Here is a 57,671-nt window from a genome sequence, read left to right on the forward strand (position 1 = left end):
TCTTCTGCCTGTCGAAACAGGCTTCGATATCGTCTTGCGAGTGCCCACACAGATTGTCTGATAAATTGTTAAAGAGCGTTCGTTACCCGTTTGCCTTGCGGCGAATCTTACGGTAACGCGGGAGGCAGATAATACGCTTTCCCGCTGAAGAGTCAAGAGTTTATTTGGTTTCTTTCGAAGTCAAACTCAATCATTTCTCTTCCTGACCCGGCGAAGTGTGTTTCGTTGTTCCCGGTCAGTGGAGGCGCATTATAGGGAGTTCCTGACAGCCTGCAACCCCTAATTTCAAAAAACTTTTCAACCGTGTTTTTTTTCAGCAAAAATGGGGTAAAAGGCCAGAATTTAAACAATTATTAAGCTAAACATTAACTACCCAAGTTAAACAGTAGAGTAAAATAGAAGTATAAGAAGATAGATAGGACAAAACACCATGCAACTAAATACCCAACAGCAGGCCGCCCAGCGCAATCTTTCGTATCTGCTGGCCGAAAAAATTGGCCAGCGCATTCTCGCAGGGGAATATGAAGCCGGCAGTATATTGCCTGGAGAGATAGAGTTGGGGGAACAATTTGGTGTCAGCCGTACCGCTGTACGTGAAGCGGTAAAAATGCTCGCCGCAAAAGGGATGTTATTACCGCGTCCGCGTATCGGCACCCGAGTGATGCCGCAAACCAATTGGAACTTCCTTGACCAGGAATTACTGACCTGGTGGATGACCCGAGAGAATTTCGATCAAGTGATGCAACACTTCCTTATATTAAGGAGGTCACTCGAACCTCAAGCCTGTTCACTGGCAGCTATCAATGCCAGTGAAAAACAAAAAGCCCTGTTAGCATTATTAATGACAGAAATGTACGAGCTGCATACCCATTTTAATCGCGAACGATGGATTCAAGTAGATGCTCAATTTCATCAATTGATCTATGAAGCCAGTGGTAATCCATTTTTAACGTCTTTCGCTAATTTGTTCAGTTCGGTTTATCACAGTTACTTTCGTTCTATTACCGGCGATGAGGTGATTAAGCTGCAACACCATCAAGATATTGTCGATACCATTCTGGCTGGCGATAGCCAAGGTGCGTTGGTAGCTTGTCAGGTGTTATTAAAAGAGAAAGACTAACAGTCAGATGTTCTTTATATCTATATATAGATAGAGAGGGTACTCACACCCACCCAATATAATCAGGACGGACAATGATAAAATCTGCGCGCAGCATGGCGGGTCTCCCTTGGATAGCCGCCATGGCTTTCTTTATGCAGGCTTTGGATGCCACCATACTGAATACGGCACTCCCTTCAATCGCTGAAAGCCTTAATCGCTCACCTCTAACTATGCAGTCAGCTATTATCAGCTATACCCTCACGGTGGCGATGTTGATTCCGGTGAGTGGTTGGTTGGCCGATCGTTTCGGAACTCGACGCATTTTCATTTTGGCCGTTTCATTATTTACGCTAGGGTCATTACTATGTGCGCTTTCTGGTTCTCTACCATTTTTGGTAGCATCCCGAGTTATTCAAGGGGTGGGTGGTGCCATGATGATGCCCGTCGCCAGGCTAGCACTTATCCGGGCTTATCCGCGCAGTGAGTTATTGCCAGTATTAAACTTCGTCACCATCCCCGGATTAATCGGCCCTGTCATGGGACCATTATTAGGGGGATTATTGGTCACCTACGCCACATGGCACTGGATTTTTATCCTTAATATTCCCATCGGATTACTGGGTATCTTTTATGCCCGTAAATATATGCCCGACTTCACCATGCCGAAACGCGCCTTTGATATTATCGGTTTCCTGCTGTTCGGTAGCAGTTTAGTTATGATATCCGTGAGCCTGGAAATAATGGGGCGCCCAGATATTGCCAGCTATCTGCCAGCCGCTGTGCTATTGGGCGGTTTATTAATGCTGCTCTTCTATATATTCCACGCCAAAGGCCATCCTAATCCGCTAATTGGTTTGCCGCTGTTTAAAACCCGAACCTTTTCCGTCGGTATTGCGGGTAACGTAGCTTCACGTTTAGGCACTGGCTGTGTTCCTTTTCTGATGCCACTCATGTTGCAAGTCGGGTTTGGTTATTCCGCTATTATTGCCGGTTGCATGATGGCCCCCACCGCCATTGGTTCGATGATGGCAAAATCAGCGGTAACTCAAGTTTTGCGCTCACTGGGCTATCGCACCGTGTTGGTGGGTATTACGGCTATTATCGGGGTACTGATTGCCTTGTTTGCTTTTCAATCGCCGGGCATGTCACCCTGGATGATGATATTGCCACTGTTTATATTGGGTATGGCGATGTCGACACAATTTACGGCAATGAACACCATTACTCTGGCTGATTTAACCGATAACAATGCCAGCTCAGGTAACAGTGTTTTAGCAGTAACCCAGCAACTGGCGATTAGCTTTGGCGTTGCCATCAGTGCCGTGGTTTTGCGGTTTTATGATGGGTTGTCGTTTGGGAATAATATTGACCACTTCCACTACACCTTTATTACGATGGGTGCCGTGACATTGCTGTCATCCGTGGTGTTCTTATTACTCAAACCTAAAGATGGCGATAACTTGATTCAGGGCCGTAATGTGAAAAAAGTTACGCAGCCCGCAGAGAGTGAAGTTTAACGAGTAGCGACCGAGCCGCGCTCGATTAGCTCGGGAGTGAGAATCAGAACCTGTGGTTCCGCTTCCGGGTTATTTAGCCGATGAATAAGAGTATCAATAGCCAACTCACCGAGATCATCTTTGGGCTGATGAATGGTCGTCAACGGTGGCGTCATATATTGTGCAATTTCGATATCATCATAACCAATGACCGCCATGTCCTGCGGAATCGATAACCCAGCCTGATGTAAGGCCTGATAAACCCCAACCGCCATCGCATCATTACTGGTAAAGACCGCTTCAGGGGGCTGCGGCAATGCCAGTAGCTGCTTCATAGCAACCAAGCCGCCACCAAATTCAAAATCACTGGCCACTTCATAATCAGGGAGCACCGGTAAACCTGCGCGATCCATTGCCTGGCGGAATCCTTGCAAACGTTCTTTAGCCGGTGTTTTATCTTGTGGGCCAGCAATACAGGCGATACGAGTATATCCTCTGGCAATCAGGTACGAGGTTGCCATTTCCCCGCCTAATAAAGAGTTATCCTGAATGACATCATTCACCCCTTCAAAAGGGGCCCAGTCCATCATAATAATCGGTAGAGAAGGGTAGCAGCGCAGAATATCCTGCGACGGGCGATGACTTTCGGTACACATCAGCAACAAACCATCGACACGTTTTTGCATTAGAGTTTCAATACTACGACTCATGCGATCGATGTCACCCTCGGTATTACACAAAATCAAACTGTAGCCGCGCTCATAGCAACTGCGCTCCACACCACGAACCACTTCAGCGTAAAACGGGTTGCTACTGGCAGTGACTAACATGCCGATAGTCCGGGTTTCATTGAGTTTTAAACTACGCGCTAACGCAGATGGGGCATAGTTAAGTTGCTTGATGGCAGCCAGCACTTTGTCACGGATAGGATCGCTAACAAAACGATTTTTATTAATAACATGCGAGACAGTAGAGGTTGAAACGCCCGCTAAACGGGCGACATCTTTCATGGTGGCCAAAGTTATACCCGATCTTGTAAGAAACTATCGATCTCGGCCCGCCAAGGAATGGAAGGTTGTGCGCCAGGGCGAGTCACTGCAATCGCAGCCGCAGCATGAGCAAAACGGACGGCTGAATCCATTGCCTGGCCTTCCAGTAAAGCAGTCAATAATGCGCCATTGAATGTATCACCGGCAGCAATGGTATCTACTGCATTAACTTTAAAGCCAGCGACTAATTTGCCCTGACCTTGCTCGCTAAGCCACACACCGCGGCTACCCAAAGTAATAATCACAGTGGCGATACCTTTATCATGCAAAATTTGCGCGGCTTTCGCTGCGTCATCATCCTGCTCAATATGAATGCCCGTTAAGCGCTCAGCTTCTGTTTCATTTGGAGTAATCATATCCACCAGCGATAACAGCTCATCTGGTAGTTCGCGGGCAGGAGCCGGATTCAGGATAACCTGAGTTTGATGCTGTTTTGCCAATTTAGCAGCGGCGATAACCGTCTCAAGTGGAGATTCCAGTTGCATCAATAATGCATCGGCATCAATAACTTGCTGTTGATAACGGCCAAGATACTCCGGTGTTACTGCCGAGTTTGCCCCAGCATGAATACCAATGACGTTCTCGCCTTCACCATTAACAAAAATCAGCGCTACCCCCGTCGTAGTGCCTGCTACCGCTTCAATAGGTGCGGTATCAATATTATCACTGGCTAATTGCAGACGTACCCGGTCACCAATATCATCTTCACCCACACAGGCAATAAACGCGATATTCGCCTCACTACGGCCAGCAGCAACGGCCTGATTAGCACCCTTGCCACCGAAAGCAACTTTATACTGCTTCCCGATCACCGTTTCACCTGGACGCGGAAACTGCTCAATATTCAGAATATGGTCGGCATTGATGCTGCCCAAGACCACCAGTTTACCTGTTTCCATCGTATTTATTCCTTTGTCATTGAAGTTGCAGGGGTGTTAGCTACGTTCACTCACCCGAATCACTGATTTGAATCAGCTCATCGGGATTCATTCACTTGCCGCCTACCTGCAACTCCAATTACCTTGGGTTTATTGAATGACAACTACTGATTGAATGACGATATTATTTAGTCACTAACTTCAGATCTACTGGGATAACGGCCTGGACTTTCTCGCCTTTCAATACTTTATCCGCAGTTTGTACACCAATGACACCAATCTGGTCTGGGCGTTGAGCAATAGTTGCGCCCATTTTGCCACTTTCGACAGCTTTAATACCATCGTCAGTGCCATCAAAACCAACCACTAACACATCAGTTTTGCCCGCAGTCTGCAAGGCGCGTAAAGCACCCAGCGCCATTTCGTCATTCTGAGCAAACACAGCCTGAACATCTGGATGAGCCGTCAGCAAGTTCTGCATAACGTTCAAACCTTTAGTCCGATCAAAATCTGCCGGCTGACTAGCCAATAACTGGAATTTGTTTTTTTCCATTGATTGCTTGAAACCTTCGCCGCGCTCACGAGCAGCAGATGCACCAGCAATCCCTTCCAACTGAATGACTTTGGCATCACTACCGACTTTCTTAGCAATGTAGTCACCAGCCATTTTGCCACCGAAACGGTTGTCAGAGGCTACGTGGCTCACCACCGTGCCTGCATTAGCCAGACGGTCGAGAGTAATGACGGGAATGTTTGCCTGATTGGCCATTTTAACCGCGTTGCCCACGGCATCGGAATCAGTTGGGTTGATCAATAGCAATTTGGTGCCACGCACAGTTAAATCCTGCACGTTGGCTAATTCTTTAGCTGGGTTGTTTTGGGAATCCAAAATCACCAGGTTGTAGCCCAGTTTATCCGCTTCTTTTTGTGCGCCGTCTTTCATTGAAACAAAGAACGGGTTATTCAGCGTGGAAACAACCAATGCAATCGTGTCTTTTGCCAACGCGTTAGCACTGACGGTAGCGCTCAATGCAACAACAGAGATCAAAGTAGCCAGTTTCTTCATTTTCATGGTCGCAATTCCTGTAGGGAGAGAGGTTATTTGCTGCTTTTATTGTCTACCAACACCGCAAGCAGGATAACTACTGCTTTGACGATCATTTGGTAGTAAGAGGAGACACCCAATAAATTCAAACCGTTATTTAAAAATCCGAGGATTAATGCGCCGATCAGGGTGCCAACAATCCGCCCTTTACCCCCAGCAAGACTGGTACCCCCCAGAACCACGGCTGCTATCGCATCCAGTTCATAACCGGTACCGGCTGTAGGTTGTGCTGATGATAAGCGGGCAACTTCGATAATCCCTGCCAATGCCGCTAACAACCCACAGAGTGAATAAACAATAATTTTAACTTTATCAACGCTGATACCAGAGAGGCGTGTTGCGGACTCATTGCCCCCCAGCGCATAAATATAACGACCCAGACGTGTGTGATGCAGCATGTACCATGCCGCAATAAAGACAATCGCCATCAACCAGATAGGCGTAGGGATACCCAATGGGCGGCCAATACCGAACCAGCCAAAAGTATCTGCCACATCAGTAAAACCGGTGTTTATCGGACTACCATTGGTGTAAACCATGGTGACACCACGCAGTAACAACATCATAACCAGGGTAGCAATAAAGGCCTGCACTTTACCTTTAGCCACAATCACCCCAGTGATGCCGCCGACAAACGCCCCCAATGCCAGCGCGGCACCCACGGCAACCAGCGCATTAACTTCCAACCCGACAATGGAGGCCGCAACCGCACCGGTCAGCGCCAATAATGACCCCACTGACAGGTCAATCCCTGAGGTCAGGATAACCAGTGTCATCCCGACGGCCATAATGGCGTTGACGGAAGTCTGCTGGAGAATGTTAAACATGTTATTCAGGGTAAAGAAGTTCGGGCTTAGTGACGAAACCACAGCAATCAGCACCAGCAGCGCAATCAGTGATTTTTGTTCTAATAACCATTCTTTACTGAACCAGCGCTTGGTATTAATCGTTTGGGAACTCATATCTGATTACTCCTGCTCTGCACACTTTCACTTACCAATAAATCGCGCTTGCCGACGGCAGCTGCCATCAACACTTCCTGGGTAGCCTGTTCAATAGAGAACTCGCCGCTTAGCTGGCCTTCATGCATCACAATGATGCGGTCACTCATGCCCAACACTTCCGGCATTTCCGAGGAGACCAATATGATGCTCAGCCCTTCTTGTTTGAATTGATTGATTAACTGGTAGATCTCTTTTTTGGCCCCGACGTCCACACCACGAGTCGGTTCATCAAGGATCAACACTTTTGGTCGGGTCATCAAACCGCGAGCGATAGCCACTTTTTGCTGATTACCACCCGATAACAGACCAATCGGTTGTTCCATGGAAGGCGTTTTGATATTAAATAAACGAATGAAATCCGCCACCGCCTGCTGTTCATCAGCATGTTTGAGCGAACCGCCTGAACGGCTGAAATAACGTAATGCAGTCAAAGACATATTCTCTTTAACTGACATTCCGAGTACTAAACCATCCCGTTTACGGTCTTCAGAAATATAAACAATGCCATTGGCTAAACCGTCCTGCGGTGAATGAGTCACGACTTCACGGCCATCCAACATCACAAAACCCGATTTACGCGGCAGCGCACCATAGATGATTTTCATCAGCTCAGTGCGGCCAGCTCCCATCAAACCCGCCACCCCCAAGATCTCGCCACTGTAGAGAGTGAAATTGACATTCTCGACCCCAGGGCCGCATAGCTGTTTGACCTGTAAACGTTTTTCGCCGCGCGGTAAATTCAGACGTGGGTATTGCTCTTCCAATTTACGGCCAACCATCATCTCAATCAGAGAGTTTTCAGTTAATGTATTAACCGGTTTTTCGGCGATAAACTGCCCATCACGGAATACCGTGACGTCATCGCAAATCTCAAAGATTTCTTTTAGACGATGGGAAATATAAACAATGCCGCGACCTTCCGCTTTCAGCTCTTTAATGACATTAAATAAAGAGGCTGTTTCGGTGTCAGTCAGCGCATCGGTAGGCTCATCCATAATGATGACTTTGGATTCAAAGCTCAGCACTTTGGCGATTTCCACCATTTGCTGATCACCAATCGAAAGTTCGCCCACCAGCCGATGGCTGCTGTAGCTGATATTAAGGCGCGCCAACAGTAAATCAGCTTCGGCATACATTTTTTTCCAATCAATGCCGCCAAAGCGATTAACAAACTCGCGCCCTAAAAAGATATTTTCTGCGATAGTTAACTGTGGAATCAGGTTAAGTTCCTGATGAATAATGCCGATACCCGCTTCCTGCGACTCTTTCGGGCCATTAAACACCACTTCTTTACCCAAGAAATGCTGGCTGCCGGCATCCTTATTGTAGATGCCGGTCAGCACTTTCATCATGGTCGATTTTCCGGCCCCATTTTCGCCTACCAGTGCCATCACCCTACCAGGATAGACACTTAGCGCAGCACCTGAGAGTGCTTTGACGCCGGGAAAGGCTTTATCAATCCCTTTCAGTTGCAGCAAAGGTTGCATAAACGCCTCAGAAAGTTACGCCGGAGCAGAGAATAATGTTAGCAAAGGGGGAACATTCCCCGCTACGAATCACTGCCCGGCTTTGTTTGGTCTGCTCTTTAAAAGCCTCATGGCTGATATAGTGCAAAGCAATTTGGTTTCCCTGGTGTTGCTCAAGTTGTGATAGTTGTGCGAGTAACGTTTCATGGAGTTGCGGGTTATTTTTAACAATCTCCTGCGCCAGGTAAGCACTTTCAACCTGCATTTCTTGCGTTACCACCTCAAAAACCTGGAGGAATCCAGGGACGCCTTGAGTCAGTGCCAAATCGATACGCGTGGCGGTTGCCGGTATTGGCAGCCCCGCATCACCTATCACAATCTGATCGGTATGGCCCAGGCGAGAGATAACGGCGGAAATATCAGAATTTAGTAATGCACCTTTTTTCATTTTCTACTCCAACAGCGAAACGTTTCGCTGATACTGAGTTTAGAAAAATGGCAGCAGAAGGCAAACCCAATTTGATGAAATTGTGATCGCCATCGAAACGTTTCGCTGAACAAATGAAAAGCGGGAGGATGAATGTGAAAAAGGCCGTTATGTTTAACGGCCTTCTAAGTTAAATCTCTACCTGCGTCCCTAGCTCAATGACCCTATTCGGTGGGATTTCAAACTGATCAGCTGCGCGCAGCGCATTACGACTAAGGGCCACAAACAACTTGCCGCGCAAGAACAAATACCACGGCCGCTTGGTCAGGATAAGTGACTCGTGGGACATAAAGAATGAAGTTTCCATCATCTGGCAAGGTAACCCCTCCAAACCGCAGCGATGGAAAATCTCTTCCACATTAGGGGTTTCGCGCCAACCGTAACTCGCCACTACCCGCCAGAATGTCGGTGAGAGCTGCTCGATAGTTACTCGATTAACGTTATGGACATAAGGTGCATCTTCAGTTCTCAGTGTCAGTAGAACAACCCGCTCATGTAACACTTTGTTATGTTTCAGGTTATGCAGTAATGCAAACGGAATAACATTCATCGCCCGAGACATATACACCGCCGTGCCCGGAACGCGTACCGGAGGCGATTTTTCCAATGAGGCAATCATCGCTTCCAGGGAGTTACCGTGTTCATGCATACGGCGCAGCAAGCTGAAACGCTCACTCTTCCAAGTGGTCATGATAATAAACATCACCAAGCCCAGTGACAGTGGTAACCAACCGCCGGAGAACAATTTCAATGCGTTGGCAGAGAACATCGGCACATCAATAACCAATAACGCCACCAGCAAGAAGTAGACAAAGAAGCGATTCCAGTGCCAGTTTTTCAGTGCTACGGTGCAGAAGAGAACACTGGTAATAACCATCGTGCCCGTTACCGCAATACCGTAAGCCGCTGCCAGATTACTGGAACGTTCGAAGCCGACAATCACCAATACCACCGCCAGATACAGTGTCCAGTTAATCACCGGGATATATATCTGGCCAGACTCCATTTCCGAGGTATGAATAATACGCATCGGTGGCAAATAGCCTAAACGGACGGCTTGCCGGGTCAGGGAGAAGACACCGGAGATAACAGCCTGTGAGGCAATTACCGTTGCCAACGTTGCCAGTATTAACAGTGGAATCAATGCCCAGTCAGGGGCGAGTAGGAAGAAGGGGTTTTTGATAGCTTCCGGGTTTTTCAATAATAACGCGCCCTGGCCAAAATAATTCAGCACCAATGACGGTAAAACCACAGTAAACCACGCCAATCGAATAGGAAATTTACCAAAGTGCCCCATATCTGCATATAAAGCCTCCACCCCGGTAATAGCCAACACCACCGCACCAAGGGCAAAGAAAGAAACAGACTTATATTCAGTAAAGAAGCTGATTGCCCATTTAGGATTCAGTGCAGCCAATACTTCTGGATTAGCAATAATGCTGCGCAAACCCAGCAGCGCCAGCGTCAGGAACCAAACCAGCATCACTGGGGCAAACAATTTACCCACGCTACCTGTACCGTGTTTTTGAATAACAAACAGCAGGGTTAAAACAGCAATCGAGCAGGGGACAATATAAGGATCAAGTGCAGGTGCGGCAATTTCCAGCCCTTCGATGGCCGACATAACGGATATGGCTGGCGTGATAACCACCTCGCCATAAAAGAAACTACCGCCAATTAAGCCGAGAATAACCAAAATTGAAGTGGCTCTGGAAGAGGTATTACGCCCAGCCAAAGACATTAACGTTAAAATCCCCCCTTCACCGGCGTTATCCGCGCGCATGACATAGGTCAGATATTTAACCGAGACAATCAGAATTAACATCCAGAAGATCAGTGATAAAAAACCAAATACCACATCAGGACGGACATCAAAACCATAATGACCAGAAAAGCACTCTCTCAGGGTATAGAGTGGGCTGGTACCAATATCACCATAAACGACCCCTATTGCAGCCAGGGTTACCGCCGATAAAGATTGTTTTTTATGTTCTGTGCTCATATTTGATTTCTTTTTGCTAGAACATCCATAAGCCGATGAGTGCATTTAGTCACCGCAACCGCCTGTTATATATTCTTATACACCTGCCAAAAGGCGCACAGTATGCACCATTTCAATAGATTGCCTACTCTTAAATCAAACAACAAAAAGTACGAAAATAGATCGACTACAAATAGCTGGTGATATAAAAATATTACTAATCAATGGGCTATCCTATTAAGAAAAAAATGCTATACCACTAAGAAAAAGAGGATCTATTCCCCCTGATCAGGTAAAAATCAATCAACTAACGGAACATATAGAGCAATTATGGCGCAATCATCACAATTAGCAGAAAGAATCTCCCGCTTGAGCAGTGCCCTTGAAAGTGGTCTGTATGAAAGACAGGAAGCTATCCGCTTGTGTTTGCTGGCCGCACTGAGTGGCGAAAGCGTATTCCTGCTCGGCCCGCCGGGGATTGCTAAAAGTCTGATTGCTCGACGCCTAAAATTTGCTTTCCGAAATGCCCGGGCATTTGAATATCTGATGACCCGTTTTTCTACGCCGGAAGAAGTATTTGGCCCACTCTCTATTCAAGCTCTGAAAGAAGAGGGGCGCTATCAGCGCATGACTGGCGGTTATCTACCTGAAGCTGAAATCGTTTTTCTGGATGAAATTTGGAAAGCGGGCCCTGCCATTCTAAATACTTTGCTGACTGCTATTAATGAACGACGCTTTCGTAATGGTGATCGGGAAGACAGTATCCCGATGCGTTTGTTGGTAACCGCCTCTAACGAATTACCCGATGCAGACAGCAGCCTGGAAGCGCTTTATGACCGAATGCTTATCCGCCTATGGCTGGATCGCGTGCAAGAAAAGCAGAACTTCCGCTCATTGCTGCTCAGCCGACAAAATGAAAATCATAATCCGGTAGCTGAAAATCTCAGTATCAGCGATGAAGAATTTTATCAGTGGCAACCCTTAATAGACAAAATAGCCCTACCGGATAACTGTTTTGAGCTTATTTTTCAGCTACGTCAGCAGCTCAGCGCACAAGAGCAAGCGCCGTATGTCTCTGACCGGCGGTGGAAAAAGGCTCTGCGTTTGCTGCAAGCTAGCGCCTTCTTCAGCGGGCGAGATGAAATAACGCCAATAGACTTAATTTTGCTGAAAGATTGCTTATGGCATGATTTAAGTTCGCTTAAATTGCTACAGCAACAGCTTGAACAGTTGCTAACAGAACAGGGGTATCAGCAACAAAGCCTATTAATGAAGCTCCAGCATATACATGCTCAATGGTTGAAACACCAACAGCAGCAAAGTGACCATCAAGCACTGACAGTGACCAAACAAAGCGGTATGTTCAGCCGTAAACCGCAATATTCCCTGCCAGACCATCTTACTGATAGCACCCTGACACTGTTCTTGCAAAAACCACTTAGCTTGCATGACATTCAGGTCAATCATCTGCAAATAGAGAAAGAGGCGCTGGCTCAATGGTTAAATAAAGGTGGGGTCTTACGCGCCAAATTAAATGGTGTCGGTTATGCCCAATCTATTGACGCTGAAGTTGATGATCAACTACATATCACGGTGCTGGATGTCAGCCGCCAATCATCAATACTGTCGCAACCCGGAGCTTCCACTACCAGTGTGCCCCCCGAGTTGCTGGTGGAGCTAGCTGAGCTGGAAAATAGTTTGGCTGAGCAACGGCGGCTATTCAGTCAACATCAACCTTGCTTGTTTACGCCGTCCTCTTGGTTGGCGAAAATAGAAGCCAGCTTATTGAATGTGGCTGAGCAAGTGAAACAGCTACAACAAAAACTACGCGGTCATTGATCTATGCTCAGCCTGGCTACACTGGATTTGCTGCTATCGATAAGTGAAAGTGAGCTTATCGAAGAGATGGTGGTGGGATTACTGGCCTCACCGCAGTTAGCCATATTCTTTGAAAAATTTCCGCGTATTAAACGGGCATTAATGAAGGATATCCCCGGCTGGAAGCAAAACTTACAACAGCGAATTCGGGAGGCAAAAGTCCCCGCAGGTCTGGCAAACGAGTTTGCTTTATACCAACAGAGTCAATTGGAAGATAGCTCACTATTTTATGCCCATCTCCCGCAGATTGTAGTGCAACTGCAACAATGGCATTCCCCTTTTGCCACACAAGCTAAAACACTGCTGCATGCCGCTGATTTAAATAGAAATCCCCAAACAGGGGATAGTTTTCAAACTCTCTTTTTGCAGCGCTGGCGTGTCAGCCTGACCTTACAAGCCATCACTATCCACCATCAGTTACTTGAGCAAGAACGAGAGCAACTTTTAGCTGAGTTGCAACAGCGACTTGCGCTCAGTGGTGCTTTGGAACCCATTCTTGCAACCAATGATGGGGCTGCAGGGCGGCTTTGGGATATGAGCCAGGGGCATTTGCAGCGTGGTGATTATCAGTTATTGCTGCAATATGGCGATTTTTTGCAACAGCAGCCGGAGTTACAGCAACTTGCAGAGCAATTGGGGCGCAGTCGATCCGCCAAAGCGCAACCTACCCCTGATGCCCGCTTTGAACCTTATACCGTGATGGTTCGCCAACCTGATACCGTGCCAGAAGAGGTCAGTGGCATTCATCAGAGCAATGATATTTTGCGATTATTGCCGACCGAATTAGTTATGTTGGGGATGAGTGAGCTGGAGTTTGAGTTTTATCGCCGCTTACTGGAGCGACGTTTACTCACCTACCGGCTACAAGGTGATAATTGGCAAGAAAAGACCTTGCAGCGGCCTGTCAGCCTTAAAAGTCATGACGAACAACCGCGCGGCCCCTTTATCGTCTGTGTTGATACTTCGGGTTCAATGGGGGGGTTTAATGAACAATGCGCCAAAGCATTTTGTTTAGCACTGTTACGTATTGCTTTGGAGGATAATCGCCGCTGTTACATCATGTTGTTTGCGACAGAAATTATTCACTACGAACTCTCATCAGCCAGTGGTATTGAGCAGGCAATACGCTTTCTCAGCCAACATTTTCGTGGCGGCACCGATCTGGCGGCCTGCTTAGCCAGCACTCTAAGCAAAATGGAAGAGCGAGATTGGTATGACGCCGATGCCGTGATTATTTCAGATTTCATTGCTCAGCGCTTACCCGAGGAATTGATCCGAAAAATTAAAATCCAGCAGCAAGCTCATCAACACCGGTTCCATGCCGTAGCGATGTCGGCCTATGGCAAGCCCGGTATCATGCGGATTTTCGATCATATCTGGCGCTTTGATACCGGGTTAAAAAGCCGTTTAATACGCCGTTGGAAGCGCTAAGAAACTATTTTAGTTCAGTAACCCTGCCCCAACGTTAATTGATAATCCCAAGATCGTCATATTGAAAATAAAGGATAATACTGACTGCAAGAGCACCACTCGGCGGATATCTGACGTGCCGGTCGAGACATCAGCGGTTTGGGAAGCAACACCAATAGTGAATGAAAAATAAAGAAAATCCCAATAAGAAGGCTCAGTAACCTCTTTAGGGAAAATTAACGGGAGAACAGCGTCTGACTCATCGCGGGATAAATAAAATAAATGGGCATAATGCATAGTAAAAGCGGTTGGCAATAGTAACCACGAGACCAATAAAGTCATTCCGGTGAGGACTAAATGGAATGCTTTAGCCGAGCCCGATAACTGATTCGCTGTGCTTAACTCAAACAGAATAACCAGGATACTCGCCAGACACGCCATACTGACAATACTCAGCACCATGGTGGCACTTTCATCCTGTACACGAGCTATTAATCTGATTTTTTTCGGATCATTGCGCAATAATTGCAGCCATAAAAAGAACAAATAGAGCCACGCAAATATATTCCAACTCACCATCAAGCGCAGCAATACAGTGAAATGTGATGGCAACAGGAAGTAAGTGACTATTCCAGCACCAACAGATAATAGCAGCCTTGGACGCGCATGTGAGTAATGTTTAAGAGGGTGAAATCGGGCCATAACGTCAACAACCTTATAGGTGAAATACCTCAGTATTATGCCACCTACAGCATAGATGAAAGAACCCGCTTATGTTTATGATGTTAAAAACCCGCTATAGCTGCATAAGCCATAACGGGTTGAAATAATTCAGAGATGATCTGCTGGGAATTACAGCAAGCCTTCTACCTTCTCACTGACTTCTGCCCCCCACACACCACATTGCACCTGACCAATATGCTGTAATTGCAGCAATAACATCACTAAACGGGACTGACCAATACCCCCACCAATTGTCTGCGGCATTTCACCTTTCAGCAGCGATTGATGCCATTCCAGTTTCAGACGATCTTCATCTGATGTCAGAGCTAATTGACGTTTCAGTGCTTCTGCATCGACGCGAATACCCATGGATGAAATTTCAAAAGCATCTTCCAGCACGGGGTTCCAGACAATAATGTCACCGTTTAGCCCAGCAAAACCTTCTGCACTAGGAGAGGTCCAGTCATCATAATCCGGGGCACGAACATCATGAGATTTACCGTCAGCCAATTTGCCGCCAATCCCAATCAAGAAAACAGCACCCAGCTCTTTAGCAATGGCGCGTTCGCGACCTTTCGCATCCAGATCAGGGAATTTAGCCCGCAGGCTTTCACTGTGGATAAAATGAATCTGTTCTGGCAAGAAAGGTTTTATATCAAATTCTGCACTGATCGCTGCTTCGGTTTCTTTAATCGCCGCGTAGATTTTGTTAACAGTGGATTTCAGATAAGCCAGGTTGCGCTCGCCATCACCCATGACGCGCTCCCAATCCCACTGATCGACATACACGGAATGAATGGCACTCAAGCGATCTTCATCAGGACGCAATGCTTTCATATGGGTGTAAATTCCTTGGTCAGCACCAAAATCAAAGCGACCTAAGGTTTTACGCTTCCATTTAGCTAATGAATGAACAACTTCAAAAGTTGCGCCTGGCAAGCTTTTTACTTTTACCTGAACGGCTTTCTCTGAACCAGACAGGTTATCTTGAGTACCATCACCCACACGGCTCAGGATGGGTGCCTGTACTTCAATCAGGCCTAATTGCTGTTCTAATTGACGGGAAAAAAAGGATTTTACAAAACTGATCTGTTGTTGTTTTTGGATAAATTGCTTTTTCATTGTCATTTTCTCAATTCGTTGCTGTCGATTATGCAAATTGTCTGTTGTGCCGTTTTGCTTGTCATCGATTAAGCAACAGAATGAGGGTTAAATTCAATATCCAACAAACAATATTGCCTTTTCACTTTTAATCATTCATTTTTATGTATCTATAATTAGATAATCGATAAAAAAAGGGGGTTAATATGAGTGAAATTTATCAAATCGATAATCTCGATCGTGGCATCCTGAACGCATTAATGGAAAATGCGCGTACACCTTATGCGGAATTAGCTAAAAATTTTGGTGTCAGCCCAGGAACAATTCATGTCCGAGTTGAGAAAATGCGCCAGGCGGGGATTATCACCGCAGCCTGTGTTCACGTTAATCCAAAACAGCTGGGCTATGACGTGTGCTGCTTCATCGGCATCATTTTGAAAAGTGCCAAAGATTACCCTTCGGCCCTAAAAAAACTGGATAGTTTAGAAGAAGTTGTCGAGGCCTATTACACCACAGGCCATTACAGCATCTTTATTAAGGTTATGTGTAAATCGATAGATGCACTGCAACAGGTACTTATCAACAAGATCCAAACGATTGATGAGATCCAGTCAACTGAGACTCTTATTTCCCTGCAAAACCCCATCATGCGTACCATCGTGCCCTGAGCACTAAATAACTATACCCACATTATCCACAGGTAGATCCCAGCTGATTCACAGCGTACAATACCGATTCATTACTTCGGTTGGGTTCTTTATGGCTGACATTACCTTGATCAGTGGCAGTACGCTTGGCAGTGCTGAATACGTTGCTGAACATTTAGCTGAGAAATTAGAAGAGGCGGGTTTCACGACAGAAACTCTGCATGGTCCGGAATTAGACGAGCTGACCCTGGATGGTATGTGGCTAATTATCACTTCCACTCATGGTGCAGGTGATCTGCCAGACAATCTTCAACCCTTATTAGAACAAATCGAGCAGCAGAAACCGGATCTCTCACAGGTTCGCTTTGGTGCAGTTGGTTTGGGCAGTTCAGAATATGACACTTTCTGTGGTGCGGTCAGAAAATTGGATCAGCAACTGATCATCCAGGGAGCCATTCGTGTGGGTGATATTTTAGAAATTGACGTCATCCAACATGAAATTCCTGAGGACCCAGCAGAGATTTGGGTTAAAAATTGGATTAATTTGCTCTAGTTCGCTTAAAGATCAAGCGATCAAATGTGGATAAGTAAGCTATAAAGCAGGGTATAAGCAGTACATATCCACATAACAACCTTAGTGACTTAAAGTGCCTGTGTATAACATGCCATTTAGATCCCAGCTTATACGCAATAGGATCACCGATCATTCACAGCAAACGATCCTCCTTAATTACATGATCTCAAATGTGAATAATCACTTATCCACAGAGGATCATGATCCTAATAAGAGATCTAATAAAGAGATCTTTAAATAAAAAGATCTTCTTTTAATTAAGAGCGATCCTAAGCTGCTTGGTCGATCGTCTAAACTTGAGTAGAATCCCCCACCCCAGGGCAAACACAGAAATTCGCATAACGGCGAGGTGCAGTACCATGTTTTATCCAGATCAATTTGACGTCATCATCATTGGTGGTGGCCATGCCGGCACGGAAGCTGCAATGGCAGCGGCACGCATGGGACGTCAGACCTTATTGCTGACGCACAATATCGACACACTGGGACAAATGTCTTGTAACCCAGCGATTGGCGGTATCGGTAAGGGGCATTTGGTAAAAGAGATCGATGCTCTGGGCGGGTTAATGGCAATGGCAACTGACCAGGCCGGTATTCAGTTTAGGATACTAAACGCCAGCAAAGGGCCAGCAGTAAGAGCAACTCGAGCTCAAGCCGACCGTGTTCTGTATCGGCAAGCTGTACGTACCGCATTAGAAAACCAGCCTAACTTGATGATTTTCCAGCAACCTGTTGAAGATCTGATTGTTGAGAACGATCGTGTGGTCGGTGCAGTGACCAAAATGGGGTTAAAATTCCGCGCTAAAGCCGTGGTCTTAACTGTCGGTACTTTTCTGGATGGCAAAATACATATTGGCCTTGAAAACTACAGCGGCGGTCGTGCGGGTGATCCACCATCTATCTCATTGTCACAACGCCTGCGTGAATTACCGCTACGCGTAAATCGCCTTAAGACCGGTACTCCGCCTCGTATTGATGCACGCACTATTGATTTTAGCCAATTAGCCCCACAACTGGGTGATACACCTATTCCGGTCTTTTCATTCCTGGGAAATGCCAGCCAGCATCCAGAGCAAATGGCATGTCATATCACCTACACCAATGAAAAAACCCACGAAGTGATCCGAAATAACCTGGATCGCAGTCCGATGTATGCTGGGATCATTGAGGGGATCGGGCCACGTTATTGCCCATCGATCGAAGACAAAGTCATGCGCTTTGCTGATCGTAATTCACATCAGATTTTCCTTGAACCTGAAGGTCTGACCAGCAATGAGATCTATCCAAACGGTATTTCTACCAGTTTGCCTTTCGATGTACAGATGCAGATAGTTCGTTCAATGAAAGGGCTTGAAAATGCACGTATCGTCCGGCCTGGCTATGCCATCGAATATGATTTCTTCGATCCACGAGATTTGAAACCTACGCTGGAAAGCAAATATATCCAGGGCTTGTTCTTTGCCGGGCAAATCAATGGTACTACAGGCTATGAAGAAGCTGCGGCTCAAGGGCTGCTTGCAGGCCTTAATGCGGGTCGCTTTGCCAACGATGAAGATGGGTGGTCACCTCGTCGTGATGAAGCCTACCTTGGCGTGCTGGTGGACGATTTAAGCACCCTCGGCACCAAAGAGCCGTACCGTATGTTTACCTCACGAGCGGAATATCGTTTGATGTTGCGTGAAGACAACGCGGATCTGCGTTTGACCGAAATGGGCCGTAAATTAGGGTTGGTCGATGATGCGCGCTGGGCTCACTTTAGTCAGAAGATTGAGCAAATTGAAAAAGAACGCCAGCGCCTGCGTGATATCTGGGTTCATCCTCATTCTGAGAACGTAGCTGAAATTAATGCGGTGCTGAAAGCTCCATTATCAAAAGAAGCCAACGGAGAAGAATTACTGCGTCGTCCTGAAATTGACTATCGTTTGTTAACAAATTTGCCTTCATTTGGCCCGGCATTAACCGATCCCCAAGCAGCAGATCAGGTTGAGATTCAGGTTAAATATGAAGGTTATATTGCCCGTCAGCAGGAAGAGATCGAAAAGCAGCTACGTAATGAGAATACCTTATTGCCAGTTGATCTCGATTATCGGCAAGTGTCTGGTTTATCGAATGAAGTTATCGCTAAATTGAATGATCATAAACCTAACTCAATCGGGCAGGCTTCACGTATTTCAGGGATTACGCCTGCGGCAATTTCCATCTTGTTGGTTTGGCTGAAAAAACAGGGTTTGTTGCGCCGTAGCGCATAACCATCAAACATTTGCCAGGCAGCAAGAATAAGCTGCCCGGCAATTCAGGCCATAACCAAACTATTCAAACCACTGCTAAGCTAGATTATCATTTCAGATATTAGCTCATTACACGCTGACAGAGTTTTTTCGGTCAGAGGATACTGTTGTGTTAAAAAAATTAGATTCCCTGCTGAATGCGGCAGGTATTGCGTTACCCGATCAGCAAAAACATCAATTAATAGGATATGTGGAACTGCTGCATAAGTGGAACAAGGCTTATAATCTGACTTCTGTGCGTGACCCAGAGCAGATGCTGGTACGGCATATTCTGGATAGCATTGTTGTTAATCCACACTTGCAAGGTAGCCGTTTTATTGATGTTGGCACAGGGCCTGGACTGCCTGGAATACCGTTAGCCATCGTGCGGCCCGATGCACACTTCGTCTTGCTTGATAGCTTGGGTAAACGTGTTCGCTTTCTGCGGCAGGTACAGCATGAGTTAGGGCTAAGCAATATCGAACCGGTACAAAGCCGTGTTGAAGATTTTGCCGCAACACCGCCATTTGACGGTGTTATAAGCCGTGCATTTGCATCCTTACAGGATATGCTGTCCTGGTGTCATCATTTGCCAGCTAAGCCTGAAGGGCGTTTTTATGCGCTTAAAGGAGTAAGGCCGGATGATGAATTAGCCACATTGCCTAAAGGGATAGTTCTTGAGTCGGTTGTTCGCTTGCAAGTACCAGAGTTGGACGGTGAGCGTCATTTGGTTATTCTTAAGTCAAACTAACTTTGTTATTTATCAAAAAAATGTAATAAATCCTTAGAGTGAGCAAGGTGATTTGTCGGCTATAGCACTTTTAATATTGGCGATTATTTATCCGCTGACTATAGTTCGGAAAGATTATATTTAACGCCTTGTTTACAATATCAGCAGCAATGAACGACATAATCATATTGAAGATGATTAAATAGTCACCCTGGTCATTATTTTATCTGAGATATCATTCTTTTTATGTGTCCGAAGTGTTGCAGGATTATTATCTGAAATGTCAACGGTAAGTTTTTACTAAGTAGATAAGTTGTTTGATAATGGTTTAAATTTAACATTATGATTTATAAAAGTTTTTAATGGCTCTTTTCGTTAAAGACAAATCAGGTTGTAATGGGCTATAAATCGTTTTGTTTTAAGTTTTGTGATCCGTTGCACGCTTTATTGATAATAATTGGAATCGTCAGACAATTAAATTTGGCCTATATTCTGAGAGCAATCTGCTGAAAAGAGCCAGAAAGTAAAAAAATTGAATAATTGTTCACCTTTTCGTTACTTATCGATTGAATTCGTTTGAGTCGCCCGTATAATTTGCTCGTTTTTTGCTGCTTGACTCAATGGGGTAAAAGGCAGTTCTATACCTCACTCAATATACCTTTAGTGTGGTTCGGAGAGAACAAACGTCATGCCTGTATCCCTTTACAGTGGGAAAATTGCACGAAAGTTGCTGTTGTTGCAGTTAATGACTTTTGTTGTTCTCAGTGCTGTTTTTGGTTTTAAAAGCCTGGAATGGAGTGCTTCTGCTTTGGCGGGAGGGTTGGCAGCCTGGTTACCCAGTGCCATATTTATGTTGTTTGCTTGCCGCCATCAGGCAAAAACAGCTGCTCCAGGTCGTGTTGCGTGGTCATTTGCCATTGGCGAAGGGTTAAAGGTTATCATGACGATAATTTTGCTGATCGTGGCATTAGGGCTGTTTAAAGCAGCGTTTGCGCCACTCGGTTTAACCTATTTAGCGGTGCTGATTGTGCAGATATTGGCACCGGCCGTGATAAGCGGCTACCGTACTTAACAGTTATCGTATTTAACGGTCACCGTATTTAACTACAAAAAGGGTAAGAGGCATCATGTCTGCATCAGGAGAAATCTCTACTCCAAGGGACTACATAGGTCACCACCTGAATAACCTTCAGTTGGACCTGCGTACCTTTGAGTTGGTCAATCCCCACTCACCTGGCCCTGCGACGTTCTGGACGTTGAACATTGACTCTTTGTTCTTCTCTGTCGTGCTGGGGTTAGCTTTTCTGTTTGTTTTCCGCAAAGTTGCGGCAGGTGCCACCAGTGGTGTGCCTGGCAAATTGCAGACGGCTGTTGAGTTAATTATCGGTTTTGTCGATAACAGCGTACGGGATATGTACCACGGCAAAAGTAAAGTCATCGCACCATTAGCCCTGACCGTGTTTGTTTGGGTTTTATTGATGAACATGATGGACTTACTGCCAATCGATTTACTGCCTTATATTGGTGAACATGTCTTTGGGTTGCCTGCACTACGTGTAGTACCTACCGCTGACGTGAGTATTACCTTGTCCATGGCATTGGGTGTCTTCATCCTGATCCTGTTCTATAGCATTAAAATGAAAGGTGTAGGCGGCTTCGTAAAAGAATTAACGATGCAGCCGTTCAATCACCCGATATTCATTCCAGTTAACTTAATTCTGGAAGGTGTCAGCCTGCTGTCCAAACCGGTTTCACTCGGTCTGCGACTGTTCGGCAACATGTATGCGGGTGAGTTGATCTTCATCCTGATTGCTGGCCTGTTGCCGTGGTGGTCACAGTGGATGCTCAGTTTACCTTGGGCTATCTTCCACATACTGATTATTACGTTACAAGCCTTTATCTTCATGGTTCTGACGATTGTCTATCTGTCGATGGCGTCCGAAGAGCACTGATTTTCTTATAACACTACTGCGTTTTAACTGAAATAAACTGGAGACTGTCATGGAAAACCTGAATATGGATCTGCTGTACATGGCTGCCGCTATAATGATGGGTTTAGCGGCAATCGGTGCTGCGATCGGTATCGGCATCCTGGGTGGTAAATTTTTGGAAGGCGCTGCACGTCAGCCTGACCTGATTCCTCTGCTGCGTACACAGTTCTTTATCGTCATGGGCCTGGTTGACGCCATCCCTATGATCGCTGTTGGTCTGGGTCTGTACGTGATGTTTGCTGTCGCGTAAGTAGAGTTTTCTCTACTGTGAACTACACCAAACTATTAACTTTTAAAGAGGCATTGTGCTGTGAATCTTAACGCAACAATCCTCGGCCAGGCCATCGCGTTTGTCCTGTTTGTCCTGTTTTGTATGAAGTATATATGGCCGCCGATTATGGCAGCCATTGAGAAGCGTCAAAAAGAAATTGCTGACGGTCTCTCTTCTGCAGAGCGTGCCAAAAAAGATTTGGACTTAGCGCAAGCCAATGCGACCGACCAACTGAAGAAGGCCAAAGCAGAAGCACAGGTGATTATTGAGCAGGCAAGTAAACGCAAAGCTCAGATCCTTGATGAAGCTAAAGCAGAAGCTGAACAGGAACGTAACAAAATCGTGGCGCAAGCGCAGGCAGAGATCGACGCCGAACGTAAGCGTGCTCGTGAAGAGTTGCGTAAGCAAGTCGCGATGTTGGCTATAGCTGGCGCCGAGAAGATCATCGAACGTTCCGTGGATGAAGCTGCTAACAGCGACATCGTTGATAAACTGGTCGCTGAACTGTAAGGAGGGAGGGGCTGATGTCTGAATTTGTAACTGTAGCTCGCCCCTACGCCAAAGCAGCTTTTGACTTTGCTGTTGAGCACCAGGCGGTTGATCGTTGGCAAGATATGCTGGCGTTTACTGCCCAAGTGACTAGCAATGAACAGATCGCTGAATTGCTTTCCGGTGCGGTAGCGCCAGAAACAATGTCTAAGACGTTTATTGCAGTCTGTGGTGATCAGCTCGATGAACCCGCACAGAACTTCATTCGAGTTATGGCGGAGAATGGCCGTTTACTGGTTCTTCCTGAGGTACTACAGCAGTTTATTCAACTGCGTGCCTCGCTGGAGTCGACCGTCGACGTTGAAGTGAGCTCTGCGAGCCCATTGAACGACGAACAGCTGGCTAAAATTGCCGCTGCGATGGAAAAACGTCTATCACGCAAAGTTAAGCTGAATTGCAAAATCGATAAGTCCGTAATGGCCGGCGTAGTAATACGTGCAGGCGATATGGTGATAGATGGCAGCGTTCGCGGTCGTCTAGAACGCCTGGCGGACGTCTTGCAGTCTTAAGGGGACTGGAGCATATGCAACTGAATTCCACCGAAATCAGCGAACTGATCAAGCAGCGCATTGCTCAGTTCAATGTAGTGAGCGAAGCTCACAATGAAGGTACTATTGTTTCCGTTAGTGACGGGATCATTCGTGTACACGGTCTGGCTGATGTAATGCAAGGCGAGATGATCGCACTGCCTGGCAACCGTTACGCAATCGCACTGAACCTGGAGCGCGACTCCGTAGGTGCTGTAGTTATGGGTCCGTACGCCGATCTTGCTGAAGGCATGAAGGTTAAATGTACTGGCCGTATCCTGGAAGTTCCAGTCGGTCGTGGCCTGTTGGGTCGCGTCGTCAATACTCTGGGTGAACCTGTTGATGGTAAAGGTCCGGTAGAAAACGACGGCTTCTCAGCTGTTGAAGCTATCGCACCTGGCGTTATCGAACGTCAATCCGTTGATGAACCTGTTCAGACTGGTTATAAGTCAGTCGATGCCATGATTCCAATCGGTCGTGGTCAGCGTGAATTGATCATCGGTGACCGTCAGACAGGTAAAACTGCTCTGGCGATTGATGCGATCATCAACCAGCGCGATTCAGGCATTAAATGTGTGTATGTTGCTATCGGCCAGAAAGCCTCTACTGTTGCAAACGTAGTGCGTAAACTGGAAGAACATGGCGCGTTGGCTAACACCATTGTGGTGGTAGCGACTGCATCAGAATCAGCAGCATTGCAATACCTGGCACCTTACTCCGGTTGTGCCATGGGTGAATATTTCCGCGACCGCGGTGAAGATGCGCTGATTATTTATGATGACCTGTCTAAACAGGCTGTTGCATATCGTCAAATCTCCTTGCTGCTTCGTCGTCCACCAGGTCGTGAAGCCTATCCTGGCGACGTATTCTACCTCCACTCCCGTTTGCTGGAGCGTGCTGCGCGTGTTAACGCCGATTACGTTGAAGCCTTTACCAAGGGTGAAGTGAAAGGTAAAACCGGTTCTTTGACCGCATTACCAATCATTGAAACTCAAGCAGGGGACGTTTCCGCGTTCGTTCCGACTAACGTAATTTCTATTACCGATGGTCAGATCTTCCTGGAATCCAGCCTGTTTAACGCCGGTATTCGTCCTGCGGTTAACCCAGGTATCTCCGTATCTCGTGTGGGTGGTGCAGCGCAGACCAAGATCATGAAAAAACTGTCCGGTGGTATCCGTACCGCTCTGGCACAGTATCGTGAGCTTGCCGCGTTCTCCCAGTTCGCATCCGATTTGGATGATGCAACACGCAAACAGCTGAGCCACGGCCAGAAAGTGACCGAGCTTCTGAAACAGAAACAATACGCACCGATGTCAGTTGCGCAGCAGTCTCTGGTTCTGTTCGCAGCTGAACGTGGTTATCTGGGTGATATCGAGTTGGCGAAGGTAGGTAGCTTTGAAGCTGCGCTGTTGGCGTTTGCTGACCGTGAGCATGCCGAGCTTATGCAACAAATCAACCAAACTGGCGCGTATAACGATGAGATCGAGGCCAAGCTGAAAGGCATCCTTGATACATTTAAGGCAACCCAGTCCTGGTAACGCTATACGGTCCTGCTTTTCATTAGGAAAGCAGGCCGTCTGGCAATGAGGAGAAGCAGAAATGGCCGGCGCAAAAGAGATACGTTCCAAGATCGCCAGCGTGCAAAACACGCAAAAGATCACCAAAGCCATGGAGATGGTCGCCGCCTCCAAAATGCGTAAATCGCAGGAACGCATGGCGGCCAGCCGTCCTTATGCAGAAACAATGCGTAGTGTGATTGGTCACCTTGCGCTAGGTAATCTGGAATACAAACATCCATACCTGGAAGAGCGTGATGTTAAGCGCGTTGGGTATCTGGTGGTTTCTACAGACCGTGGCTTGTGTGGTGGTTTGAACATTAACTTGTTCAAAAAACTGTTGGCTGAGATGAAAGGTTGGTCTGAAAAAGGCGTTGAATGCGATTTAGCGCTGATCGGATCAAAAGCAGCATCTTTCTTTGGTTCCGTGGGCGGCAAAATTGTTGCTCAAGTGACTGGCATGGGGGATAACCCTTCTCTGTCAGAACTTATCGGGCCAGTTAAAGTCATGCTGCAAGCCTATGATGAAGGTCGTTTGGATAAACTGTATATCGTTAATAACAAGTTTATCAATACGATGTCTCAGGAACCACGGATCATGCAGCTGTTACCACTTCCGCCAGCGGAAGACGGTGAGCTGAAGAAGAAATCCTGGGATTACCTGTATGAACCTGATCCTAAAGCACTGCTGGATACTCTCCTGCGTCGCTATGTGGAATCGCAAGTTTATCAGGGCGTCGTTGAAAACCTGGCCAGCGAACAGGCCGCGCGAATGGTAGCGATGAAAGCCGCCACCGATAACGGCGGTAGTCTGATCAAAGAGCTGCAGTTGGTTTACAACAAGGCTCGTCAGGCCAGCATCACTCAGGAACTCACCGAGATCGTCGGGGGAGCCTCCGCGGTTTAACCAGGTTATTACCCTAAATAGTTCAGATTGCGGGAAGGCGGCAACTGAGCACATCCCCAGGCGCTTACTCAAGTAAGCAATAGGGTGAGAGAAGGCAGCCAACGCCCCAGCAATTTGGAATATGACGGGTAAACGTATTACGTAGAGGATTCAAGATGGCTACTGGAAAGATTATCCAGGTAATCGGCGCCGTAGTGGACGTCGAATTCCCCCAAGACGCTGTACCAAAAGTGTACAACGCCCTTGAGGTTGAAGGCGCAGCTGAGAAGCTCGTGCTGGAAGTTCAGCAACAGCTGGGCGGTGGTGTTGTTCGTTGTATCGCAATGGGCTCTTCCGATGGTCTGAGCCGCGGGTTGAAAGTCATCAACCTGGAACACCCAATTGAAGTGCCAGTGGGCAAGTCAACTCTGGGCCGTATCATGAACGTATTGGGTGACCCAATCGACATGAAAGGTCCTATCGGCGAAGAAGAGCGTTGGGCAATCCACCGTGAAGCGCCTTCTTACGAAGATCTTGCCAGCTCGCAAGACTTGTTAGAAACCGGTATCAAGGTAATGGACTTGATTTGTCCGTTCGCTAAGGGCGGTAAAGTCGGTCTGTTCGGTGGTGCGGGTGTAGGTAAAACAGTAAACATGATGGAGCTTATTCGTAACATTGCGATTGAGCACTCAGGTTACTCTGTATTTGCCGGTGTGGGTGAGCGTACTCGTGAGGGTAACGACTTCTACCACGAGATGACTGACTCCAACGTTCTGGACAAAGTATCCTTGGTTTATGGCCAGATGAATGAGCCACCAGGAAACCGTCTGCGCGTTGCACTGACCGGCCTGACCATGGCGGAGAAATTCCGTGATGAAGGTCGTGACGTATTGCTGTTCATCGATAACATCTATCGCTATACCTTAGCCGGTACGGAAGTTTCCGCACTGCTGGGTCGTATGCCATCTGCCGTAGGTTACCAGCCAACTCTGGCAGAAGAGATGGGTGTGTTGCAGGAACGTATTACTTCCACCAAGACGGGTTCAATCACCTCTGTTCAGGCCGTTTACGTGCCAGCGGATGACTTGACTGACCCATCTCCAGCAACCACCTTTGCTCACTTGGATGCAACCGTCGTTCTGAGCCGTCAAATCGCCTCTCTGGGTATTTACCCGGCGGTTGATCCGCTTGACTCCACCAGCCGTCAGCTTGATCCGCTGGTTGTTGGTCAGGAGCACTACGATGTAGCGCGTGGCGTGCAGTCTATTCTGCAACGTTACCAGGAACTGAAAGATATTATCGCAATCTTGGGTATGGACGAGTTGTCAGAAGATGACAAACTGGTGGTATCCCGTGCGCGTAAAATCCAACGCTTCCTGTCTCAACCGTTCTTCGTGGCAGAAGTCTTTACCGGTTCACCGGGCAAGTTCGTATCGCTGAAAGATACCATCCGTGGTTTCAAAGGCATCATGAACGGCGACTATGACCACCTGCCGGAGCAGGCGTTCTACATGGTTGGCACCATTGAAGAAGCAGTGGAAAAAGCCAAGAAACTGTAACGCTGTTGACTGGAGGGTGACATGGCTGCAATGACTTACCATCTGGATGTTGTGAGCGCTGAGAAGAAGATGTTCTCTGGCGTGGTACAAAAAATTCAGGTGACGGGTAGTGAAGGTGAGCTAGGGATTTTCCCTGGTCACGCCCCACTGCTCACTGCCATTAAGCCTGGCATGATACGTATCGTTAAGCAGTTCGGTGAGGAAGAGTTTATTTATCTTTCTGGCGGCATCCTTGAGGTGCAACCGAGTGTGGTGATCGTATTGGCTGACACTGCTATTCGTGGAACTGATCTGGATGAAGCTAAGGCGTTGGAGTCTAAACGCAAAGCAGAAGAACATATCAATAACTCCCACGGCGATGTCGACTATGCACAGGCATCCGCTGAATTGGCGAAGGCGATTGCAAAACTACGTGTAATCGAGCTGACCAGGAAAGCGATGTAATTTTACAGTAGTGGGTTTTTAGTAACCCACTAATTTGTATAATTATTATATATTTAAAGTAATTGAGGATGTCGGTTACCAGCGAAGGTTGCTAAACCGTCCGCAACTTCAAATACGAAGAATATAAAGAACGATAGAATGCCAGTCAGTAAAGCTGATTGGCATTTTTTTTACCTTCATACCCAATAGTATGCATTCGTTAATCACCTTCTTCCGACTTTCTGTTATTTAATTAAGCCTCAGCTAAACTAAAAGCATTTCTTTCTAAAAATGCTTGTTTCTTGCCGTAAAATAAGTGGTTAATAATTTCTGTGGGGGATTGTTTTTTGAGAAAAACAGGTCAAAAAACGTCGCTGATCGCAGACACTTTTTGCGACATTTTTTTATTACATGCCTCATCGCTACAACCCTTTAACCATGCGGGTTGAGTACGTTTTTCGCTGAGAAATATGTAGTAATTATTTCGCTAAACAGGTTTACTTCCGTCTATTAATTTGGAGTTATCAGGTTGCTTATGTCTAACAGCTCAATGAGTGTAGTCATCCTTGCCGCAGGTAAGGGGACACGTATGTATTCCGACCTTCCTAAGGTGTTACACCCACTGGCAGGTAAGCCGATGGTTCAGCATGTTATTGATGCTGCCATGAAGTTGGGTGCTCAGCAGGTTCATCTGGTTTATGGGCATGGCGGCGAGTTGTTGCAAAAAACACTTACTGACCCGACATTGAACTGGGTGCTACAAGCTGAGCAGTTAGGTACTGGGCATGCGATGCAACAAGCTGCTCCACATTTTGCTGATGATGAAGATGTCCTGATGCTGTACGGCGACGTACCGTTAATTTCAGTTGATACGCTCCAGCGTTTGTTAGCAGCGAAGCCACAAGGTGGTATTGGCTTGCTAACTGTGAAGTTGGATAACCCTAGTGGTTATGGCCGTATTGTGCGTGAAAATGGCGATGTAGTCGGGATTGTTGAGCATAAAGATGCCAGCGACACGCAGCGTGAGATTAATGAAATCAATACTGGGATTTTGGTTGCCAATGGTCGTGATTTAAAGCGTTGGTTATCACTGCTGGATAACAATAATGCCCAAGGTGAGTTTTATATCACCGATATTATTGCGCTGGCCCATGCTGATGGTAAGAAAATAGCTACGGTGCATCCCGCTCGTCTGAGTGAGGTTGAAGGTGTCAACAACCGGCTGCAATTAGCCGCTCTTGAACGCGTTTATCAGTCAGAGCAAGCTGAGAAGCTTTTGCTGGCTGGGGTGATGTTGCTGGACCCAGCGCGCTTTGATTTGCGCGGAGAATTAACACATGGCCGTGACATCACTATTGATACCAATGTCATCATTGAAGGCCATGTGACTTTAGGTGATCGAGTTCGTATTGGAACTGGGTGTGTTCTCAAAAACTGTGTGATTGGTGATGATTCCGAAATCAGCCCATACAGTGTATTAGAAGATTCTCGTTTGGATGCTGGTTGTACTGTTGGGCCATTTGCCCGCCTGCGGCCTGGTGCGGAATTAGCTGAAGGCGCGCATGTCGGTAACTTTGTTGAGATCAAGAAAGCCCGCTTGGGTAAAGGCTCTAAAGCTGGTCATCTCTCCTATTTAGGCGATGCTGAAATTGGCTCTGGCGTAAATATTGGCGCAGGAACTATAACTTGCAACTATGATGGAGCTAATAAGTTTAAAACTATTATTGGCGATGATGTCTTTGTCGGGTCCGATACTCAACTGGTGGCTCCCGTCACGGTTGCAAACGGCGCGACGATTGCCGCAGGGACAACTGTCACCCGTGATATCGCCGAAAACGAGTTAGTGCTTAGCCGCGTTAAGCAAGTCCATGTGCAGGGTTGGCAACGTCCGGTTAAGAAAAAATAATCTATACCCGTCATACTTCAAGTTGCATGTGCGTTGGCTGCTTTCGTTCCCCCCAGTCACTTACTTATGTAAGCTCCTGGGGATTCGCTCAATTGCCGCCTTCCTGTAACTCGAATTATTTAGGGTATATAAAACAGTCCCTTCAACGTTCGTTATTCTGTATTGAAGGGATGTTTTGCCCTGTATTTTTGGCATATATATTTCTGCTGAGAGTACAGAACAAAACATAATAATCCCCAACTCTACAGGCTCGGGGAACCCGGAAAATCCGGAAATTCAGGTCACTGACATCGACAAGGTTCTAAAAGAACCTTACATAGGAATAAAACAGATGTGTGGAATTGTTGGCGCAGTAGCGCAACGTGATATCGCTGAGATTCTGATCGAAGGTTTACGTCGTCTTGAATACCGTGGCTATGACTCAGCCGGTTTAGCTGTAGTGGATGCTGAAGGTAATCTGACTCGTTTACGTCGTGTGGGTAAAGTTCAGGCGCTGTCTGATGCGGCCGAAAATCAGGCTTTACATGGTGGAACCGGGATTGCACATACCCGTTGGGCCACTCATGGTGAGCCATCAGAGGCCAATGCGCACCCTCATGTTTCTGACTATATCTCCGTGGTTCACAACGGTATTATCGAAAATCACGAACCGTTACGTGAATTGCTGATTAACCGTGGCTACCGTTTCAGTTCTGAAACTGATACTGAAGTTATTGCTCATCTGGTGCACTGGGAGCTACAGCAGGGCGGTTCTTTGCTGGAAGTGGTCAAACGTGTGATCCCGCAATTGCGTGGCGCGTACGGCACTGTGGTGATGGATAGTCGTGACCCAAGTCGCTTGGTCGCCGCCCGTTCTGGTAGCCCGCTGGTGATTGGCTGTGGTGTTGGTGAAAACTTTATTGCCTCCGACCAACTGGCCCTGTTGCCGGTAACCCGTCGCTTTATCTTCCTGGAAGAAGGGGATGTGGTTGAAGTGACTCGCCGTAGCATCGCCATTTTTGATAAGCAGGGTAACGCTATTGAGCGCCCTGAAATCGAATCTCAGGTGCAATATGATGCCGGTGATAAAGGTGTTTACCGCCATTATATGCAAAAAGAGATTTATGAACAGCCGATGGCGATTAAAAATACGCTGGAAGGCCGTTTAAACCACGGGGCGATTGATTTATCAGAGCTTGGCCCGAAAGCCGATGCTCTACTGGCGGATGTGCAACATATCCAAATCATAGCCTGTGGTACTTCTTACAACTCAGGTATGGTTTCACGCTATTGGTTTGAGTCATTAGCCGGTGTGCCTTGTGACGTAGAAATCGCCTCTGAATTCCGTTACCGCAAATCTGCTGTGCGCCCTAATAGCTTGCTGATCACCTTGTCACAATCGGGTGAAACAGCGGATACGCTGGCTGCTCTGCGTTTATCCAAAGAGTTAGGATACTTAGGTTCGCTGGCAATTTGTAACGTCGCCGGTTCTTCGCTGGTTCGTGAATCAGATTTGGCCTTGATGACCAAAGCTGGAACCGAGATTGGCGTGGCCTCAACCAAAGCCTTTACCACTCAGTTGACGGTGTTATTAATGCTGGTGGGGCGTATCGGCAAGTTAAAAGGTGCTGATGCCAGTCTGGAGCACGATATTGTTCATGCGTTACAGGCGCTGCCTGCCCGCATAGAGCAGATGCTGTCTCTGGATAAAACCATTGAAGCGCTGGCTGAAGGTTTCTCTGATAAGCACAATGCACTGTTCCTTGGTCGTGGTGATCAATACCCGATTGCGATGGAAGGTGCACTGAAACTGAAAGAGATCTCTTATATTCATGCTGAAGCCTATGCTGCGGGTGAATTGAAACACGGTCCATTGGCATTGATTGATGCTGACATGCCGGTCATCGTGGTCGCGCCAAATAACGAATTGTTGGAAAAACTGAAATCTAACATTGAAGAGGTGCGCGCACGCGGCGGTTTACTGTATGTATTCGCTGATCAAGATGCAGGTTTCACTGATAGCGAAGGTATGAAAATCATTCAGTTACCGCATGTGGAAGAGATTATTGCCCCTATCTTCTACACTGTGCCGCTACAGTTGCTGTCTTACCATGTTGCGCTGATTAAAGGCACCGACGTGGATCAGCCACGTAACCTGGCAAAATCGGTTACTGTTGAGTAATAAGCGGAAAATCGCATAAATAAAAGCCGGCATTTTGTCGGCTTTTTTGTTTTTATAGTTCCGTCATTAAGTGTCATTTTTGCGCAAAAAATAAACCAGTAATAGGACGTATTAGAACAAGTAAAGTGAGTTTTTTACGAAATAAAGGATAAAGCAATTGCCATGAATTGATGTTAATTTATTGATATTAAATGAATTTATTTAAACTCTTCTTGTTTGTCATATAACTGTAATATTCCGTACATTTTTCTGTCATTAAACTGTCCTATTTTCCCTCCTGCACCATACTTAATCTGATGAAAACATTTTAGAGTTAATTCTAATATCCCATTAGGAGGGATTATGAAACTGATGCGTACCACCGTAGCCAGCATTGTGGCAGCGACTTTATCTATGACCACTGTGTCCGCGTTCGCTGCTGCAAGCCTGACAGGTGCAGGTGCGACATTCCCCGCGCCGGTGTATGCCAAGTGGGCAGATTCTTATCAGAAAGAAACAGGTAACAAAGTTAACTATCAGGGGATCGGTTCTTCAGGTGGCGTGAAACAAATCATTGCCAATACTGTTGATTTCGGTGCTTCTGATGCGCCATTAGCAGACGACAAACTGGCTGCTGAAGGTTTGTTCCAATTCCCGACAGTGATTGGCGGTGTGGTGTTGGCCGTGAATATCCCTGGTATTAAATCCGGTGAGCTGACTTTAGATGGCAAAACACTGGGTGATATCTATCTGGGCAATGTGAAAAAGTGGAATGACCCGGCTATTACTAAGTTGAACCCAGGCGTTAAATTGCCAGATCAAAATATCGCTGTAGTGCGCCGCGCTGACGGTTCCGGTACTTCATTCGTATTCACCAGCTACCTGGCTAAAGTGAATGCAGAATGGAAAGAAAAAGTGGGTGCAGGTTCTACTGTTAACTGGCCGACTGGTTTGGGTGGCAAAGGTAATGACGGTATTGCCGCATTCGTACAGCGCCTGCCAGGCTCCATTGGCTATGTAGAATATGCTTACGCCAAACAGAATAACCTGGCTTACACCAAACTGGTTTCTGCTGATGGCAAACCCGTTAGTCCGACTGAGCATAGCTTTAGCTCTGCGGCAAAAGGTGTAGACTGGAGCAAAACATTCGCTCAAGATTTAACCAATCAAAAAGGTGATGATGTATGGCCAATTACATCAACAACTTTCATCTTGGTACATAAAGAGCAAAAAAATGCCGCTAACGGCGCTGAAGTATTGAAGTTCTTTGACTGGGGTTACACCCACGGTGCTAAACAAGCCAACGAGCTGGATTATGCAACATTGCCAGCTGAAGTTGTCGAGCAAGTCCGTGCTGCCTGGAAAACTCAGATTAAAGACAGCAGCGGTAAGCCAATCTTTTGATTTATTGGCAACAAGCGGTTTATGAAATATTGATTCACAATATATACCCTAAATAATTCGAGTTGCAGGTAGGCGGCAATTGAGATAATCCCCAGGAGCTTACTCAAGTAAGTGACTGGGGTGAGCGAAAGCAGCCAACACCCCTGCAGCTTGAAGTATTAGGGGTAGGATGAGAAGAGAGTCTATGGCTGCGAACAAGCCGACAATCAAAGCACCGAGTCAATACGGTGACATCATTTTCAGTGCGCTGGTTAAACTGGCTGCGCTGATTACGCTATTTCTGTTGGGCGGCATTATCGTTTCACTGATTATTGCTTCCTGGCCAAGTATCGAGAAATTTGGTTGGGCTTTCCTGTGGACTAAAGAGTGGGATGCGCCAGCTGAACAATTTGGTGCATTAGTGCCGATTTACGGTACGGTTGTGACCTCGGTTATCGCTTTGCTCATTGCGGTTCCGGTTAGTTTCGGTATTGCCTTGTTTCTCACTGAACTCGCGCCGAACTGGCTAAAACGCCCGTTGGGTGTGGCGATTGAATTGCTGGCGGCCATCCCAAGTATTGTTTACGGCATGTGGGGTCTTTTCGTCTTCGCTCCGCTGTTTGCCCGCTACTTCCAAGAGCCCGTCGGCAACGTGATGTCCGGCATCCCCATTGTTGGCGTATTGTTCTCTGGCCCGGCATTCGGTATTGGTATTCTGGCCGCCGGTGTCATCCTGGCTATCATGATTATTCCTTACATTGCCGCGGTTATGCGCGATGTGTTCGAACAAACTCCCGTGATGATGAAAGAGTCGGCCTATGGCATTGGCTGTACCACATGGGAAGTGATTTGGCGCATTGTGCTGCCTTATACCAAAAATGGCGTTATCGGCGGTGTGATGTTGGGCCTGGGTCGTGCGTTGGGTGAAACCATGGCAGTGACCTTTATTATCGGTAATACCTATCAGCTCGACAGCTTCTCGCTGTTTATGCCGGGCAACAGCATTACCTCTGCGTTGGCAAATGAATTTGCTGAAGCTGAATCTGGTTTACATACCGCCGCGTTGATGGAACTGGGTCTAATCTTATTCGTTATTACCTTTATCGTACTGGCTTTATCTAAGCTAATGATTTTGCGTCTGGCTAAGAAAGAGGGGCGCTAAGATGACAACGATGAATATGCAAAGTGATGCGACGCTGATGGAAACCCGCCGTAAAAAGCAGGCCTGGCGTCGTCAAAAGAATCGGATTGCCTTGATACTTTCAATGGCAACTATGGCGTTTGGCCTGTTCTGGTTAGTGTGGATTTTATTTTCTACTGTCACCAAAGGTATCGACGGCATGTCTTTGGCGCTGTTTACCGAGATGACACCACCACCTAATACCGCTGGCGGTGGTTTGGCTAACGCCATTGCCGGGAGTGGATTATTAATTCTGTGGGCGACCGTCATCGGCACCCCATTGGGCATCATGGCGGGAATTTATCTGGCGGAATATGGCCGTAAATCCTGGCTGGCAGAAATTACCCGCTTTATTAATGACATTTTGCTATCAGCTCCTTCTATCGTGGTCGGCTTGTTTGTCTACACCATTGTGGTTGCCAAAATGGAGCATTTCTCGGGCTGGGCTGGGGTGATTGCACTGGCGCTGTTACAGATACCTATTGTTATCCGTACCACTGAAAATATGTTGAAACTGGTGCCTGATAGCCTGCGCGAAGCAGCCTATGCATTAGGTACGCCAAAATGGCGCATGATTTCGGCTATTACGTTGAAAGCCTCTATATCAGGTATTTTGACCGGGATCTTGCTGGCAGTCGCACGTATTGCCGGTGAAACGGCACCTTTGCTGTTCACGTCGCTCTCCAACCAATTCTGGAGCACCGATCTGACGCGGCCTATTGCGAACTTGCCGGTCACTATCTTTAAGTTTGCCATGAGCCCGTTTGCCGAATGGCAGCAGCTGGCATGGGCCGGGGTGCTGTTAATCACGCTATGTGTACTGTTATTGAATATTCTGGCTCGCGTTATTTTCGCTAAGAAAAAATATTAATCGGCTGAGAAAGTGCCATTAATTAGCAAAGAAAATAACGATTCGCCAATAAATTCCAAAATGCGGCTACGGCGGCATTGGCTAAAAGAGAGAAGTCTTGATGAGTATGGCTACTGACATCAACAACAGCAAAATTCAGGTTCGCGATCTGAACTTCTACTACGGCAAATTCCATGCGCTGAAGAATATTTCGCTGGATATTGCCAAAAACCAGGTCACAGCATTCATTGGCCCATCAGGCTGCGGTAAATCAACACTACTGCGTACATTCAATAAAATGTACCAGTTGTACCCGGATCAGCGTGCTGAAGGTGATATTTTGCTGGATGGGCAGAATATCCTGACTGATAAACAAGATATTGCGTTGCTACGGGCCAAAGTGGGTATGGTTTTCCAAAAGCCAACGCCATTCCCAATGTCGATTTACGATAACATCGCCTTTGGTGTGAAACTGTTTGAGAACTTGTCTCGCGCTGATATGGATGAACGCGTGCAATGGGCATTGACCAAAGCGGCTTTGTGGAATGAAACCAAGGATAAGCTGCACCAGAGTGGCTATAGCTTGTCCGGTGGGCAGCAGCAGCGTTTATGTATCGCCCGTGGTATTGCCATCCGCCCTGATGTGTTGTTGCTTGATGAGCCTTGTTCAGCACTTGACCCAATTTCTACCGGTCGAATTGAAGAGCTGATTAGTGAGTTGAAGTCAGACTATACCGTGGTGATTGTGACGCACAACATGCAGCAGGCCGCTCGTTGTTCAGATCACACAGCATTTATGTATCTGGGTGAGTTAATTGAATTCAGTGATACCGATACCCTGTTTACCGCGCCACAGCAGAAACAGACGGAAGATTATATCACCGGTCGCTATGGCTGATTTTACTCATAGGCTACTACATCAATTTTGCCTACTGCCTTTGGGATAGGCTATAAGAACGGGAAGTATCATGGATAACTTGAATCTTAATAAACATATTTCCGGCCAGTTCAATGCAGAACTTGAACATATCCGCACCCAGGTTTTGACTATGGGTGGGCTGGTGGAACAACAATTATCTGACGCGATCACCGCCATGCACAATCAGGACGGTGAGTTAGCAAAACAGGTTATTGCTGGCGATAAAAAGGTCAATATGATGGAAGTGGCTATTGATGAAGCCTGTGTGCGCATCATTGCCAAACGTCAGCCAACAGCGAGTGATCTGCGCCTGGTGATGGCCATCATTAAAACGATTTCTGAGCTAGAGCGTATCGGTGATGTGGCGGATAAAATCTGCCGTACTGCGCTGGAAAAATTCTCGCATCAACATCAGCCTCTGTTAGTCAGTTTGGAGTCTTTAGGACGTCATACTGTGCAGATGTTGCATGATGTATTGGATGCTTTTGCCCGCATGGATTTGGATGAAGCTATCCGAATTTATCGCGAAGATAAGAAAGTCGATCAGGAATATGAAGGCATTGTGCGCCAGTTAATGACGTATATGATGGAAGATCCGCGCACCATACCCAGCGTGCTAACAGCGCTGTTTTGTGCCCGTTCAATTGAGCGTATTGGCGATCGCTGCCAAAATATTTGCGAATTCATCTTCTACTTTGTCAAAGGGCATGATTTCCGTCACTTGGGTGGCGACGATTTAGAAAAGCTGCTTTCTAATAAAGCTGAAAAGTAACCTCTTTTACCCCAATCATACCGAAAGTTAAGGTGTGGTTGGGGGTAATTCCGTCTCCTCCCCTCTTATGCTCCAACACTTCTTAACGTGCGATTCTTATCAATATAATAAGACTCATTTACTGAGATTAATTGGTTATAAATATATCTTTTTATATTATTTCCTGACCTAACGCCAAATTGATAGCTTACACACAGCGCAACATCTTAATCATCTTAGGAGCTTTCAATGAAGCAATCTCTATCCACAAAAAAAAGCGTTCTGGCACTGACGTTGTTAGCAAGCCTCGCCACACTTTCAGGTGCGGCTCATGCAGATAAACTGGATGATATCAAGAAGGAAGGAGTGGTGCGGATTGCTGTTTTCGATAGCAACCCTCCGTTTGGTTACATCGACCCACAGACCAAAAAATTGGTGGGATATGATGTGGATGTGGCGAATGCGATTGCGAAAGATTTAGGGGTAAAAGTTGAACTGCGGGCAACCAACCCGGCTAACCGTATTCCATTACTGACATCTAAAAAAGTGGATTTGATTGCTGCTAACTTCACTATTACTGATGACCGCGCCAAGGAAGTGAACTTCAGCTTGCCGTATTTTGCCACTGGTCAGAAATTTATTGCTCATAAAGGTGTGCTGAAAACGCCAGAAGATATCGGCAAATTACGTATCGGTGCGGATAAAGGTACAGTACAGGAAATAACCTTGCGTGATCGCTATCCAACCGCGAAAGTCATTTCCTATGATGATACTCCTGTGGCATTTACCGCTTTGCGCAATGGTAATGTTCAAGCTATCACTCAGGATGATGCCAAATTAGTCGGGCTACTGGGTAACCTTCCTGAAGCACAAAAAGCAGATTTTGAAATCTCACCATTCAGTATTACCAAAGAATATCAAGGCATTGGTATTCCTAAAGGTGAAGATCGTTTAACCGCTGAAGTGAACGAGACTCTGGTTAAACTGGAAAAAGATGGCGAAGCAGCAAAAATTTATGACCGCTGGTTCGGGCCAGAAACCAAAGCCGCTCAACCACGTGGCGATTTCAAATTTGCACCATTGGATCAACAGCCTAAAGCATAATATATCCTTAGTCCTTGAAGTTGCAGGGGTGTTAGCTGCGCGCACTTACCCGAATCACTTACTTGAGTAAGCTCATCGGGATTTGTTTGCTGGCTGCCTACCTGCAACGTCAATGACTTAGGCTATAACGTTATGACTCATAGGTATGTAAGAGTAAAAAATGGATTTTATTGTGTGCCCCAAAAAAGACCCTATTGAAGCGTCAAACAGAAATAGGTCTAAAGCCCTATGAATCTACATCACCTCACTGACTGGTTACTGGCCCCGCAATATCTTGACTGGTTGTGGCATGGTTTTCTACTGACGTTGTGGATTTCAGCCTGCACGGTGGTGGCCTCGACGTTGTTGGGCTTTTTGCTGGCCGCCGCCAGAGACAGTGAACTCAAAGGGCTGCAATGGTTTGCCATTGGTTACAGCACCCTATTCCGCAACACACCACTACTGATCCAGTTGTTCTTTTGGTACTTCGCTGCCAGTCAGTTTCTACCCGCATCCTGGATACCTTGGCTTAATACACCGCATGAAATCACGTTTTTCGGGTTAACCCTCGGCTGGCCTTCTTTCGAATTTTTGGCTGGTTTTATCGGGTTGACCTGTTATTCCACGGCATTTATTGCTGAAGAGTTGCGTTCGGGGATCTGCGGGGTTGCGAAGGGGCAAAAGTATGCCGCCCATGCACTGGGGTTGACGGGGTGGCAGGCTATGCGCCATGTGGTGTTGCCGCAGGCATTGAAGATAGCTATGCCGCCGTTACTTGGCCAATATATGAATATTATTAAAAACTCGTCGTTAGCTATGGCTATTGGGGTGGCTGAGCTTTCTTATGCCTCTCGTCAGGTTGAAACCGAAACATTGCGGACATTCCAGGCTTTCGGTGTCGCGACGGTATTGTATATCGCGATTATTGCGTTGATTGAGGCCTGGGGTATGTGGCGTCAGCAGCGAACCCTCGCTAAGGGGCACTGAGATGGATTTTACCATTATTGCTGATAACTGGACTTATCTGTTGTGGGGCACTTTTCCTGATGGCCCACTAGGCGGAGCGGCATTAACGTTGTTGATCAGCCTGTTGGCTGGGGTGGCTTCGGCAATTTTAGGCACGGCGCTGGGCGTGGCGTTGGCGATGTCCCGTGGTGTTTGGGCCGGAGTATTGGCCGCCGTTCTAGGGTTTTTTCGCGCAATTCCGGTGATTATGTTGATTTTTTGGACGTATTTTCTACTACCAATTGTGTTTGGTGTGGATATACCGGAAATCACCACAGTGGTGTGTGCGCTGGCACTGATTGCATCGGCTTATCTGGCTCATGCGGTGAAAGCCGGGATCGTGGCAATCGGGGCTGGGCAGTGGCAGGCGGGTTTATCATTAGGTTTCAATCGCTGGCAGGTTTTGTGGTTTATCGTCTTGCCACAAGCCTTACGCATGATGGTGCCATCATTCATCAATCAATGGATTTCTTTGATTAAGGACACCTCGCTGGCCTATATCGTCGGGGTAAATGAACTGACATTTTTGGCCACTCAGGTTAATAACCGCAGCATGGTTTACCCGATGGAAGTGTTCCTGTTCGTGGCATTAGTCTATTTCGTTTTATGTTTGACGCTGGACTTATTAGCCAATGGTCTTAATCGCCGTTTTAGCCCGCAACATACCATTAATAAGCAAAGCGCCATTAAACGGTCATGGCGCTGGTGGCAAAATAAGCCGGTATTGCCAGCAAGTTAATGGCGGGTAATCTGCCAGCCTCTTTCACGCCATAAGTCAGGTAGTTGCCGCATATCATCAAACATGGTGACCAATGGATGGTGAATCGGCTGGTTATGCGGATCGGCGCAGTAATAATACACCGGTATCCCTGCGGCTATTCCGGCATGGGTGCCGGCTGCTGAGTCTTCAACTAATATGCAGCGCTCGGTCGCAACCTGCATCTTTTCTGCTGCATGATAAATCAGAGTCGGATCGGGCTTCCAACGCTGGATGTCGTAGCCGCTATAAAGTTTGTCTTCAAAAAACGGCAGTAAGCCGGTCAGCCCAAGCGAGTGCTGCATTTTACTCACCGGCCCATTAGACACCACACAAACCGGCAATGTGATTTGCTCTAGCAGCTCTTTTGCTCCAGCAATAGGTTGTAGCTCCGCATCAAATAAGCGGGCAACTTCGGCACGGTATAGTTTTTCCAGCTTTTCTATGGGTTCATCCAGGCCGTTTTCCTGGCTCACCAGCGCGACAATCTCATTGAGTTTTACGCCTTTAAAACGCTTAATGACCTCTTCCAGCGACAGGTGAATATCATAATGGGCAAACATCACAACATAGGCCTGACAACACAGCACTTCACTGTCGACCAGGGTTCCGTCGCAATCGAACATAACGCATTCAATATTACTCACTTATTTCTCCCTTTAATCATACAAACCCTCTTTATCCCACTTTAACCATCCTGCCCCAGAATGCGATAGATAATTACCTTGCTAGCAATATTACTCATATCAAATGAATAAAATTCAATAAGTTGAATAACTCACGGTTAATGTTTAATCACCTGTTGCGCAACACGGCAGATAAAAAATAGCCAAATAGAGTGTGATCTCGCTCTAAACAACGTTTTTTTTGTTATAGGATATCCCTAACTATCACTCCCTTCTGTGGAACTCCTCGAATGAGTAAACCAAACCTTGATACTGAGCAGGGGCTGCTCGAACGTGTTTTTAAACTGAAACAACATGGGACTACCGCCCGTACTGAGTTAATTGCGGGTATCACAACCTTCCTGACCATGGTCTATATTGTGTTCGTTAACCCACAGATTTTAGGGGTTGCGGGTATGGATGTGCAGGCTGTATTCGTGACGACCTGCCTGATTGCCGCCTTTGGTAGCATCTTTATGGGCCTGTTGGCTAACTTACCGGTCGCTCTGGCACCGGCGATGGGGCTTAATGCTTTCTTCGCTTTTGTGGTGGTTGGCGCGATGGGTATTTCATGGCAAGTCGGCATGGGTGCTATTTTCTGGGGCGCAATCGGTTTCCTTTTGCTTACCATTTTCCGTATCCGATATTGGATGATCGCTAACATTCCGCTAAGCCTGCGAGTAGGGATCACCAGCGGTATCGGCCTGTTTATTGCCATGATGGGGCTGAAAAATGCCGGCATCGTGGTGGCAAATCCAGACACGTTAGTCGCGGTTGGTAATCTAACCTCTCACAGTGTGTTGTTGGGGGCGCTGGGCTTCTTTATTATCGCGGTTCTGGCATCTCGCAATATCCATGCCGCAGTCCTGGTATCGATTGTTGTGACGACATTAATCGGCTGGGCGCTGGGTGATGTCCATTACTCTGGCATCTTCTCCATGCCGCCAAATGTGACCTCTGTGGTCGGGCAGGTCGATTTAGCCGGTGCACTGAATATTGGTATGGCGGGGATCATTTTCTCCTTCATGCTGGTTAACCTGTTCGATTCATCTGGTACATTGATTGGTGTCACGGATAAAGCCGGTTTAACCGACCATAAAGGCAAGTTCCCGCGCATGAAACAAGCGCTGTATGTGGACAGCATCAGCTCTGTTGCCGGCGCGTTTATTGGTACATCATCAGTGACGGCTTATATCGAAAGCTCTTCCGGTGTTTCTGTCGGTGGTCGTACCGGTTTAACTGCGGTGGTGGTAGGGATTTTATTCCTGCTGGTGATGTTTGTTTCCCCACTGGCGGGAATGGTGCCTGCTTATGCTGCAGCGGGTGCGTTGATTTATGTTGGCGTGCTGATGACATCCAGCCTATCCCGTGTGAAATGGGATGACCTGACCGAAGCAGTTCCGGCGTTTGTTACCGCAGTGATGATGCCGTTCAGTTTCTCGATTACTGAAGGGATCGCGCTGGGCTTTATCTCTTACTGCCTGATGAAGTTGGGTACTGGTCGCTGGCGTGAGATCAGCCCATGCGTGGTGGTGGTTGCGCTACTGTTTGTGCTGAAAATTGCGTTTGTTGATCACTAATCGCAAATTCTGTTGATCATTAATAGCAAATAGCGAAACGGCCCGCTCTCAGTATTGAAAGTGGGCCGTTTTATTGAATATCGTATTACTTCAACTGAGCGCTGATTTGCTCCAGTGCTTTTGTGGCACATTGTGCATCCAGATGCCCACCGGGCGCGCCAGCAACACCTATCGCACCGACTACCTCATCTCCTGCTTTCACCGGCACACCGCCACCTAAGAGTAAGAAACCGGGAATATCTTTCAGGTTATTGGCCGCGGGTGTTTTCTGACTGTTTTCCATCACTGTGCCACTTGGGGTTTTGGTCGACAGCGCGGTAAAGGCTTTTTGCTCACTGGCTTTTACGGTATGTGGGCCAGCATTATCAGCACGCAGCACAGTTTTGATGATGCCAGCGCGATCCACAACGGTGACCGCAACGTTATAGCCATCAGCCTGGCAAACGGCAAGGGTACGGCTTGCCACATCGGTAGCCAGAGCCAAAGAGATATTGCGTTCAGTATTCAGACCCGCAGCAGAGGCTTGAGTTATCAGGCCGATGAATAAGGCAGAGGTCAGGGCAATAGGCTTGATCATATAAAATCCTTATTGTTAGCGAAGTGAATTCCTCACAGTAACGCTATGCTACGGCGAAAAGTGGTGAAAAAACATTCGGCTAACTACCCGTTTTACTAGGTATTTATACTTATTCAATAATTATCAATGGCGCGTAATAATGAATAAGTAATGCCAGCGAGTTGACCTCTAGCTTGGCAAAGATATTCGCGCGGTGAGCCTCAACCGTTCGTGGAGATAGCGACAATGTATGGGCAATCTGTTTGCTGGTTTCCCCTTGAATAATCAGGGCGGCAACTTCCCGCTCGCGAGCAGAGAGTTGGTTGAATAGCTGTTGATAGCTCTCCCGCTGCTTATGGGCTGTCAGCGATTGTTCATGCTGCTCCAGCGCCATACTGACGGTTTCGATCAGGACATCGGCATCAATAGGTTTGGTCAAAAACTCCAGAGCACCACCTTTAAAGGCCCGGCGGCATAATTCAACATTACCATGCCCCGTCATAATGATGACCGGCAGGGCGCTATTACGCTCTTGGATAGCTTCTAATATAGTCATGCCACTTTTACCCGGCATACGAATATCGAGCAATACACAACTTGGCTGAGTAATGGCAAAGGTATCGAGGAATATCTGGCCGTTACTGAATGCTTTAACCTCCCAGCCCATAGTCGTGAGTAATGCGCTCAATGCTGCGCGAACACCCTCATCATCATCAATCAGATAAATGTGTTTTGTCATGTGTATTCCCGGCAATTAGAGGAAAAGTGAGGGTAAAGCAAGCACCCCCATGTTCATTGTTTCCCGCTTTTATGTCGCCTCCCATTCGTTGTACCAAGGTTTCACAAAGAGTCAGTCCTAAGCCCAACCCGCTCTCTCGAGTGGTATAGAAGGGGGTGAACAGGCTATCTAACTGCTGATGAGTGAGCCCCGGCCCGTTATCTTCAATCTGAATAACCCATTGTTTGGCTGTGATATTTATTGTGAAAATCACCGTCGGGGTAGGGGTATGTTGGAGAGCCTGAATAGCATTGCTGAGTAAATTATGAAAAACCTGCTCCAGCCATAAAGGGTCACTTTGCAGTGTGGGTAGATTTGCCGGAATCATATTTATGATTTTGACATTCGCCGCGGTTATTTCCTGACTCAACAACACATTCACTCGCCGCCAGATATCAGCCACGACAACCGGTTGTAAATTTATTTGCCCGCGGCTGAGCAAGGTTCGCAGCCGGTCTAATAAAGCGGCAATGCGTTTGATTTGCTCGACAGAGGCCACCAGCAATGGGGCAACTTTCTCGTCCTGCGGCGGTAATAGCCGTAGCGCGGTCTGGTTATAGGTCAATGTTGCGGTGAGCGGCTGGTTTAATTCATGGGCGATGCCGGTTGCAATTTCCCCCATGGCATTGAGTCTGGCTTGATCGGCAAACTTGGCGCGCTGCTCGGCATGTAAACGGTGTTGAGCCAATAGTTGCCAGCGCTGCCAACTGTACAAGGCGGCGGCTATTATCAGCGAAAGCAGTAGGGCGGTGAACCAAGGTAAATCACGCCAAACCGGGGTGGCATGACCTATCAAAATGAAAGATTGCGCCCCTTCGCCCACCGGTTTTTGCCACTGCCAGAAACTTTCAGGCGCTGAATGGCCCAAAATCGCGAGTTGATGCTGCTGATAGCGCAATACCAGACTGTCAAAATGAGGCGGTAAACCTACCACTTGCAGTAACTTCTGGGCATTAACCTGCAAACCACTGCCGCTGTAGGAGTTCGCTAAACGATAATCTCCATCCTGAAGGTGTAAGGTGAGTTGACCGGGTTTCGATTGATCTGCTGGTATTTGGTTTATCGCTACCAGTTGTGGGAAATGGCGCTGTAACTGCACCAGTTGACTTGGTTCCAACGCCAAAAATAAAATCGCCTGCTGCTGCGCCAACTGTTGGCTCAATTCGCGATGAATAGTACGAAAATCAGCTTCTCGCTCAGCTTGCTGTGTATTCAGCCCGTACCAGCCCAGCCAAAGAGTGGACATCAGGGTCAGGATAAACCAGACAGTGATTTTAAAGGCCATGAGTGGGTCGCATCCACAAAAGAGAAGGTGGTTATTGATAACATGGGGCGAGATACAGAGGAAACCCCCAACACCGCATGTCATGGGGGTTTTGTAACCTTCGAGAGTTATTTCACCCGAACGCGTTCAATGTAAGTGGCAAAGGCAGCAAGCTGTTTGGTCAGAAAATCCAGCGTTCCCTGATCCGTCAGTTCTTTCGTTTGTTCATCGACTTTGCTTTGAATCACGCCGCCCATAAATTCAGGTTTATTCATTACCATCGCTTCAAGGAAAACCAAAATCTGACGCAGATGATACTGACAACGCGCTCCGCCAATCGGCCCCATAGAGCTGGTCTGAATGGTCACCGGTTTGTTGGCGAGTGGCTGGTTGGGTAAACGGGATAACCAGTCGATGGCGTTCTTCAACCCGCCGGGGACTGAATAGTTATATTCCGGTGTCACGATAATGACCCCATCGGCCTGACGAATCTGCTCAGCAATGGCCTCAATCGTGGACGGGAACCCCTCTTCCTGCTGGAGATCAGCATCATAAAGCGGGATATCACGAATAGATGGCAGGGCTTCGATAATCACACCAGTTGGCGCTAATTTAGGCAGCGCACGCGCCACCATGGCATTGTAGGAACCATTACGCAAGCTACCCAATAGGGTAACGATTTTAAGGGGTTGTTGTGACATGGCATGCTCCCGATAAGTGAATAAAAGATGCTGTTCCACCCTCAGAGTAGGGCAAACTTGTGCGATAAAACAATGACTATCTACCCTGTTATCTCTTTAAGTCTCACTTGAATGAGTCTCAGTTGTGGATTTATTGCACTGAAATTGTGATCGCAGGATAAAAACAGAAAAATCGTTTCTTTCCGTTATCAAGTCTATGAGTGGAATGCCGTTAATAGATCTGGAGCTATCCAGCTCTCTTACATTGAGCGACACGATAATGCTAAAAACCACTCAAGCCCGATTCACCTTACTCGTAAGTGCGTTTTTCATTTTCTTGCTGATAATCACTGTAGTGGTTATTCAGCTTTTTGTGACACCACAACTCAAGCAATCTGAAAGCACCATTGTTAGCAACAGCGTTGACCAAATCGCGACAGCGATAACGGCGCAAATGAACAAAGTAGAAGCACAAGCCCGCAGTATTACCCAGGCCGTTGCCATAATGGACAGTAATACCATCGACTCATTATTGCCGGGGTTAGTGGATCAATATGGTGACAGTAATGTCTTTGGTGGTGGGATTTGGCCATTACCCAATAAACGCGAGCAAGGGGTGATTAAATTCAGCACTTTCTTTGCCCGTAATGGGGAAAATAAACTAACGGTGAATACCCACTGGAATTCGCCTGAGTCACAAAATTATTTTGAACAACCGTGGTACAAAGATGGCTTAAATGCCCCGAAAGGCTTCTGTGCCTGGGCTAAAGCCTATCAGGATGATGCCAGTCCGCAGCCGAGAACCAACTGCGCCATGGCGATTTATAAAGGTGACGAGGCTTATGGTGTTTCTACCATTGATGTCACTTTAGGCTTCTTTAACCGCCTGGTTAAGGAGATGGAACAGAAGGTCAATGGCACCATTCTAATTGTTGAGGCTGATGGCAAAGTTGTGGGTAGCAGCGCCTTGGCTGATGGCAAAGCAGAATTAAAAAATCTGTCCGACTTTGCTGCCAGTTCACCAATGGCGGCAGAAACACAGCGGTTGTTAGCCCAGATGAAAGACCAGAAATCACTGGAAAGTGAATTTGATGTCGATGGAACCTCTCATACCCTGTTTATCCGCCCGATCGCCAATAGCCCGTGGTATTTGGTCACTGACCTGCCAACTAGCTTATTGGTCAAACAGAGCCACAGTATCTTGCTGCATTTGGGGCTAGTACAGATCCCCATTATGTTGATATTACTGTTGTTCCTGGTGTTCTCTATCCGCGTCTTTATGAAACGTCTGGCGGCTTTGAAAGAGAATATTACCGCATTATCTGCGGGAGGGGCTGATTTAACCCAGCGCTTGCCACAAAGCAGTAGTCCGGAATTCAACGCTATTAACCAGAGTTTCAACGATTTTATCGACTATTTGCAGCAAATGATGCGACAAGTCGGTGAAAGTAGCTTAGCTATCGCATCAGCGTCGCGCCAAATTGCCAGTGGCAATCTGGATTTATCCGCTCGCACTGAAGATCAAGCCAGTTCGATTGAAGAAACTGCTGCTTCAATGGATGAACTGACCAGTACCGTTAAACAGAATGCGGATAACGCCAGCCACGCTAATCAACTGGCGATGGATGCTTCCACTGTGGCGGTGAAAGGCAGCACGGTGGTGAAGAAAGTGGTGGATACCATGGGGTCAATCAACCATTCGTCGAAGAAAATCGTCGATATTATCAGTGTGATTGACAGTATTGCCTTCCAAACCAATATCCTGGCATTGAATGCGGCGGTAGAAGCAGCAAGAGCGGGTGAGCAAGGGCGAGGTTTTGCGGTAGTTGCTTCTGAGGTGCGTAATTTAGCGCAGCGCTCAGCGACTTCTGCTCGCGAAATTAAAAAGCTGATTGAAGACTCGGTGGCTGATATTGCGATTGGTACGGGTTTGGTAGCAGATGCGGGCACCACTATGGATGACCTGATGAGCGGGGTTTCCAATGTGGCGGCATTAATGAATGAAATCATGGCATCCAGCCAGGAGCAAAGTTTGGGTATCGAGCAGGTTAATCTGGCTATTAATCAGTTAGATAACTCAACGCAGCAAAATGCGGCGCTGGTGGAACAAGTGGCGGCGGCAGCGCAAGCTATGCAGGATCAAACCTTGCAGTTAGAAAGTGTGATTAGCGGCTTTAAGGTTTAATCAATGGAGTGTGAAGGGGTGACCGTACCTAGGGGCGCTTCGGTGGCTCACGCCACTACGACCCCAACGGCACGTTTCCCCTTCATTTGACTTGTTAGCTATCTGAATCCCCTCTGTCTAGCTTACAGGGGGGTTATCTATGACTCACGGCGAATTTTACTGGCAAATAAATTTCCCAGTGATTGGATTAACTGCACGGTGATAATCAATACAATAGCCGTGGTCACCGTGACGAAAGTATCAAAGCGCTGATAACCATAAGTAATGGCTAAATCACCAATCCCTCCACCTCCTACTGTACCTGCCATCGCTGTGGCGCCAATCAAACCAATGGTAGCTGTGGTTAACGCCAATATTAAAGATGACAGGGCTTCGGGCAGTAAAAAATACCAAATGGCTTGTAATGGGGTGGCCCCCATAGATTTCGCCGCTTCCAAAATACCTGGATTGACATCCAGCAGTGAGTTTTCTACCAAGCGGCCAATATAGGGTGCGATAAAAATAATCAGCGGTACAATCGCCCCCGGTGTTCCTATGGTGGTATTCACAATAAGGCGGGTGAGCGGGATAATCGCCACCATCAAAATAATAAAAGGCAGTGATCGGATGATATTGATGATGGGATTAAGAATATTATAAAAAGTGCGGTTCTTAATTAATCCGCCCGGCCGGGTCACAACCAGTAAAATGCCTAAAGGAATACCAATAAGGGAACCGATCACCAATGAAATGCTGACCATAACCAAGGTGTCGTGTAGCGCCTGGACGAATTGGTCTAACGTAATTGCGGTTTCGATCATCAATTTATTTCCTGTATATCAATTCCTGTTCCTGCCAGATAATTAACAGCGCTATCAATGGTGTGATTCTCGCCGGTTAATAACAGCACCATATGGCCCAATGTGGTGTCTTGTATTTCTGACATATTGGCAAACAGAATATTGACGCCAATATCGTATTTCCTAATTAGCTGGTTGATTACCGGTTGGGTAGCTATCGCTCCGATAAATGCCAGGCGGAACTGGCGGCCAGCATGACTATTATCCAATAGTTTTTTTACGCTCTCGGGTAAGCTATCTTTGATAACGGTACGAACAAAGTTAATGGTTGTAGGATGAGTTGGATGACCAAACACCGTCAATACTGAACCTTGCTCAATAATTTGGCCGTTTTCCATGACCGCCACCTTATTACAGATTTTTTGGATGACGGACATTTCATGAGTAATCAGCAAAACCGTAATATTGTATTGCTGATTTATCTTCTTCAGTAATAGCAAAATTTGAGCAGTAGTTTGGGGGTCTAGCGATGAGGTGGCCTCATCACACAGCAGAATAGATGGATTAGTTGCCAATGCACGGGCAATGCCGACCCGTTGCTTCTGCCCGCCTGATAATTCGTTAGGAAAACTGTGACTTTTATCCCCCAGTCCGACAAAATCCAACAGTTCAGCGACACGTTCCTGAATGAATTTTTTGTTTTTCCCTAATAAAATAAGTGGCATCGCGACGTTTTTTAAAACGGTCTTTGATTCCAGTAAATTAAAGTTCTGGAATATCATGCCAATATTTTTTTTCAATAACCGGAGTTGCTCTTGGCTGAAATCATGCAGGTTCTTGCCATCAATAATGACATTTCCGGCTGTTGGGCTTTCCAGCGAGTTGACCATCCGTAATAAGGTACTTTTCCCTGCACCGCTGTAGCCAATGATGCCAAATATATCGCCATCCTCGACAGTTAAATTAACATCATTAAGTGCCTGTAGTTTTATACCTTTACGTTCAAAGGTTTTAGAAATATGCTGAAGCTCAATCATCTGTTATTCCATTAGTTTAGATAATCAGGCAGCATATAACCTGTGTACTTCTCGTTTTCCAGAATATATTTTTTGAATTCAGGAGAGTGATATCCTGCAATAATATCTTTGGCAAACTCGGAATCTTTATTTTTACCGGCAACGGTCACTACATTAACAAACTGAGTGGTGGGTTTTTCAAGTTGCAGGGCAGAAGTCAGTTTTATTCCATTCGAAACCGCAAAATTGCCTTGGATAGCACCGTAATCGACATCAGGTAATGCTCTGACTTGTTGAGCGTTATCCATTTCTTTGATGACCAAATGATAAGGGTTTTCTGCAATGTCTTTTTGCGAGAAGGTGGCCGGATCAATTTTTTCTTTCAGTTTTATCCAGCCAATAGATTGCAGTAACAGCGCTGCCCGGTATTCGTTTGAGGGCTGGTTTGGGACTGAAATCCATGCACCATCTTTGGGCTTATCTTCTTTTTTATGCTTATTAGAATAGAGACCCATCGGTGGGGTTGGAACCTGAACAATCCCTGTATTATCAATTCGTAAGCGCTCATTTATCGCTTGCAGATAAATGGGATGCTGCATGATGTTGCCATCAATTTCACCGGTGCTGACGGCGTTATTGACCTGAATCCCATCATTGAAGTCTTTATATTCTACGCTGTAGCCTTTCTTTATGAGATAAGGTGCTACTCCTTTCTCAAATTGCTCTTTATAAGGGCCAGGATTAAACCCTAATTTAATGATTTTCTTCTCCTCACTATGGGCATTCAGTGAAGTTAAAATAATTAAACCAGATAAGGCTATTGCCAGCGAACGCATTTTCATCATCATTTCCCTGTGGAATAAATATTAATTAAAACTCTAAAGAGGAGTTTATTCACAAGGTTGCAGGCTGTTGGGTTATCCGTAAACGAAGAATATAGACTTAGCTTATCTATTATCGATATATAGGATAAAGAGAGGGTATATCCGGATGGAATAACGAGGGGCACGCGATGAGTAGATTAACAACCCGCTGCATAATACACAGCGGGCTGTCTCGGTATAAACCTGAGTTTAGCCCTGAATTAAATTAGGAATCTTCACTACAGGGTTAACATCGGCTTCATAGTCCACACCGTCGATAGCGAAACCGAACAGATTTAAGAACTCAGTTTTATAGCCGGTGAAATCGGTTAACTGATAAATATTGTCGTTGGTCACCTGATCCCACAACTGCTGTACCTGATTTTGAACTTCAGGAGCCAGTTCTTTGTAATCTGCACGCAGACGACCTTCCTGGTCCATATGTGGTGTGTTACCACACAGACTATCTTTATACAGTGAATAAACCTGCTCGATGCAACCCTCATGAGTGCCTTTCTCTTTCATCACTTTGAATAACAGTGACAGATACAGTGGCATCATTGGAATTGCAGAGCTGGCCTGAGTGACAACCGCTTTCAATACTGAAACACGCGCGTCACCACCGCCATGGGCAGACAAGCTATCGCGGATCGCCAGAACTTTTTGATCCAAGTCCTTCTTGGCCGCGCCAATAGAGCCGTTCCAATAGATATCATGGGTGATTTTTTCGCCCAGATAGGTGAACGCAGTAGTTTGTGCACCTTCGGCCAACACGCCAGCTTCCAGCAGCGCATCAATCCACATCTGCCAGTCTTCACCACCCATTACCGCGACAGTGTTGTCGATCTCTTCTTGAGTCGCCGGTTGCAGCACCGCTTCTTTGATAACTTCTTTATCGGTATCAAGGCCACGGAACTTAACTTCATGCCCAATTGGCTTCAGTGTTGAGTTAAACACTTCACCAGTTTTTGGGTGAGTACGGCGCGGTGAAGCCAGGCTGTAGATGACTTGATCAACCTGACCCAAATCTTGCTTGATGGCTTCAATCGTCAGACGTTTAATCTCATCGGAGAAAGCATCGCCATTGATACTTTTCGCGTACAGGCCTTTTTGCTCGGCAAATTTATGGAATGCGGCGCTGTTGTACCAACCAGAGGTGCCTGGTTTGCCTTCTTCACCCGGACGCTCAAAGAACACACCCAGTGTATCGGCACCACAACCAAATGCTGCTGTAATGCGGGCTGCCAGCCCGTACCCAGTTGACGCACCAATCACTAATACTCTTTTTGGGCCGTTAGCGATTGGGCCTTCTGCGGTGACATAGTCGATTTGCTTTTTGACGTTAGCTTCACAGCCCGCCGGATGAGCAGTCACACAGATAAAGCCGCGTACACGTGGTTTTATAATCATGGAAACCTCAGGTTTATAGATATAGTTAAGTGTTTGAGCCGTGTTCAGATTGATGGACGGTTCAGACTCATAGAGCAAGCTTATCAAAATGCCTCTATGGCATCACACTCATTTTCCAATACAGAAACTGGAGAAAATCCGCCCCAGTAAGTCATCAGAGCTAAATTCACCGGTAATTTCGCTCAATGACTGTTGTGCTAAACGTAATTCTTCCGCCAGTAACTCACCAGCGTAAGCGCTTACTAACTGTTCGTGACCTTGTGCCAGATGCTGTGCGGCTGTTTCCAGCGCTTGCAAATGACGGCGGCGGGCCAGGAAACCGCCTTCGGTGTTGCTGGTAAAGCCCATACTCTGTTTGAGATGGTTACGCAGCAGGTCAATGCCTTCACCGGTTCGGGCTGACAAGCGAATTAGTGAGTGACCATTTACTTCGGTCAGGCCTAAGGTTTCACCTGTAATGTCAGCTTTATTGCGTACCACGGTGATCGGCAATGTAGCAGGCAAGCGTGCCATAAACTCTGGCCAGATAGCCGCCGGTTCAGTGGCGTCGGTGGTGGTGCCATCAACCATAAATAGCACCCGATCAGCTTGTTCAATCTCATGCCACGCACGTTCGATACCAATGCGCTCAACTTCGTCACTGGCTTCCCGTAGGCCTGCTGTATCAATGATATGCAATGGCATCCCATCGATATGAATATGTTCTCGCAACACATCACGAGTCGTGCCAGCAATATCGGTGACAATTGCGGCTTCACGGCCCGCTAACGCATTGAGTAAACTTGATTTTCCGGCATTCGGCCGGCCGGCAATGACCACTTTCATCCCTTCGCGCAGCAAACTACCTTGTCGAGCTTCAGTGCGCACTTGTTCCAAATCTGCCATCACCCCATTCAACTGACCTTCAATCTTGCCATCAGACAGGAAATCAATTTCTTCATCTGGGAAGTCAATCGCAGCTTCGACGTAGATTCGCAAGTGAGTAAGTGCTTCCACCAATTGATGGATACGGACTGAAAATGCGCCCTGTAATGAATTCACGGCTGAGCGAGCTGCTTGCTCTGAGCTGGCGTCAATGAGATCAGCAATAGCTTCTGCTTGTGCCAGATCCAGCTTGTCGTTTAAGAATGCTCGCTCCGAGAACTCTCCTGGGCGTGCGATACGCAGCCCTGGCAGAGCCAGAATGCGTTTTAATAGTAAATCCAGTATAACGGGGCCGCCATGACCTTGCAGCTCTAGTACGTCTTCGCCAGTGAAGGAGTTCGGGCCGGGAAAGTAGAGCGCGATACCTTGGTCTAAAGTACTGCCATCAACATCTTTAAACGGTAGGTAATCGGCATAGCGTGGCTTGGGTAATTTCCCCAAAACTGCTTGTGCAACCGTGGCGGCAGCACGACCTGAAACACGTAAAATACCAACGCCACCACGGCCTGGAGGTGTTGCTTGTGCCACGATAGTATCAGTGGTGCTCATGGTTATGCCTCTCTTTAAAAGAATAAGGCGGTCATATAATTATGACCGCCTCATATACCCTTCGTATTTGAAGTTACAGCGTTGTTAGCTGCTCCCCCAAGTCACTGACCTATGCCAGTGGCTTGGGTATCTAGCTGTTACTCCAATGACTTGGGGTATCTATCATGTTAAGACTGTTTTTTCTTATCGCGGCTGTGTAAACCACGTTTTTCCAGACCACGGTAGATCAACTGCTGTTGCAGGATGGTCACCAGGTTACTGACGATATAGTACAGAACCAGACCGGCCGGGAACCACAGGAAGAACACTGTGAAGATAACTGGCATGAAGGTCATGATTTTCTGCTGCATCGGGTCAGTCACGGTAGTCGGTGACATCTTCTGAATGAAGTACATGGTGATACCCATCAGAATTGGCAGAATGTAGTACGGATCTTGCGCTGACAAGTCATGAATCCACAAGATGAATGGCGCATGACGCAACTCAACGGAACTCATCAACATGTAGTACAACGCCAGGAAGATTGGCATCTGAATGACCAGCGGTAAGCAGCCACCCAGCGGATTAACCTTCTCAGCTTTGTACAACGCCATCATTTCCTGACTCATACGCTGCTTATCGTCGCCGATACGCTCACGCATGGCAGCCAGTTTAGGCTGTAGCAAACGCATTTTCGCCATCGAGGTGTATTGCGCTTTAGTCAGCGGGTACATGATACCACGCACGATAAAGGTAATAACGATGATGGAGAAGCCCCAGTTACCGACAAAGCTGTGAATGAATTTCAACAGTTTGAACAGTGGCTGAGAGATAAACCATAACCAACCATAGTCAACAGTCAGGTCAAGATGTGGCGCGATAGCAGCCATTTTGTCCTGAATTTCTGGGCCAACCCACAAGGTGGCACCCAGTTGTTTCTGCTCACCTGGCTGAATAACGACCGGTGCACCTTTAAAGCCGATAGCAGCCAAACCGTTACCCAAGTCAGCGGAGTAGAAGGTGTTGGTTTCGTTAGCTGCTGGGATCCACGCGGTTGCAAAATATTGCTGCAACATCGCAACCCAGCCGCCTTTAGTGGTGATGTCCAGGCTCTTATCTTCGATATCACTAAAGCTATATTTTTTATATTTAGTTTCATCAGAAGAGTAAGCCGCACCACGATAAGTATGCAGCGCAAAGTTATTGCTGCCAGTATCACGGTGTTTAGGCAAGTTGATGCTTTGCTTTAACTGGCCAAACAGCGTCAGTTCCAGCGGGGCAGCAGAGGCATTTTTAACGTGATAGTCCACACCGATGGCGTAGTCATTACGTTTCAACACAAAAGTCTTGGTGAAAACGGAGCCATCTTTGCCGGTGAAGGTCAACGGAATACGCAGTTCGTCCTGGCCATCAGCTAATACAAAGCTGGTTTGAGGCACTTCGAACAGTGGGCGCTCACCATTAGCTGGATTGTCCGGGCCGCTTTTACCTGTGAGACCACTTTGCGCCTGGTAAATGAACGCAGGGGTGGTTTCCAGTAATTCGAAAGTTTTATCTGAACCCAGAGCATCCGGGTAAGCCAACAGGTTAGCCTGCTCGATGTCACCGCCACGGGTATTAATGGTCAGAGACAGCACATCAGTTTTTACAGTAATCAGTTGACCCTGACCACTGCCTGGCACGGCCTGGCTTGCTTTATCACCGGTAGCAGTATTCGCAGTCTGTTGCGTGGTCTGAGAGGCTGGTTGTGGATTGTTGTCCACTTGCCAGGCTTGCCAGATCATGAAAGACACGAACAGCAGAGCGATGAGTAGAAGATTGCGTTGCGAATCCATCGTTAGTGTTCTCTGTTATCGTCGGGTTTCGGCGGCACGGGATCATCGCCACCTGGGTTCAAAGGGTGGCATTTTAATACGCGTTTCAGTGTTAACCAACTGCCTTTTATCATACCAAACCGGCTTAATGCCTCAATTCCGTAATGAGAGCATGTCGGATGGAAACGACAGCGCGGCCCCAACAGCGGACTAATCACAAGCTGATAGCCCCTGATTAGCCCGATCAGGATGCGGGAGCCTGGCGACAGTGGCGACGCCATAATTTTTCCAAAGCCTCCGTCAACGCACGGTTATCGAGGTCAGCCACACCCTTTTTCACCAAAACGACAAAATCCATAGACGGTAACGTATGTTGATGCAACCGGAAACTTTCGCGAGCTAATCGCTTGATCCGATTACGTTCATGAGCACGTTTGACATGTTTTTTGGCGACGGTAAGACCGATGCGGGGATGCCCCAGCTCGTTCAGGCGGCCGAGGATGGTGATTTGCGGCGTGCCAGCCCGTTGTGGCTGCTGGAAGACGAAAGTGAAATGACTGGGAGTTAACAAACGTAACTCCCTAGGAAATGCTAGCTTAACCACTTAGATGGTTAGCTTTTATTACTTAGAAACAGTCAGACGAGAACGGCTTTTCGCACGACGGCGAGCCAGAACTTGACGACCATTTTTGGTGGCCATACGAGCACGGAAACCGTGGCTACGGTTGCGCTTCAATACGGACGGTTGGAAAGTGCGTTTCATAGCGATTTCTACCTAAACTTAAAATAATTACTGATTCAGTAAACGCGTTTGGCTGCTCGGAGTGAAGACACCGACGCCTCAATCGCAACATATAAAGAAGCGGGATTGTAATAATTGTACAGTCCTGAGTCAATTGACATTGCGCTCGCCCGCACAGAAGTTTTCTGTACCGGGAGTTTACCAAGAGCCTGTCCGTGTTCACCGCTGCTTTCTTTTTGACCTAGGCCATCAAGAGAACAGGCATCACACGTAGGGCTGAGGATTATACGGACTCCCTGATAAATCGCAAGGATCGCAGTGTGATCCTGGGTAGATTAATAGGGATCAGTGGCAGGAAAAGGGCTGGTGATACCAGTAAATTCTGAAATATCCCCAGATCGTGGCGGTAGAAGGTCACGAAAAGCTGTGCGGCAGGTTACACTCTCTGCAGAAGTTATGGCCTGTGGATAAAAAGGATCTAATCTGTGAGGAAGGGGAGGATCTATTGCTCCTTTTGCGCTATGATCCGCCATTCCGATCACATCCACTACTCTGGGATCATTACTCCGAGATCGTGGGGGGATGTTAGTCGTAAAACAACCGAAAAACGGTTCGCATGTCACTTTGGCTTGCTACAGGCCATATTGGCGTGTGTCAAAAACGATGAGTTACAAAAAATCCTGATTTCTTTCTTTTATTGATCTTGTTCGAGTGGAGTCCGCCGTGTCACTTTCGCTTTGGCAGCAGTGTCTTGCCCGATTGCAGGATGAGTTACCTGCCACAGAATTTAGTATGTGGATACGCCCCTTACAGGCGGAACTGAGTGACAATACTCTGGCGCTTTACGCACCTAATCGTTTTGTACTGGACTGGGTCCGTGATAAGTACTTAAACAATATCAATGGCTTGCTTAATGATTTCTGTGGCAGCGAGGTTCCCTTACTGCGTTTTGAAGTGGGGAGTAAACCTGCGGTAAGAGCACACAGTCATCCAGTTACAGCCAGCGTTAGTGCGCCTGTTGCTCCGGTTACCCGCAGTGCACCTGTGCGCCCGAGCTGGGATAGTTCGCCTGCTCAACCTGAACTGTCTTACCGTTCGAATGTGAACCCTAAGCACACATTTGATAACTTCGTTGAAGGTAAATCGAACCAATTGGCTCGTGCAGCTGCGCGTCAGGTTGCAGATAATCCGGGTGGTGCGTATAACCCGTTATTCCTTTATGGCGGTACAGGTTTAGGTAAAACTCACCTGTTACATGCTGTGGGAAATGGCATCATAGCTCGTAAAGCCAATGCTAAAGTGGTTTACATGCATTCTGAGCGTTTTGTGCAAGATATGGTCAAAGCCTTGCAAAACAATGCAATAGAAGAGTTTAAACGTTATTATCGCTCGGTTGATGCATTATTAATCGATGATATTCAGTTCTTTGCCAATAAAGAGCGTTCCCAGGAAGAGTTTTTCCACACCTTTAATGCCTTGCTGGAAGGTAATCAGCAAATCATTCTGACCTCAGATCGCTATCCAAAAGAGATCAATGGGGTTGAAGATCGTTTGAAATCGCGCTTTGGCTGGGGCCTGACGGTGGCGATTGAGCCGCCGGAACTGGAAACCCGCGTTGCGATTTTGATGAAGAAAGCGGATGAAAACGATATTCGCTTGCCGGGTGAGGTCGCGTTCTTTATTGCCAAGCGTCTGCGTTCCAACGTTCGTGAGCTGGAAGGGGCATTGAATCGTGTGATCGCCAATGCCAATTTTACCGGGCGGGCCATCACCATTGATTTTGTTCGCGAAGCTCTGCGTGACTTACTGGCATTGCAGGAAAAGCTGGTTACTATCGATAATATTCAAAAGACTGTCGCAGAATATTATAAAATTAAGGTCGCAGACCTGCTCTCCAAACGGCGTTCCCGTTCGGTGGCCCGCCCACGCCAAATGGCGATGGCATTGGCGAAAGAGCTAACCAACCACAGCCTGCCTGAAATCGGCGATGCGTTTGGTGGCCGCGACCATACCACGGTGTTGCATGCTTGCCGCAAGATTGAACAATTGCGTGAAGAGAGTCACGACATCAAAGAAGATTTCTCTAACTTAATCAGAACATTATCCTCCTAGCGCTATGAAATTTATCATTGAACGTGAGCATCTGCTAAAACCGCTGCAACAGGTCAGTAGCCCGCTGGGTGGACGTCCTACGTTGCCAATCTTGGGTAACTTGTTGCTACAAGTCACGGAAGGCTCATTGCTGCTGACCGG

At 47.0% G+C, this 57,671-nt stretch carries 54 protein-coding genes (1 of these 54 running past the window's edge); 31 read left to right on the plus strand and 23 right to left on the minus strand.

Annotated elements, in window-relative coordinates; translation table 11 throughout:
- The first annotated feature begins 430 nt into the window (after positions 1–430).
- Together FTB31_RS11775 and mdtD are read left to right on the plus strand one after the other, a co-directional pair.
- Positions 431–1,120 carry a FadR/GntR family transcriptional regulator gene (locus FTB31_RS11775; RefSeq protein WP_050078699.1) on the plus strand — a complete coding sequence of 230 codons (690 nt, stop codon included), beginning with the start codon at positions 431–433 and terminating at the stop codon, positions 1,118–1,120.
- Between the two features lie 74 nt (positions 1,121–1,194).
- A complete protein-coding gene (gene mdtD / locus FTB31_RS11780) occupies positions 1,195–2,619 on the plus strand; it encodes a multidrug transporter subunit MdtD (protein WP_050078701.1) in 1,425 nt (474 codons plus the stop codon).
- Here the strand turns inward: mdtD and rbsR are convergent.
- The 7 genes from rbsR to kup form a co-directional block, all read right to left on the minus strand.
- Positions 2,616–3,617: a ribose operon transcriptional repressor RbsR gene (rbsR, locus tag FTB31_RS11785; protein WP_019081488.1), complete on the minus strand. Its 1,002-nt coding sequence runs from the start codon at positions 3,615–3,617 to the stop codon at positions 2,616–2,618. The genes mdtD and rbsR overlap by 4 nt on opposite strands.
- Positions 3,618–3,619: 2 nt before the next feature.
- Positions 3,620–4,546: a ribokinase gene (gene rbsK / locus FTB31_RS11790; protein WP_227731402.1), complete on the minus strand. Its 927-nt coding sequence runs from the start codon at positions 4,544–4,546 to the stop codon at positions 3,620–3,622.
- A 163-nt stretch (positions 4,547–4,709) separates the two neighbouring features.
- Positions 4,710–5,597 (minus strand): ribose ABC transporter substrate-binding protein RbsB, encoded by an 888-nt coding sequence (gene rbsB / locus FTB31_RS11795; RefSeq protein WP_005175185.1) that lies wholly within the window; start codon positions 5,595–5,597, stop codon positions 4,710–4,712.
- 26 nt (positions 5,598–5,623) lie between these two features.
- Positions 5,624–6,592, minus strand: a complete 969-nt coding sequence (gene rbsC, locus FTB31_RS11800) for a ribose ABC transporter permease (protein ID WP_005175184.1) — start codon at positions 6,590–6,592, stop codon at positions 5,624–5,626.
- Positions 6,589–8,121 carry a ribose ABC transporter ATP-binding protein RbsA gene (gene rbsA / locus FTB31_RS11805; protein ID WP_019081486.1) on the minus strand — a complete coding sequence of 511 codons (1,533 nt, stop codon included), beginning with the start codon at positions 8,119–8,121 and terminating at the stop codon, positions 6,589–6,591. Before rbsA ends, rbsC begins: the two co-directional genes overlap by 4 nt.
- A gap of 7 nt (positions 8,122–8,128) precedes the next feature.
- A complete protein-coding gene (gene rbsD, locus FTB31_RS11810) occupies positions 8,129–8,548 on the minus strand; it encodes a D-ribose pyranase (RefSeq protein ID WP_227731403.1) in 420 nt (139 codons plus the stop codon).
- A 169-nt stretch (positions 8,549–8,717) separates the two neighbouring features.
- Positions 8,718–10,589, minus strand: a complete 1,872-nt coding sequence (gene kup, locus FTB31_RS11815) for a low affinity potassium transporter Kup (protein ID WP_050078704.1) — start codon at positions 10,587–10,589, stop codon at positions 8,718–8,720.
- Positions 10,590–10,898: 309 nt separating this feature from the next.
- On the opposite strand from kup, the gene ravA reads away from it, so the two are divergent.
- On the plus strand, positions 10,899–12,407 hold the full coding sequence (gene ravA, locus FTB31_RS11820; RefSeq protein ID WP_077295025.1) for an ATPase RavA: 1,509 nt from the start codon (positions 10,899–10,901) through the stop codon (positions 12,405–12,407).
- Between the two features lie 3 nt (positions 12,408–12,410).
- Positions 12,411–13,877 carry an ATPase RavA stimulator ViaA gene (viaA, locus tag FTB31_RS11825; protein ID WP_227721632.1) on the plus strand — a complete coding sequence of 489 codons (1,467 nt, stop codon included), beginning with the start codon at positions 12,411–12,413 and terminating at the stop codon, positions 13,875–13,877.
- 9 nt (positions 13,878–13,886) lie between these two features.
- Here the strand turns inward: viaA and FTB31_RS11830 are convergent, their stop codons facing one another.
- Positions 13,887–14,558 carry a DUF1345 domain-containing protein gene (locus FTB31_RS11830; RefSeq protein WP_050078709.1) on the minus strand — a complete coding sequence of 224 codons (672 nt, stop codon included), beginning with the start codon at positions 14,556–14,558 and terminating at the stop codon, positions 13,887–13,889.
- A gap of 150 nt (positions 14,559–14,708) precedes the next feature.
- Entirely contained in the window at positions 14,709–15,701 is a 993-nt protein-coding gene (gene asnA, locus FTB31_RS11835) for an aspartate--ammonia ligase (protein WP_227731404.1), read from the minus strand.
- A 185-nt stretch (positions 15,702–15,886) separates the two neighbouring features.
- Between asnA and asnC the strand changes: the two genes are divergently transcribed.
- From asnC to FTB31_RS11950, 23 genes are all read left to right on the plus strand, one after another.
- The gene (gene asnC, locus FTB31_RS11840) at positions 15,887–16,348 is read left to right on the plus strand and encodes a transcriptional regulator AsnC (RefSeq protein WP_050078711.1); all 462 of its coding nucleotides are present in this window, start codon (positions 15,887–15,889) and stop codon (positions 16,346–16,348) included.
- 91 nt (positions 16,349–16,439) lie between these two features.
- Entirely contained in the window at positions 16,440–16,880 is a 441-nt protein-coding gene (mioC, locus tag FTB31_RS11845; protein WP_077175075.1) for an FMN-binding protein MioC, read from the plus strand.
- A gap of 380 nt (positions 16,881–17,260) precedes the next feature.
- Positions 17,261–19,150 carry a tRNA uridine-5-carboxymethylaminomethyl(34) synthesis enzyme MnmG gene (gene mnmG / locus FTB31_RS11850; protein ID WP_227720101.1) on the plus strand — a complete coding sequence of 630 codons (1,890 nt, stop codon included), beginning with the start codon at positions 17,261–17,263 and terminating at the stop codon, positions 19,148–19,150.
- Between the two features lie 148 nt (positions 19,151–19,298).
- Positions 19,299–19,919, plus strand: a complete 621-nt coding sequence (gene rsmG / locus FTB31_RS11855) for a 16S rRNA (guanine(527)-N(7))-methyltransferase RsmG (RefSeq protein ID WP_050078717.1) — start codon at positions 19,299–19,301, stop codon at positions 19,917–19,919.
- A 667-nt stretch (positions 19,920–20,586) separates the two neighbouring features.
- On the plus strand, positions 20,587–20,970 hold the full coding sequence (atpI, locus tag FTB31_RS11860; protein ID WP_050078719.1) for a F0F1 ATP synthase subunit I: 384 nt from the start codon (positions 20,587–20,589) through the stop codon (positions 20,968–20,970).
- A 55-nt stretch (positions 20,971–21,025) separates the two neighbouring features.
- Positions 21,026–21,850: a F0F1 ATP synthase subunit A gene (gene atpB, locus FTB31_RS11865; RefSeq protein WP_005161179.1), complete on the plus strand. Its 825-nt coding sequence runs from the start codon at positions 21,026–21,028 to the stop codon at positions 21,848–21,850.
- A gap of 49 nt (positions 21,851–21,899) precedes the next feature.
- Positions 21,900–22,139, plus strand: a complete 240-nt coding sequence (atpE, locus tag FTB31_RS11870) for a F0F1 ATP synthase subunit C (protein WP_004393045.1) — start codon at positions 21,900–21,902, stop codon at positions 22,137–22,139.
- 60 nt (positions 22,140–22,199) lie between these two features.
- Positions 22,200–22,670: a F0F1 ATP synthase subunit B gene (atpF, locus tag FTB31_RS11875; RefSeq protein ID WP_004393038.1), complete on the plus strand. Its 471-nt coding sequence runs from the start codon at positions 22,200–22,202 to the stop codon at positions 22,668–22,670.
- Between the two features lie 14 nt (positions 22,671–22,684).
- Positions 22,685–23,218, plus strand: a complete 534-nt coding sequence (gene atpH / locus FTB31_RS11880; protein ID WP_227721634.1) for a F0F1 ATP synthase subunit delta — start codon at positions 22,685–22,687, stop codon at positions 23,216–23,218.
- A gap of 14 nt (positions 23,219–23,232) precedes the next feature.
- Positions 23,233–24,774 carry a F0F1 ATP synthase subunit alpha gene (gene atpA / locus FTB31_RS11885; protein ID WP_050078722.1) on the plus strand — a complete coding sequence of 514 codons (1,542 nt, stop codon included), beginning with the start codon at positions 23,233–23,235 and terminating at the stop codon, positions 24,772–24,774.
- Between the two features lie 61 nt (positions 24,775–24,835).
- A complete protein-coding gene (atpG, locus tag FTB31_RS11890) occupies positions 24,836–25,699 on the plus strand; it encodes a F0F1 ATP synthase subunit gamma (protein ID WP_011817476.1) in 864 nt (287 codons plus the stop codon).
- Between the two features lie 155 nt (positions 25,700–25,854).
- Positions 25,855–27,237, plus strand: coding sequence for a F0F1 ATP synthase subunit beta (gene atpD, locus FTB31_RS11895; protein ID WP_005161168.1), 1,383 nt, complete (start codon positions 25,855–25,857; stop codon positions 27,235–27,237).
- Positions 27,238–27,258: 21 nt separating this feature from the next.
- Positions 27,259–27,681 carry a F0F1 ATP synthase subunit epsilon gene (locus FTB31_RS11900; RefSeq protein ID WP_005175169.1) on the plus strand — a complete coding sequence of 141 codons (423 nt, stop codon included), beginning with the start codon at positions 27,259–27,261 and terminating at the stop codon, positions 27,679–27,681.
- A 514-nt stretch (positions 27,682–28,195) separates the two neighbouring features.
- Positions 28,196–29,566, plus strand: coding sequence for a bifunctional UDP-N-acetylglucosamine diphosphorylase/glucosamine-1-phosphate N-acetyltransferase GlmU (glmU, locus tag FTB31_RS11905; RefSeq protein ID WP_227731405.1), 1,371 nt, complete (start codon positions 28,196–28,198; stop codon positions 29,564–29,566).
- 331 nt (positions 29,567–29,897) lie between these two features.
- Positions 29,898–31,727: a glutamine--fructose-6-phosphate transaminase (isomerizing) gene (gene glmS / locus FTB31_RS11910; RefSeq protein WP_227726552.1), complete on the plus strand. Its 1,830-nt coding sequence runs from the start codon at positions 29,898–29,900 to the stop codon at positions 31,725–31,727.
- Positions 31,728–32,069: 342 nt separating this feature from the next.
- Entirely contained in the window at positions 32,070–33,110 is a 1,041-nt protein-coding gene (gene pstS / locus FTB31_RS11915; RefSeq protein ID WP_005175162.1) for a phosphate ABC transporter substrate-binding protein PstS, read from the plus strand.
- A 184-nt stretch (positions 33,111–33,294) separates the two neighbouring features.
- Positions 33,295–34,251 carry a phosphate ABC transporter permease PstC gene (gene pstC / locus FTB31_RS11920; RefSeq protein WP_005175159.1) on the plus strand — a complete coding sequence of 319 codons (957 nt, stop codon included), beginning with the start codon at positions 33,295–33,297 and terminating at the stop codon, positions 34,249–34,251.
- A 1-nt stretch (position 34,252) separates the two neighbouring features.
- On the plus strand, positions 34,253–35,140 hold the full coding sequence (pstA, locus tag FTB31_RS11925) for a phosphate ABC transporter permease PstA (RefSeq protein ID WP_005175158.1): 888 nt from the start codon (positions 34,253–34,255) through the stop codon (positions 35,138–35,140).
- Between the two features lie 100 nt (positions 35,141–35,240).
- Entirely contained in the window at positions 35,241–36,017 is a 777-nt protein-coding gene (gene pstB, locus FTB31_RS11930; RefSeq protein WP_004713904.1) for a phosphate ABC transporter ATP-binding protein PstB, read from the plus strand.
- A 70-nt stretch (positions 36,018–36,087) separates the two neighbouring features.
- Positions 36,088–36,810, plus strand: coding sequence for a phosphate signaling complex protein PhoU (gene phoU / locus FTB31_RS11935; RefSeq protein ID WP_050078729.1), 723 nt, complete (start codon positions 36,088–36,090; stop codon positions 36,808–36,810).
- Between the two features lie 228 nt (positions 36,811–37,038).
- Positions 37,039–37,893: an ABC transporter substrate-binding protein gene (locus tag FTB31_RS11940; protein ID WP_050078730.1), complete on the plus strand. Its 855-nt coding sequence runs from the start codon at positions 37,039–37,041 to the stop codon at positions 37,891–37,893.
- Between the two features lie 228 nt (positions 37,894–38,121).
- Positions 38,122–38,859: an amino acid ABC transporter permease gene (locus tag FTB31_RS11945; protein ID WP_077295017.1), complete on the plus strand. Its 738-nt coding sequence runs from the start codon at positions 38,122–38,124 to the stop codon at positions 38,857–38,859.
- Between the two features lies 1 nt (position 38,860).
- Positions 38,861–39,616, plus strand: coding sequence for an amino acid ABC transporter permease (locus tag FTB31_RS11950; RefSeq protein ID WP_077175071.1), 756 nt, complete (start codon positions 38,861–38,863; stop codon positions 39,614–39,616).
- Here FTB31_RS11950 and yieH read toward each other — a convergent pair.
- Positions 39,613–40,281: a 6-phosphogluconate phosphatase gene (gene yieH, locus FTB31_RS11955; RefSeq protein WP_077175070.1), complete on the minus strand. Its 669-nt coding sequence runs from the start codon at positions 40,279–40,281 to the stop codon at positions 39,613–39,615. The genes FTB31_RS11950 and yieH overlap by 4 nt on opposite strands.
- A 269-nt stretch (positions 40,282–40,550) precedes the next feature.
- On the opposite strand from yieH, the gene FTB31_RS11960 reads away from it, so the two are divergent.
- A complete protein-coding gene (locus tag FTB31_RS11960) occupies positions 40,551–41,879 on the plus strand; it encodes an NCS2 family permease (RefSeq protein ID WP_227728951.1) in 1,329 nt (442 codons plus the stop codon).
- 85 nt (positions 41,880–41,964) lie between these two features.
- Here the strand turns inward: FTB31_RS11960 and FTB31_RS11965 are convergent, their stop codons facing one another.
- From FTB31_RS11965 to FTB31_RS11980, 4 genes are all read right to left on the minus strand, one after another.
- Positions 41,965–42,456 (minus strand): GlcG/HbpS family heme-binding protein, encoded by a 492-nt coding sequence (locus FTB31_RS11965; RefSeq protein WP_005161124.1) that lies wholly within the window; start codon positions 42,454–42,456, stop codon positions 41,965–41,967.
- A 109-nt stretch (positions 42,457–42,565) separates the two neighbouring features.
- On the minus strand, positions 42,566–43,174 hold the full coding sequence (locus tag FTB31_RS11970) for a response regulator transcription factor (protein ID WP_077175068.1): 609 nt from the start codon (positions 43,172–43,174) through the stop codon (positions 42,566–42,568).
- Positions 43,149–44,498 (minus strand): sensor histidine kinase, encoded by a 1,350-nt coding sequence (locus tag FTB31_RS11975; protein WP_077295011.1) that lies wholly within the window; start codon positions 44,496–44,498, stop codon positions 43,149–43,151. The genes FTB31_RS11970 and FTB31_RS11975 overlap by 26 nt, the downstream gene beginning before the upstream one ends.
- Positions 44,499–44,605: 107 nt before the next feature.
- Positions 44,606–45,178: an NADPH-dependent FMN reductase gene (locus FTB31_RS11980; RefSeq protein WP_227724250.1), complete on the minus strand. Its 573-nt coding sequence runs from the start codon at positions 45,176–45,178 to the stop codon at positions 44,606–44,608.
- A gap of 259 nt (positions 45,179–45,437) precedes the next feature.
- Between FTB31_RS11980 and FTB31_RS11985 the strand changes: the two genes are divergently transcribed.
- Positions 45,438–47,342: a methyl-accepting chemotaxis protein gene (locus FTB31_RS11985; RefSeq protein WP_227720125.1), complete on the plus strand. Its 1,905-nt coding sequence runs from the start codon at positions 45,438–45,440 to the stop codon at positions 47,340–47,342.
- Positions 47,343–47,479: 137 nt separating this feature from the next.
- Here FTB31_RS11985 and FTB31_RS11990 read toward each other — a convergent pair whose 3' ends face one another.
- The 9 genes from FTB31_RS11990 to rpmH form a co-directional block, all read right to left on the minus strand.
- Positions 47,480–48,142 (minus strand): methionine ABC transporter permease, encoded by a 663-nt coding sequence (locus FTB31_RS11990; protein ID WP_019084191.1) that lies wholly within the window; start codon positions 48,140–48,142, stop codon positions 47,480–47,482.
- On the minus strand, positions 48,142–49,158 hold the full coding sequence (locus FTB31_RS11995; RefSeq protein ID WP_227731406.1) for a methionine ABC transporter ATP-binding protein: 1,017 nt from the start codon (positions 49,156–49,158) through the stop codon (positions 48,142–48,144). The genes FTB31_RS11990 and FTB31_RS11995 overlap by 1 nt, the downstream gene beginning before the upstream one ends.
- A gap of 11 nt (positions 49,159–49,169) precedes the next feature.
- Positions 49,170–49,979 (minus strand): MetQ/NlpA family ABC transporter substrate-binding protein, encoded by an 810-nt coding sequence (locus FTB31_RS12000; protein ID WP_227731407.1) that lies wholly within the window; start codon positions 49,977–49,979, stop codon positions 49,170–49,172.
- A 231-nt stretch (positions 49,980–50,210) separates the two neighbouring features.
- Positions 50,211–51,410, minus strand: coding sequence for an enoyl-ACP reductase FabV (gene fabV / locus FTB31_RS12005; RefSeq protein WP_174848281.1), 1,200 nt, complete (start codon positions 51,408–51,410; stop codon positions 50,211–50,213).
- A 108-nt stretch (positions 51,411–51,518) separates the two neighbouring features.
- Entirely contained in the window at positions 51,519–52,883 is a 1,365-nt protein-coding gene (gene mnmE / locus FTB31_RS12010) for a tRNA uridine-5-carboxymethylaminomethyl(34) synthesis GTPase MnmE (protein WP_005175133.1), read from the minus strand.
- Positions 52,884–53,050: 167 nt separating this feature from the next.
- Positions 53,051–54,697: a membrane protein insertase YidC gene (yidC, locus tag FTB31_RS12015; protein WP_050078744.1), complete on the minus strand. Its 1,647-nt coding sequence runs from the start codon at positions 54,695–54,697 to the stop codon at positions 53,051–53,053.
- Between the two features lie 2 nt (positions 54,698–54,699).
- A complete protein-coding gene (gene yidD / locus FTB31_RS12020; protein WP_005161103.1) occupies positions 54,700–54,957 on the minus strand; it encodes a membrane protein insertion efficiency factor YidD in 258 nt (85 codons plus the stop codon).
- On the minus strand, positions 54,921–55,280 hold the full coding sequence (gene rnpA, locus FTB31_RS12025; protein ID WP_005161101.1) for a ribonuclease P protein component: 360 nt from the start codon (positions 55,278–55,280) through the stop codon (positions 54,921–54,923). The genes yidD and rnpA overlap by 37 nt, the downstream gene beginning before the upstream one ends.
- A gap of 18 nt (positions 55,281–55,298) precedes the next feature.
- Positions 55,299–55,439, minus strand: coding sequence for a 50S ribosomal protein L34 (gene rpmH / locus FTB31_RS12030; RefSeq protein WP_002220736.1), 141 nt, complete (start codon positions 55,437–55,439; stop codon positions 55,299–55,301).
- Between the two features lie 702 nt (positions 55,440–56,141).
- Between rpmH and dnaA the strand changes: the two genes are divergently transcribed.
- Entirely contained in the window at positions 56,142–57,530 is a 1,389-nt protein-coding gene (gene dnaA, locus FTB31_RS12035) for a chromosomal replication initiator protein DnaA (RefSeq protein WP_050162778.1), read from the plus strand.
- A gap of 4 nt (positions 57,531–57,534) precedes the next feature.
- Positions 57,535–57,671 carry the beginning of a DNA polymerase III subunit beta gene (gene dnaN / locus FTB31_RS12040; RefSeq protein ID WP_005161099.1) on the plus strand. It continues 964 nt past the right edge of the window, so the window shows 137 of its 1,101 coding nt (coding positions 1–137); its start codon is at positions 57,535–57,537; the stop codon falls past the right edge of the window.

It is taken from the genome of Yersinia proxima, assembly GCF_902170785.1.
GTDB lineage: Bacteria > Pseudomonadota > Gammaproteobacteria > Enterobacterales > Enterobacteriaceae > Yersinia > Yersinia proxima.

Bases quoted from the DNA above. Each gene is read 5' to 3' on its own strand.
- FTB31_RS11775 (WP_050078699.1), top strand. From the start codon at position 431: ATGCAACTAAATACCCAACAGCAGGCCGCCCAGCGCAATCTTTCGTAT.
- mdtD (WP_050078701.1), top strand. From the start codon at position 1,195: ATGATAAAATCTGCGCGCAGCATGGCGGGTCTCCCTTGGATAGCCGCC.
- rbsK (WP_227731402.1), bottom strand. From the start codon at position 4,546: ATGGAAACAGGTAAACTGGTGGTCTTGGGCAGCATCAATGCCGACCAT.
- rbsB (WP_005175185.1), bottom strand. From the start codon at position 5,597: ATGAAAATGAAGAAACTGGCTACTTTGATCTCTGTTGTTGCATTGAGC.
- rbsC (WP_005175184.1), bottom strand. From the start codon at position 6,592: ATGAGTTCCCAAACGATTAATACCAAGCGCTGGTTCAGTAAAGAATGG.
- rbsA (WP_019081486.1), bottom strand. From the start codon at position 8,121: ATGCAACCTTTGCTGCAACTGAAAGGGATTGATAAAGCCTTTCCCGGC.
- rbsD (WP_227731403.1), bottom strand. From the start codon at position 8,548: ATGAAAAAAGGTGCATTACTAAATTCTGATATTTCCGCCGTTATCTCT.
- kup (WP_050078704.1), bottom strand. From the start codon at position 10,589: ATGAGCACAGAACATAAAAAACAATCTTTATCGGCGGTAACCCTGGCT.
- ravA (WP_077295025.1), top strand. From the start codon at position 10,899: ATGGCGCAATCATCACAATTAGCAGAAAGAATCTCCCGCTTGAGCAGT.
- viaA (WP_227721632.1), top strand. From the start codon at position 12,411: ATGCTCAGCCTGGCTACACTGGATTTGCTGCTATCGATAAGTGAAAGT.
- FTB31_RS11830 (WP_050078709.1), bottom strand. From the start codon at position 14,558: ATGGCCCGATTTCACCCTCTTAAACATTACTCACATGCGCGTCCAAGG.
- asnA (WP_227731404.1), bottom strand. From the start codon at position 15,701: ATGAAAAAGCAATTTATCCAAAAACAACAACAGATCAGTTTTGTAAAA.
- asnC (WP_050078711.1), top strand. From the start codon at position 15,887: ATGAGTGAAATTTATCAAATCGATAATCTCGATCGTGGCATCCTGAAC.
- mioC (WP_077175075.1), top strand. From the start codon at position 16,440: ATGGCTGACATTACCTTGATCAGTGGCAGTACGCTTGGCAGTGCTGAA.
- mnmG (WP_227720101.1), top strand. From the start codon at position 17,261: ATGTTTTATCCAGATCAATTTGACGTCATCATCATTGGTGGTGGCCAT.
- atpI (WP_050078719.1), top strand. From the start codon at position 20,587: ATGCCTGTATCCCTTTACAGTGGGAAAATTGCACGAAAGTTGCTGTTG.
- atpB (WP_005161179.1), top strand. From the start codon at position 21,026: ATGTCTGCATCAGGAGAAATCTCTACTCCAAGGGACTACATAGGTCAC.
- atpE (WP_004393045.1), top strand. From the start codon at position 21,900: ATGGAAAACCTGAATATGGATCTGCTGTACATGGCTGCCGCTATAATG.
- atpH (WP_227721634.1), top strand. From the start codon at position 22,685: ATGTCTGAATTTGTAACTGTAGCTCGCCCCTACGCCAAAGCAGCTTTT.
- atpA (WP_050078722.1), top strand. From the start codon at position 23,233: ATGCAACTGAATTCCACCGAAATCAGCGAACTGATCAAGCAGCGCATT.
- atpG (WP_011817476.1), top strand. From the start codon at position 24,836: ATGGCCGGCGCAAAAGAGATACGTTCCAAGATCGCCAGCGTGCAAAAC.
- atpD (WP_005161168.1), top strand. From the start codon at position 25,855: ATGGCTACTGGAAAGATTATCCAGGTAATCGGCGCCGTAGTGGACGTC.
- FTB31_RS11900 (WP_005175169.1), top strand. From the start codon at position 27,259: ATGGCTGCAATGACTTACCATCTGGATGTTGTGAGCGCTGAGAAGAAG.
- glmU (WP_227731405.1), top strand. From the start codon at position 28,196: ATGTCTAACAGCTCAATGAGTGTAGTCATCCTTGCCGCAGGTAAGGGG.
- glmS (WP_227726552.1), top strand. From the start codon at position 29,898: ATGTGTGGAATTGTTGGCGCAGTAGCGCAACGTGATATCGCTGAGATT.
- pstS (WP_005175162.1), top strand. From the start codon at position 32,070: ATGAAACTGATGCGTACCACCGTAGCCAGCATTGTGGCAGCGACTTTA.
- pstC (WP_005175159.1), top strand. From the start codon at position 33,295: ATGGCTGCGAACAAGCCGACAATCAAAGCACCGAGTCAATACGGTGAC.
- pstA (WP_005175158.1), top strand. From the start codon at position 34,253: ATGACAACGATGAATATGCAAAGTGATGCGACGCTGATGGAAACCCGC.
- pstB (WP_004713904.1), top strand. From the start codon at position 35,241: ATGAGTATGGCTACTGACATCAACAACAGCAAAATTCAGGTTCGCGAT.
- phoU (WP_050078729.1), top strand. From the start codon at position 36,088: ATGGATAACTTGAATCTTAATAAACATATTTCCGGCCAGTTCAATGCA.
- FTB31_RS11940 (WP_050078730.1), top strand. From the start codon at position 37,039: ATGAAGCAATCTCTATCCACAAAAAAAAGCGTTCTGGCACTGACGTTG.
- FTB31_RS11945 (WP_077295017.1), top strand. From the start codon at position 38,122: ATGAATCTACATCACCTCACTGACTGGTTACTGGCCCCGCAATATCTT.
- FTB31_RS11950 (WP_077175071.1), top strand. From the start codon at position 38,861: ATGGATTTTACCATTATTGCTGATAACTGGACTTATCTGTTGTGGGGC.
- FTB31_RS11960 (WP_227728951.1), top strand. From the start codon at position 40,551: ATGAGTAAACCAAACCTTGATACTGAGCAGGGGCTGCTCGAACGTGTT.
- FTB31_RS11965 (WP_005161124.1), bottom strand. From the start codon at position 42,456: ATGATCAAGCCTATTGCCCTGACCTCTGCCTTATTCATCGGCCTGATA.
- FTB31_RS11970 (WP_077175068.1), bottom strand. From the start codon at position 43,174: ATGACAAAACACATTTATCTGATTGATGATGATGAGGGTGTTCGCGCA.
- FTB31_RS11975 (WP_077295011.1), bottom strand. From the start codon at position 44,498: ATGGCCTTTAAAATCACTGTCTGGTTTATCCTGACCCTGATGTCCACT.
- FTB31_RS11980 (WP_227724250.1), bottom strand. From the start codon at position 45,178: ATGTCACAACAACCCCTTAAAATCGTTACCCTATTGGGTAGCTTGCGT.
- FTB31_RS11985 (WP_227720125.1), top strand. From the start codon at position 45,438: ATGCTAAAAACCACTCAAGCCCGATTCACCTTACTCGTAAGTGCGTTT.
- FTB31_RS11990 (WP_019084191.1), bottom strand. From the start codon at position 48,142: ATGATCGAAACCGCAATTACGTTAGACCAATTCGTCCAGGCGCTACAC.
- FTB31_RS11995 (WP_227731406.1), bottom strand. From the start codon at position 49,158: ATGATTGAGCTTCAGCATATTTCTAAAACCTTTGAACGTAAAGGTATA.
- FTB31_RS12000 (WP_227731407.1), bottom strand. From the start codon at position 49,979: ATGAAAATGCGTTCGCTGGCAATAGCCTTATCTGGTTTAATTATTTTA.
- fabV (WP_174848281.1), bottom strand. From the start codon at position 51,410: ATGATTATAAAACCACGTGTACGCGGCTTTATCTGTGTGACTGCTCAT.
- mnmE (WP_005175133.1), bottom strand. From the start codon at position 52,883: ATGAGCACCACTGATACTATCGTGGCACAAGCAACACCTCCAGGCCGT.
- yidC (WP_050078744.1), bottom strand. From the start codon at position 54,697: ATGGATTCGCAACGCAATCTTCTACTCATCGCTCTGCTGTTCGTGTCT.
- yidD (WP_005161103.1), bottom strand. From the start codon at position 54,957: ATGGCGTCGCCACTGTCGCCAGGCTCCCGCATCCTGATCGGGCTAATC.
- rpmH (WP_002220736.1), bottom strand. From the start codon at position 55,439: ATGAAACGCACTTTCCAACCGTCCGTATTGAAGCGCAACCGTAGCCAC.